This is a genomic window from Nonomuraea longispora (assembly GCF_004348345.1).
Taxonomy (GTDB): Bacteria; Actinomycetota; Actinomycetes; order Streptosporangiales; family Streptosporangiaceae; genus Nonomuraea; species Nonomuraea longispora.
Window position 1 is genome coordinate 1 of record NZ_SMJZ01000057.1, and the last position, 44,936, is coordinate 44,936.

At 71.9% G+C, this 44,936-nt stretch carries 42 protein-coding genes; 20 read left to right on the forward strand and 22 right to left on the reverse strand.

What is annotated here, in order from left to right:
• On the reverse strand, positions 1 to 958 hold a 958-nt coding region (gene pfkB, locus E1267_RS16925), incomplete at its 3' end, for a 1-phosphofructokinase (RefSeq protein ID WP_132333536.1).
• Positions 955 to 1,716 (reverse strand): DeoR/GlpR family DNA-binding transcription regulator, encoded by a 762-nt coding sequence (locus tag E1267_RS16930; protein WP_132333537.1) that lies wholly within the window; start codon positions 1,714 to 1,716, stop codon positions 955 to 957. The genes pfkB and E1267_RS16930, both read right to left, overlap by 4 nt.
• A gap of 101 nt (positions 1,717 to 1,817) precedes the next feature.
• Here E1267_RS16930 and E1267_RS16935 point away from each other — a divergent pair, with 101 nt between their 5' ends.
• Positions 1,818 to 2,684: a D-alanyl-D-alanine carboxypeptidase family protein gene (locus E1267_RS16935; protein ID WP_132333538.1), complete on the forward strand. Its 867-nt coding sequence runs from the start codon at positions 1,818 to 1,820 to the stop codon at positions 2,682 to 2,684.
• Between the two features lie 87 nt (positions 2,685 to 2,771).
• Positions 2,772 to 3,287: a hypothetical protein gene (locus E1267_RS16940; RefSeq protein WP_132333539.1), complete on the forward strand. Its 516-nt coding sequence runs from the start codon at positions 2,772 to 2,774 to the stop codon at positions 3,285 to 3,287.
• 64 nt (positions 3,288 to 3,351) lie between these two features.
• On the opposite strand, the gene E1267_RS16945 is transcribed toward E1267_RS16940, so the two are convergent.
• Positions 3,352 to 4,146, reverse strand: a complete 795-nt coding sequence (locus tag E1267_RS16945) for a class I SAM-dependent methyltransferase (protein WP_132333540.1) — start codon at positions 4,144 to 4,146, stop codon at positions 3,352 to 3,354.
• A 178-nt stretch (positions 4,147 to 4,324) separates the two neighbouring features.
• Between E1267_RS16945 and E1267_RS16950 the strand changes: the two genes are divergently transcribed.
• Together E1267_RS16950 and E1267_RS16955 are read left to right on the forward strand one after the other, a co-directional pair.
• Positions 4,325 to 4,741 (forward strand): CBS domain-containing protein, encoded by a 417-nt coding sequence (locus E1267_RS16950; RefSeq protein ID WP_132333541.1) that lies wholly within the window; start codon positions 4,325 to 4,327, stop codon positions 4,739 to 4,741.
• Between the two features lie 10 nt (positions 4,742 to 4,751).
• A complete protein-coding gene (locus E1267_RS16955; RefSeq protein WP_132333542.1) occupies positions 4,752 to 5,108 on the forward strand; it encodes an MmcQ/YjbR family DNA-binding protein in 357 nt (118 codons plus the stop codon).
• 30 nt (positions 5,109 to 5,138) lie between these two features.
• Here the strand turns inward: E1267_RS16955 and E1267_RS16960 are convergent, their stop codons facing one another.
• Positions 5,139 to 6,068, reverse strand: coding sequence for a hypothetical protein (locus tag E1267_RS16960; RefSeq protein ID WP_132333543.1), 930 nt, complete (start codon positions 6,066 to 6,068; stop codon positions 5,139 to 5,141).
• 130 nt (positions 6,069 to 6,198) lie between these two features.
• On the opposite strand from E1267_RS16960, the gene E1267_RS16965 reads away from it, so the two are divergent.
• Complete coding sequence (locus tag E1267_RS16965) at positions 6,199 to 7,143, forward strand: GNAT family N-acetyltransferase (RefSeq protein ID WP_132333544.1); 945 nt, start codon at positions 6,199 to 6,201, stop codon at positions 7,141 to 7,143.
• Between the two features lie 33 nt (positions 7,144 to 7,176).
• On the opposite strand, the gene E1267_RS47240 is transcribed toward E1267_RS16965, so the two are convergent.
• Both E1267_RS47240 and E1267_RS16970 read right to left on the reverse strand, forming a co-directional pair.
• Entirely contained in the window at positions 7,177 to 7,299 is a 123-nt protein-coding gene (locus E1267_RS47240; protein WP_281283643.1) for a hypothetical protein, read from the reverse strand.
• Positions 7,296 to 7,739, reverse strand: coding sequence for a nucleotidyltransferase domain-containing protein (locus tag E1267_RS16970; RefSeq protein ID WP_246063967.1), 444 nt, complete (start codon positions 7,737 to 7,739; stop codon positions 7,296 to 7,298). The genes E1267_RS47240 and E1267_RS16970 overlap by 4 nt, the downstream gene beginning before the upstream one ends.
• Positions 7,740 to 7,748: 9 nt before the next feature.
• Between E1267_RS16970 and E1267_RS16975 the strand changes: the two genes are divergently transcribed.
• The 6 genes from E1267_RS16975 to E1267_RS17000 all read left to right on the forward strand — a co-directional run bounded on the left by E1267_RS16975 (position 7,749) and on the right by E1267_RS17000 (position 15,760).
• On the forward strand, positions 7,749 to 9,653 hold the full coding sequence (locus tag E1267_RS16975; RefSeq protein ID WP_132333545.1) for a propionyl-CoA synthetase: 1,905 nt from the start codon (positions 7,749 to 7,751) through the stop codon (positions 9,651 to 9,653).
• A gap of 97 nt (positions 9,654 to 9,750) precedes the next feature.
• Positions 9,751 to 12,588, forward strand: coding sequence for an NACHT domain-containing protein (locus tag E1267_RS16980; protein WP_132333546.1), 2,838 nt, complete (start codon positions 9,751 to 9,753; stop codon positions 12,586 to 12,588).
• Positions 12,589 to 12,757: 169 nt separating this feature from the next.
• A complete protein-coding gene (locus E1267_RS16985) occupies positions 12,758 to 12,976 on the forward strand; it encodes a hypothetical protein (protein WP_132333547.1) in 219 nt (72 codons plus the stop codon).
• 48 nt (positions 12,977 to 13,024) lie between these two features.
• Entirely contained in the window at positions 13,025 to 13,912 is an 888-nt protein-coding gene (locus tag E1267_RS16990; RefSeq protein ID WP_246063968.1) for a hypothetical protein, read from the forward strand.
• 33 nt (positions 13,913 to 13,945) lie between these two features.
• Positions 13,946 to 14,854 carry a hypothetical protein gene (locus E1267_RS16995; RefSeq protein ID WP_246063969.1) on the forward strand — a complete coding sequence of 303 codons (909 nt, stop codon included), beginning with the start codon at positions 13,946 to 13,948 and terminating at the stop codon, positions 14,852 to 14,854.
• A 21-nt stretch (positions 14,855 to 14,875) separates the two neighbouring features.
• Positions 14,876 to 15,760 (forward strand): hypothetical protein, encoded by an 885-nt coding sequence (locus tag E1267_RS17000; protein ID WP_246063970.1) that lies wholly within the window; start codon positions 14,876 to 14,878, stop codon positions 15,758 to 15,760.
• On the opposite strand, the gene E1267_RS17005 is transcribed toward E1267_RS17000, so the two are convergent.
• On the reverse strand, positions 15,745 to 16,881 hold the full coding sequence (locus tag E1267_RS17005; RefSeq protein WP_132333548.1) for a UDP-N-acetylglucosamine--N-acetylmuramyl-(pentapeptide) pyrophosphoryl-undecaprenol N-acetylglucosamine transferase: 1,137 nt from the start codon (positions 16,879 to 16,881) through the stop codon (positions 15,745 to 15,747). The two genes, E1267_RS17000 and E1267_RS17005, sit on opposite strands and share 16 nt — an antisense overlap.
• Before the next feature lie 4 nt (positions 16,882 to 16,885).
• The gene (locus E1267_RS17010) at positions 16,886 to 17,701 is read right to left on the reverse strand and encodes a formylglycine-generating enzyme family protein (protein ID WP_132333549.1); all 816 of its coding nucleotides are present in this window, start codon (positions 17,699 to 17,701) and stop codon (positions 16,886 to 16,888) included.
• A 314-nt stretch (positions 17,702 to 18,015) separates the two neighbouring features.
• Here E1267_RS17010 and E1267_RS17015 point away from each other — a divergent pair, with 314 nt between their 5' ends.
• Together E1267_RS17015 and E1267_RS17020 are read left to right on the forward strand one after the other, a co-directional pair.
• Positions 18,016 to 18,999, forward strand: coding sequence for a Ppx/GppA family phosphatase (locus E1267_RS17015; RefSeq protein WP_132333550.1), 984 nt, complete (start codon positions 18,016 to 18,018; stop codon positions 18,997 to 18,999).
• A gap of 71 nt (positions 19,000 to 19,070) precedes the next feature.
• Positions 19,071 to 19,415 (forward strand): hypothetical protein, encoded by a 345-nt coding sequence (locus E1267_RS17020; protein WP_132333551.1) that lies wholly within the window; start codon positions 19,071 to 19,073, stop codon positions 19,413 to 19,415.
• Here the strand turns inward: E1267_RS17020 and E1267_RS17025 are convergent.
• Together E1267_RS17025 and E1267_RS47245 are read right to left on the reverse strand one after the other, a co-directional pair.
• Positions 19,412 to 19,873, reverse strand: a complete 462-nt coding sequence (locus tag E1267_RS17025; RefSeq protein WP_246063971.1) for an ATP-binding protein — start codon at positions 19,871 to 19,873, stop codon at positions 19,412 to 19,414. The genes E1267_RS17020 and E1267_RS17025 overlap by 4 nt on opposite strands.
• A gap of 58 nt (positions 19,874 to 19,931) precedes the next feature.
• Positions 19,932 to 20,477, reverse strand: coding sequence for a TetR/AcrR family transcriptional regulator (locus E1267_RS47245; protein WP_132333552.1), 546 nt, complete (start codon positions 20,475 to 20,477; stop codon positions 19,932 to 19,934).
• 97 nt (positions 20,478 to 20,574) lie between these two features.
• Between E1267_RS47245 and E1267_RS17035 the strand changes: the two genes are divergently transcribed.
• Complete coding sequence (locus tag E1267_RS17035; RefSeq protein WP_246063972.1) at positions 20,575 to 22,155, forward strand: MDR family MFS transporter; 1,581 nt, start codon at positions 20,575 to 20,577, stop codon at positions 22,153 to 22,155.
• Positions 22,156 to 22,774: 619 nt separating this feature from the next.
• Here the strand turns inward: E1267_RS17035 and E1267_RS17040 are convergent.
• The 5 genes from E1267_RS17040 to E1267_RS17060 all read right to left on the reverse strand — a co-directional run bounded on the left by E1267_RS17040 (position 22,775) and on the right by E1267_RS17060 (position 28,236).
• Positions 22,775 to 24,052 (reverse strand): AAA family ATPase, encoded by a 1,278-nt coding sequence (locus E1267_RS17040; RefSeq protein ID WP_132333553.1) that lies wholly within the window; start codon positions 24,050 to 24,052, stop codon positions 22,775 to 22,777.
• Positions 24,049 to 25,476, reverse strand: coding sequence for a hypothetical protein (locus tag E1267_RS17045; protein ID WP_132333554.1), 1,428 nt, complete (start codon positions 25,474 to 25,476; stop codon positions 24,049 to 24,051). The genes E1267_RS17040 and E1267_RS17045 overlap by 4 nt, the downstream gene beginning before the upstream one ends.
• A gap of 19 nt (positions 25,477 to 25,495) precedes the next feature.
• Positions 25,496 to 26,626, reverse strand: coding sequence for a hypothetical protein (locus E1267_RS17050; RefSeq protein ID WP_132333555.1), 1,131 nt, complete (start codon positions 26,624 to 26,626; stop codon positions 25,496 to 25,498).
• On the reverse strand, positions 26,623 to 27,390 hold the full coding sequence (locus E1267_RS17055; RefSeq protein WP_132333556.1) for an MCP four helix bundle domain-containing protein: 768 nt from the start codon (positions 27,388 to 27,390) through the stop codon (positions 26,623 to 26,625). Before E1267_RS17055 ends, E1267_RS17050 begins: the two co-directional genes overlap by 4 nt.
• 207 nt (positions 27,391 to 27,597) lie before the next feature.
• Positions 27,598 to 28,236, reverse strand: a complete 639-nt coding sequence (locus E1267_RS17060) for a class I SAM-dependent methyltransferase (protein WP_220449525.1) — start codon at positions 28,234 to 28,236, stop codon at positions 27,598 to 27,600.
• A 202-nt stretch (positions 28,237 to 28,438) separates the two neighbouring features.
• Here E1267_RS17060 and E1267_RS17065 point away from each other — a divergent pair, with 202 nt between their 5' ends.
• From E1267_RS17065 to E1267_RS17075, 3 genes are all read left to right on the forward strand, one after another.
• Entirely contained in the window at positions 28,439 to 28,972 is a 534-nt protein-coding gene (locus E1267_RS17065) for a DUF6609 family protein (protein WP_132333557.1), read from the forward strand.
• A 181-nt stretch (positions 28,973 to 29,153) separates the two neighbouring features.
• Entirely contained in the window at positions 29,154 to 29,612 is a 459-nt protein-coding gene (locus tag E1267_RS17070) for a hypothetical protein (protein ID WP_132333558.1), read from the forward strand.
• Positions 29,609 to 30,211 (forward strand): TetR/AcrR family transcriptional regulator, encoded by a 603-nt coding sequence (locus tag E1267_RS17075; RefSeq protein WP_132333559.1) that lies wholly within the window; start codon positions 29,609 to 29,611, stop codon positions 30,209 to 30,211. Before E1267_RS17070 ends, E1267_RS17075 begins: the two co-directional genes overlap by 4 nt.
• A 10-nt stretch (positions 30,212 to 30,221) precedes the next feature.
• On the opposite strand, the gene E1267_RS17080 is transcribed toward E1267_RS17075, so the two are convergent.
• From E1267_RS17080 to E1267_RS17095, 4 genes are all read right to left on the reverse strand, one after another.
• Positions 30,222 to 30,380, reverse strand: a complete 159-nt coding sequence (locus E1267_RS17080) for a hypothetical protein (protein ID WP_246063973.1) — start codon at positions 30,378 to 30,380, stop codon at positions 30,222 to 30,224.
• A gap of 50 nt (positions 30,381 to 30,430) precedes the next feature.
• Positions 30,431 to 31,213 carry a CPBP family intramembrane glutamic endopeptidase gene (locus E1267_RS17085; RefSeq protein ID WP_132333560.1) on the reverse strand — a complete coding sequence of 261 codons (783 nt, stop codon included), beginning with the start codon at positions 31,211 to 31,213 and terminating at the stop codon, positions 30,431 to 30,433.
• A 185-nt stretch (positions 31,214 to 31,398) separates the two neighbouring features.
• The gene (gene mctP / locus E1267_RS17090) at positions 31,399 to 33,009 is read right to left on the reverse strand and encodes a monocarboxylate uptake permease MctP (RefSeq protein WP_132333561.1); all 1,611 of its coding nucleotides are present in this window, start codon (positions 33,007 to 33,009) and stop codon (positions 31,399 to 31,401) included.
• Entirely contained in the window at positions 33,006 to 33,215 is a 210-nt protein-coding gene (locus E1267_RS17095; protein ID WP_132333562.1) for a DUF3311 domain-containing protein, read from the reverse strand. Before E1267_RS17095 ends, mctP begins: the two co-directional genes overlap by 4 nt.
• 307 nt (positions 33,216 to 33,522) lie before the next feature.
• On the opposite strand from E1267_RS17095, the gene E1267_RS17100 reads away from it, so the two are divergent.
• On the forward strand, positions 33,523 to 34,425 hold the full coding sequence (locus E1267_RS17100; RefSeq protein WP_132333563.1) for an SDR family oxidoreductase: 903 nt from the start codon (positions 33,523 to 33,525) through the stop codon (positions 34,423 to 34,425).
• A gap of 3 nt (positions 34,426 to 34,428) precedes the next feature.
• Here the strand turns inward: E1267_RS17100 and E1267_RS17105 are convergent, their stop codons facing one another.
• From E1267_RS17105 to E1267_RS17115, 3 genes are all read right to left on the reverse strand, one after another.
• Entirely contained in the window at positions 34,429 to 35,355 is a 927-nt protein-coding gene (locus E1267_RS17105; protein WP_425465081.1) for a helix-turn-helix transcriptional regulator, read from the reverse strand.
• Positions 35,355 to 36,956: a CocE/NonD family hydrolase gene (locus E1267_RS17110; RefSeq protein WP_181957812.1), complete on the reverse strand. Its 1,602-nt coding sequence runs from the start codon at positions 36,954 to 36,956 to the stop codon at positions 35,355 to 35,357. Before E1267_RS17110 ends, E1267_RS17105 begins: the two co-directional genes overlap by 1 nt.
• A 105-nt stretch (positions 36,957 to 37,061) precedes the next feature.
• Entirely contained in the window at positions 37,062 to 40,562 is a 3,501-nt protein-coding gene (locus E1267_RS17115; RefSeq protein WP_132333565.1) for a S8 family serine peptidase, read from the reverse strand.
• Positions 40,563 to 41,153: 591 nt separating this feature from the next.
• Here E1267_RS17115 and E1267_RS17120 point away from each other — a divergent pair.
• Entirely contained in the window at positions 41,154 to 43,280 is a 2,127-nt protein-coding gene (locus E1267_RS17120) for an anthranilate synthase component I (RefSeq protein ID WP_132333566.1), read from the forward strand.
• Between the two features lie 41 nt (positions 43,281 to 43,321).
• The gene (locus E1267_RS17125) at positions 43,322 to 44,479 is read left to right on the forward strand and encodes an amidohydrolase family protein (RefSeq protein ID WP_132333567.1); all 1,158 of its coding nucleotides are present in this window, start codon (positions 43,322 to 43,324) and stop codon (positions 44,477 to 44,479) included.
• The last annotated feature ends 457 nt before the right edge of the window (positions 44,480 to 44,936 follow it).

Genomic DNA, 44,936 nt, shown 5'->3' on the forward strand with positions numbered 1-44,936 from the left:
CGGGAGAGGCGAGGAGGCGGGCCGGGTCGGGGGCGCCGACGGTGACGTCACCGGGATCGAGCCCGGCCACGTCGGCGGGGCCGGGCATCCGGCTGCCGGGCATGCGTACCGCCGCGGCACCCCAGGCCAGCGCCTGGGCCAGCGCGCCGGGGCCGCGCCCGCCGCCGGCGAGGAACCCGGCCAGCATGGCGTCGCCCGCGCCGACGGAGCTGCGCGGTTCGGTGACGGGAGCCTCGCCGTACCAGCTGCCGTCCGGCTCGACCAGGACGGCGCCGTCGGCGCCCAGGCTGGCCAGCACCGCCCGCGCGCCCGCCGCGCGCAACATGCCCGCCGCCTTCACGACGTCGCCCACGCAGCGGATGGGCATGCCGGTGGCGGCCGACAACTCCTCGGCGTTCGGCTTCACCAGGGCGGGCGCCGCGTCGAGCACGCGGGACAGCGCAGGGCCGCTGGTGTCGACCGCCACGTGGATGCCCGCCCCGGCGAACCGGCGGCACAACGTCGCGTACACGTCGGCGGGGACCTGGGGAGGAAGGCTCCCCGAGGCGACCACCCAGTCGGCGCCCTGGACGCCGGAATGAGCCGCCTTCAGCACGGCGTCGGCGATCGTGTCGAGTTCGTCCTGCGCGAGGGCCGTGCCCGGTTCGTTGATCTTCGTTACCGTGCCGTCGGGTTCGGCAAGGGTGACGTTCGACCTGGTCGGGCCCGCGACGGGGACGGTGATCATGTCGAGTCCCTCCGCGGCGAGCAGCCGTACGAGCTGCCTGCCCTCGTCGCCGCCGAACGGCACCACCGCGCGCGAGGCGACCGCGTTGGCCAGCAGCGCGCGCGAGACGTTCACACCCTTGCCGCCAGGGTCGAGGTGGGCGGCGGCGGCGCGGATGACCGCGCCCCTGTCCAGGGCGGAGATCTCGATCGTGCGGTCGAGGCTGGGGTTGAGCGTCAGGGTGAGGATCACGCCCGGATCACCTCCGGGCCCGCCGCGGCCAGGTCGGCGGCCAGCGCGACGTCCAGGCCCGTGTCGGTGATCAGCACGTCGATCTCGCTCAGCTCGGCGAACGTGGCCAGGTAGGTGTTGGTGAACTTCGTGTGGTCGGCCAGCAGGACGCTGCGCTGTGCGGCCTTGACCATGGCCCTCTTGATCGCCGCCTCGGCCGGGTCGGGCGTGGTCAGCCCTCTGCTCAGGGAGCAGCCGTTGGTGGCCATGAAGGCCACGTCGACGTTGAGGTGGGCCAGCGGGCGCAGCGCCCAGTCGTCGACCGTGGCCAGCGTCTTGCCGCGCAGCCGGCCGCCCAGCATGATCACGTGCAGGTTGGCGCGGGCCGCCAGGGCGGTGGCCAGCGGCGGTGAGTTCACCACCACGGTGAGCTCCCGGTCGGCGGGCAGCACCTGGACCAGCCGTCCCGTGGTGGTGCCCGCGTCGATGATCACGGAACCGTCGTCGGGGAGCTCGGCGAGCGCCGCCTTGGCGATGCGCTCCTTCTCGCCCGTCATCACCTCGTCACGGGTGGCCAGCGCGGGCTCGAACCCCAAGCGTTCCACGGGGATCGCGCCCCCGTGAACCCGGCGCAGCACACCCGCCCGCTCCAGCGACGTCAGATCGCGGCGGATCGTCTCGGTGGTGACGTCGAGCTCGGCGGCCAGCGTCACCACGTCGACGCGGCCCGCGGACCGCGCTCTCCGCAGGATCTCCTGCTGCCGCTCCTCGGCGTACATGATGTTGATTCACCGCCGTTTCGAGTTGGTTTCATCTGTGTTTATACCCGTTTATTTGCGCGGTCAAGGGCATACCTGCGGAATCTGGTAGTTGTAGGCACGTGCGAATCAAGCCCCTTGCCGCCGTGCCCGTCGTCCTCGCCGCCGCGCTCGCCGCCGTCCCCGCTCACGCGGAGTCGGCCAAGCCGCCCACCGTCCCCGTCGGCACCACGGCCGCATGGCTGGTCTTCGACCGGCAGGCGGGCAAGTTCGTGGCCACGCGAAACGCGCACAGGAAGTACCGCTCGGCCTCCATCGTCAAGATCATGATCGCGATCGACTACCTGGAACGGCGCAAGAACGTTCCCGCCGCCGACGCCAAGCTGCTCAGGACCATGCTGCGATCCAGCGACGACGACGCGGCCTCGACGTTCTGGGAGCGTGGAGGCCAAGGAAAGATCATCGTCAGGACGGCCCGCGAACTCGGCCTGGCCGACACCACGCCGCCGCCCGCCTCCAAGCCCGGCTTCTGGGGCTATGTCTCGCTCAGCGCGTACGACATCGTGCGCACCTACCGCTACCTGTTCGACCGGGCCGACCCCAAGGTCAGGGACCTGATCCTCGGCCATCTGCGCAAGGCCACGCCGTGCGGGGCCGACGGCTTCGACCAGACCTTCGGCATCCCCGACGCGATCCCCCGCCCGTGGGCGGTCAAGCAGGGCTGGTCGGGGTTCGGCACCACGCCACCCAGCGCGTGCAAGGAGGCCAAGGCCGTCGGCGCGCCCATCTCGTGGGTGGCGCAGCGGGCGACCGGCTCGGGCGTGCCCGACTACGGCCGCCCGGTGCTGCACACGACCGGCCTGGCCGGCCAGGGCGACCGGTACGTCATGGCCGTGCTCACCGCGCATCCGGTGGGCGGCACGTGGAGCGGCTCGGTCAAGCGCATCACGAAGCTGACCCGCGACCTCTACCGCGGCGTCGCCGGCTGACGCCCACGTTCCCCGCTGGATGGGAGCGCCTCACCGGCTGCGGCCGGTGTTGCCCCACGGGGCGGGCAGGCCGGTAGAGTCGGCCCGATGACGAAGCATGCGATCACCCCGCAGGCCGGCATACTCGGAGACACATTCGGCTGCGCCTGCGGAGTGGCCCTGGCCGGCCGGATGCCGGCCGAGCTCCACGCCGCCGAGAACGGACTGTGCTCGGCGTGCCTCGGATCGGCTGAGGAAGAACTGACGGCCGGGATGACGCGCGGGTGCCCGTCGTGCGCGGGCACCGGCCGCCGCAGGGAACAGGTCACCTGGCAACTGGCCCACGCCGAGGCCGAGCACCTGATCACGATGACCATCGTGCGGGGGATCGTGGCGGGCTTCGACGGGCCGTTTCACCTGTCGGAGATCGCCGACACGGTGAGGACCGGTCTCGGGCTGACGGCCGGGCGGCTGCCCGTCGGGCCGCGGGTGCGCGACCTGCTGCTGCAACTGCAGGCCGCGGGTGAGATCACCATGTTGTCGGCGCCCGACGAGCTCATCGGCACCGACATGGTCCTCTACCGCGACCCCCAGTGGCAGCGCGCCAGAACCCTCGGCATCTGACCCCACACCCGCCAGCCCTCCGGCGCCTGCCCCTGGCGCTCCGGACCGGCATTCGCGGGCCGGGTCAGGCGCGGCAGAGGATCTCGCCGTGCAGGATCGACAACCAGCCGTCACCGTCGGCCGCCCACGCCAGCCACCCCTCCGAGATGCGCCGCAGGTCCGCCTCCGTGGCGGCGCCCGTGGCCAGGGCCTGCCGGGCCATCGCCGAGCGCAGGATCCGTTCCGACCACATCCCGCCCCACCACGCGCGGTCTTCGGGCGTGGCGAAACACCAGGTCGAGGACGTGGCGGTGATGTCGTCGAACCCCGCGGCCCGCGCCCACGACAACAGCCGCCGCCCCGCGTCGGGCTCGCCGCCGTTGCCCCGGGCGATCTTCTGGTACAGCCTCATCCACTCGTCCAGCGCGGGCAGCCGGGGGTACCAGGCGAACGCCGTGTAGTCGCTGTCGCGGGCCGCCACGATCCCTCCCGGCCTGGTGACCCTGCGCATCTCCCGCAGTGCCTCCACCGGATCGCCCACGTGCTGCAACACCTGGTGGGCGTGGGTGACGCAGAACGTGCCGTCGTCGAAGCCGAGCGCGTGCACGTCGGCTACGGCGAAGCCCACGTTGCCCAGGCCTCGGGCGCTCACCTCGGCCCTGGCCAGGGCGAGCGCCTCCGCGCTCACCTCGGACGCCGTCACGTGCCCCACCCTGGTCGCGAGGTCCGCGGTGATGGTGCCGGGGCCGCTGCCCACGTCGAGCACCTTCATGTGGGATTTCAGGTGGGGCAGCAGGTACGCGGCCGAGTTGCCGGCGGTGCGCCGGCGGTGCGAGCGCAGCACCGACTCGTGGTGGCCATGCGTGTAGACGGCTTCCATCGCGAACTCCTCCATCTCGCCGGACCGTTGCCGGCGACCCTAGCGCGTATCTCACGATCCAAGAGAAACCATCTCGCTGTACGAGACGGCTGGGCGTCTTCGGCGGCGGCTGCGCCCGCGTGGTGAATCGGGGAAGCGCCCGGGTAGGAGGGCGGAAACCCACCCACAGGAGGACCTCATGGCGAAGACCGTGGCAGATGTCATGACAGCCCACCCGGCGACGATCGAAGGCGACCAGCCGGTGTCCGCCGCCGCCGCTCTCATGCGGGAGCGGGACACCGGAGCGATCATCGTCAACGACGGCGGCCGCATGCAGGGCATCGTCACCGATCGCGACATCACCGTGCGCGTGGTCGCCGACGAGCGCGGCCCGGACACGCCGGTACGCGAGGCGTGCAGCCCGGCCGTCGAAGCCGTCGATCCGGAGACGGGCATCGACCAGGCCGTACGGATGATGCGCTCGCACGCCGTACGCCGCCTCCCCGTGGTGGAGGACGGCCGTGCCGTCGGCATCGTCAGCCTGGGAGACCTCGCCGTAGAGCGCGACGAGAACTCCGCCCTCGCCGACATCTCGGCCGCCGAGGGCAACCGGTAACGTTGCCCGCGTGGTCACAGTCGACGACGTACGGCGGTTCGCGCGCACGCTCCCGCGCACCACTGAGCACCTCATCCGCGACCGCACCAAGTTCCGGGTGGGCAAGATCGTCTACGTGGCGTTCTCGCGCGACGAGACACTGATGGGCTTCGGCTTCCCGAAGGAGGAGCGGGCGGCGCTCGTGGCGGCCGAGCCGGACAGGTTCCTCATGCCGAGAGCCTCCGACCTGCGCTTCAACTGGGTCGTGGTGCGGCTCGCCGCCATCGACGCCGCCGAGATGCGCGAACTGGTGCTGGAGGCCTGGCGGATGTGCGTACCGAAGAAAGTGCGCGTGGAGCACCAGCGGCAGGCCGCCACCCCGCCGTGACCACCCCTGCCCGCCCTGCGTCCGCCGTCGCTATCCGCGGACGTCGGCGAGACCGCGGAGCCTGCGCAGTGCCTTGCGGGCCGCCGCCGCGACCCGCTCGTCCGGGTGGTGGTCGATGAACAGCCGCAGCACCTGGCCCGTCCACGGATGGTCGCCGAAGGCCAGGATCGGGATCGTGCCCGCCTGCTCGTCGGCGTCCATGCCGAGGGCGATCGACTCGATCACCTGGCCCGGCTGGTCACCGAACTCCAGGAGGGCCGCCGCCATGTCCACCAGCACCCACGCGATCTCGTCCGGCGCGGGCTGCCGGTCGGTACGGCCGGTCCTCGCGGCGATCACCGCGCCGAGCTTGCGCTTCTCCAGCTGCCTGGACAGTGCCAGCCGGCCCTCGTCGCCGAACTGCGTGGCCAGCAGTTCGATGCCGATCGCCCGGCTCAGCGGGCTGACCGTGGCCAGCGCCGCGGCGATCTCGGCGACCGCGTCGCCGTTGTCCCTGCCCTTCAGCCAGCCCGCCAGTTCCTCGTCCCGCTCCGCCTCCGGATAGGAGCGCAGGCCGTGCAGCAGCGTCCCGGCGTCGGCGTCCGCGAGCGAGCCCATGACCGGGATTTCCTGCCCCGTGGTCGCCGCCACGATCAGCCGTGCCACCCACAGGCCGAGCCAGCTCAGCGTGTACGGCTCCTCCTGCCGCACCAGCCCGAGCCCCGTCAGCGTCTCCGGCACCACACCCTGGTGCGGCTCGCGCGTCAGGAACATCCTGACCAGTTCGAGCAGCAGGGTGCCGTCGGCGGCCAGCAGGTCACGGCAGTGTCCCGCCCAGGCGGCCAGCACCTCCGAGTCGTCGCCTTCCGCCTTCAGCTCCTCGGCCAGCGGGGCGGCGCGTACCGCCGCCGCGAGCGTGGCGTCGCCGGGCAGCCGGATCGGTGGTTGCAGGGGCAGCGTGTCGTCGTGGTGAGAGCTCACCAGCCCATCCTGTCGCGATATTTCTGTTACGGTGCCAGCTGACACCGAAAAGTCGGAAGAAAGGAGGCGCAGAGATGTTCGGCACGACCCCGGGCGCTCCCCGCGCCCGCTTCCACTTCTCGGAGGAACCATGCGTTTCCGTCCCGCGGTCAAGGACGACCTGGACCGCCTGCTCGGCTGCGTCGTAGACGAGTCCATCAGCTGGGCGCACCCCGACCGCCTGCTGTCCTGTCTCGACAGCGGCAACTACCGATACGACCGCGTCTGGCTCGCCACCGACGACGACACCGGCGACATCCTCGCCCGCGCCGTCTGGTGGGGCTTCCCCGACGGCGGCAGGCCGCTCGCGCTGGACTGCGTCTACGTGCACCCGTCGGCCCGCGACCGGGTGAGCCTGGCCGCCGAACTGCTGAACCACGCCCATGCCGCCTTCGGGCGGGCACCCGAGTACCACGTCTTCGTCCTCCAAGGCTGGCGCGACGACCCCGAGGCCACGGCGGCCATCGGCTGGCGCCGGCAGGCGGCCGGCCGCGCCGGGCTGACGCAGGAGCTCGAACGCCTGCGCTACGCGTGGACGGCCGGCGACGCGCCCGTGCCGGAGCCGTCGGAGCGGCTCGTCTTCCGCGGCGAGGAGGACGACGAGGTCTTCGTGGATGCGTTCCGGCGGGTGGCCGTCGGCACGCTCGACTTCGCCACGCGCCAGGCCCTGCGCACCATGGACCCGGTGGAGCAGGCCCGCGAGGAGGTCCGCGACTACGTGTCCATGCCGGGCGAGCGGTCGTGGTGGCGGCTGGCCTACGACACGAGCGGCGACCTCGTCGGGTTCGCCCTGCCGTCGGCCAACGACGGCGGGCCCGTGGTCGGCTATCTCGGCGTGGTGCCCGAGCACCGTGGCCACGGCTACGTCGACGACCTCCTCGCCGAGATCACCCGCTTCCACGCCGAGCGCGGCGTCCAGCGGATCGTGGCCGACACCGACGCGGGCAACGCGCCGATGGCCAGGGCGTTCGACCGGGCCGGCTACCGCACGTTCGCCGTCAGGCTCGTCCTCTCGGCCGACCCCGACGCTCCGTGAGGCCGATCTCCGCCGGCCATCCGGACAGCCCGCTCACAGGTGCTCCTTCCGTACGCCGACGAGGAAGTCCTCCACCCGGTCCCGGTCCGGCCCGGCGGGCAGCACGCTGGGCGTCGCGGCCAGCTCGGCGCGCAGGGCGGCACGCCAGGCGTTCACCTCCGCCCACGGCAGCTCACCGCGCCGCACCGCGAGCAGCCGCTCGCGGTGCGGTCCCACCTGGACCAGCGGCTCGCCGTGGCGCACCAGGTGAAGGCCGCTGAGCAGCAGCCGAACGTGCGCTGCGCCCGCCGCGACAGGAACGCCGTCCGCAGCTCGCGCAGCCGCCGCCCGGCGGGCGTGATCACCTCCACGATGGGTGACCACAGGCATTCCAGGACGGTCGGGTTGGCGTCGAGGGCGAGGCGGCAGAAACGCTCCACCTCCCACGAGAACTGCTCCGGCAGTGGCCCGTCCCGGTGGGTGGGCGGTTTGTCCAGCCGCCAGAACGCCGCCGTCGGCGCCACGAACACGCCCCGCCGGTCGGTGTCGGAGCTTTCGGTCTCGAGCCCGTACGCCCGCGATCCCATCACGACGGAAAGGATCAAGTCATCGGTCATCCATGTATCTTGCGCCATGGGGGCGCGGGCTGGTCTGATCGATCAGGGGGCGGTTACGACGAGGCTTACCGGCAGAGCATCGAGCGGCCCGGCGGGTTCTGGGCCGAGGCGGCGCGCGGCATCGACTGGGACGTGGCGCCGGCCACCACGCTCGGCGGTGACGGCCGCTGGTTCCCCGACGGGCGGCTCAACACCTGCCACAACGCGGTCGACCGGCATGTCGCGGCCGGGCGCGGCGAGCAGGCGGCGCTGATCCACGACAGCCCGGTCACCGGCACGGCGCGTGTCCTCACCTACGCCGAGCTGCTCGACCAGGTGGCCAGGACCGCGGGCATGCTGCGGGACCTCGGCGTGCGGACCGGCGACACCGTGGTCGTCTACATGCCGATGGTGCCCCAGGCGGTGATCGCGATGCTGGCCTGCGCGCGGCTGGGCGCGGTGCACTCGGTGGTGTTCGGCGGGTTCGCCGCCAGGGAGCTGGCGATGCGGATCGACCACGCCCGGCCCAAGGTGGTGCTCTCGGCGTCCTGCGGCATCGAACCCACCCGGGTGGTGGCGTACAAACCGCTGCTGGACGAGGCACTCGCTCAGGCCGCGCACCGGCCTGAGCGCTGCGTGATCCTCCAGCGGCCGCAGGCGGTGGCCGAGCTCACCGAGGGGCGCGACCTCGACTGGGAGCGGGCCGTGCGCGAGGCCGAGCCGGCCGGTTGCGTGAGCGTGGCCGCCACCGACCCCCTCTACATCCTCTACACCTCCGGCACGACGGGCTCGCCCAAGGGCGTCGTGCGCGACAACGGCGGGCACGCGGTGGCGCTGCACTGGAGCATGGCTCACGTGTTCGGCGCCGCTCCCGGCGAGGTCTACTGGGCCGCGTCCGACGTGGGCTGGGTGGTGGGCCACTCCTACATCGTGTACGCGCCGCTGCTGGCGGGCTGCACGAGCGTGCTGTACGAAGGCAAGCCGGTCGGCACCCCGGACCCGGGCGCGTTCTGGCGGGTGGTGGCCACGTACGGGGTGCGGACGCTGTTCACCGCGCCGACCGCGATCCGGGCCATCAAGAAGGAGGACCCAAGCGGAAATTTCGCGAAACCGCAGGACCTGTCAGCCCTGCGGTACCTCTTCCTGGCCGGCGAGCGCCTCGATCCCGACACCTACCACTGGGCGTCGGACCTGCTCGGCATCCCCGTCATCGACCATTGGTGGCAGACCGAGACCGGCTGGCCGGTGGCCGCCAACTGCGTGGGCATCGAGCCGCTGCCGATCAGGCCAGGCTCGCCCACCAGGCCGGTGCCCGGCTGGGACGTGCACGTCCTCGACGCCGACGGCAACGACTGCCCGCCCGGGGTGGACGGCGCGGTCACCGTCAAGCTGCCGCTCCCGCCCGGCGCGCTGCCCACCCTCTACCGCGACGAGGCCCGCTTCGCCCGCTCCTACCTGGAGCGCTACCCCGGCCACTACCTGAGCGGCGACGGCGGCCACTTCGACGCCGACGGCTACCTCTATGTCATGGGCCGCATCGACGACGTGATCAACGTCGCCGGGCACCGGCTGTCCACCGGCTCGATGGAAGAGGTCGTCGCCGCCCACCCCGACGTGGCGGAGTGCGCCGTGATCGGCGTGGCCGACGAGCTGAAGGGGCAGCTGCCGATGGGGTTCGTGGTGCTGAAGGCCGACGCGGAGCGCGACCCCGCCGAGGTGGAGCGCGAGCTGGCGGCCCTGGTACGCGAGCGCGTCGGCCCCGTCGCCGCCTTCCGCCGCGCCGTGGTCGTCGCCCGGCTGCCGAAGACCCGCTCGGGCAAGATTCTGCGCGCCACGATGCGCGACATCGCCGACGGCCGCCCGTACACCGCGCCGTCCACGATCGAGGATCCGGCGGCGCTGCCTGAGATCGCGCAAGCCCTGAAGGGCATATGACCGCAAGGACGGGGAGCCAGACCGGCATGGTGGGGAAGCCTGCCCGAACGCGGGCGTACAGCGCATGATGGGACACCTCCGTCCCCAGGAGAAGGCCATGATCGATACCCCGAGCTACGCCGACGCCCTGAGGATCCTCGGATGCAAGGACGGCAGGCTCGTCAAGGTCGTCGGATTCGCCTCGGCCGCCGAGCGCACCGGCTGGGCCCTGGCCGGCGGCGGGCGGCTGGCGGCGGGCCTGGCCGACATGCGCGACGGCATCGTGCGCTACGGCAAGGAGACCGTACGCCGCATGCCGGAGCTCAAGAGTGGCGTCGACCGGCACACCCGCACGCAACGGCTGGCTGCGGCGCACGCCGTGATCGTCGTGTCGGCGTACTTCGAGGCGCTGGGCGAGGCGAAGCTGCCGTTCACGCTGGAGCGGCTCGACCGCGGCGGGAAGATCTCCCACGGGGTCCCGACGCCCGAGCGGTTCGCCAGGCTGGTGGCGGAGCTGCTGCTGGAGCGCCTGCCCACGCCCGAGCCGCATGTGCCGTACGCCGAGACGCGCCGCGCCGTGGAACGTGCCTTCCTGCACATGTCCGAGGCCCTGGCCGGGTACGTGGGCGGCCTGTCGATCTGGGACGAGCTGAGCGTCGACGACCAGCTCCTGCTGCCCCGCATGCTCGCCGAGGGCCCGCCCGCGCACGCCCTGCGCGTCTACGACGAGTACTACCGTTCGCTGGCGCTCGACAGCCACGAGTTCGGGGTGCGCAGCCTCGTCACGGAGAAGCCGCCGCCCGGCACGGCGCTGTCGCGGGTGGCGTGGCTGCTGGCCGAGCTGGCGCCGCCCAGGGTCGGCGACCGCCCGGTGATCCACCTGGCCAGGATGGCGGCCAACGCGCTCGACCAGCCGCTCCTCGTGGCCGGCAAACTTCCCGAGGACGTCACGCTCCCGCTGCTCGGCGAGGGCTACCTCACCCCGCGCTGCCGGGTCGCGGAGCTGACCCGCGACGCCGCGCCCGCCGAGCGGGCCTGGTGGGAGGACCGGCGCCTGCTGCCCGACCCCGAGGCGTTCCTGGTGGGCCACCTCACCTCGCTGCGCGCCACCCGGGCGCCCCTGCTGGTGCTGGGGGAGCCGGGCTCGGGCAAGACGAAGCTGACCGAGGTGCTCGCCGCCCGGCTGGCCAGGTCGGAGTTCCTGCCGATGAGGGTGGAGCTGGGCGGGGTGGGCGCACGCGCGGGCGTGACCGAGCAGGTCGAGCAGGCGCTCAAGGGGGTGCTGGACGAGCAGGTGGGCTACGCCGACCTGGTGGCGGCCGGGGACGGGGCGATGCCGGTGATCCTGCTCGACGGCCTGGACGAGCTGCTGCAGGGCGGCGTCAACCGTTTCGACTACCTGGAGCACGTGCGGGAGTTCCAGGCCAGGGAGGCCGGTCTCGGGCGGCCCGTCGCGGTGATCGTCACCAGCCGTACGGTGGTGGCCGACCGGATCAGGTACCCCGAGGGGCTGCTGGCGCTGCAGCTCCAGCCGTTCGACGACGACCAGGTGCGGCAGTGGCTGGACATCTGGGACCAGGCCAACCGGTCCCTGCTGGCCAGGCGCGACCTGAAACCGCTGCCCGCGCAGGCGGCGCTCGTGCACGGCGACATGGCCAGGCAGCCGCTGCTCCTGCTGCTGCTGGCCCTCTACGACGCGGGCGGCAACGCGCTGCAGCGCGACCACGGCCCGCTCGGCCGCGCCCGCCTGTACGAGGTGCTGCTCAGGGACTACACCGAGCGGGAGACCGGCGGGGCCCGGCGGGTCGCGATCGACCAGGAGCTGGTGCTGCTCGGCACGGCGGCGCTGTCCATGCTGGCGAGGGGCCGCCAGGTCCTCACCGACGAGGCGCTCGAACGGGACCTGCCCGCCCTGTGCCACGGCGGCGAGGACGACCCCGGCGACGAGGGCGAACGGATCGACTGGGTGCGCAAGGCCACGGAACGTTTCTTCTTCGTACGCAGGAACGGCCACGCGTTCCTGCACTCCACGTTCGGCGAGTTCCTGGTGGCCTGGCTGACCGTCTACGCGCTGCGCGACCTCGACCGCAGGCGCCGCCTGGCCGGCGACGAGCCTCTCGCGCTCGTGCAGGCCGTGGACGACGACCTGCTGTACGCGGTGACGTCCCACTCCTGCCTGGCCGAGCGCGGGCCCACCGTCGGCTTCATCCTGGAACTGCTGGGGGAGGTGCCCGCCGCGGTGCGGGAGCGGTGCGTCACGCTTCTGGCGGGGCTGCTGCGACGCTCGCTGCACGAACACCCCCGCCGCCACTTCACGGGTTTCGTGCCGGTACGTCACACGGTGCCCCGCCGGCTGGCCGCCTACTCCGCGAACCTCACCCTCCTCATCGTCGCCGCCTCCGACCAGCCCGTCAGCGTCTCCTCGCTCCTCGCGGGACCCGACCCCCTGGAGCGCTGGTCCGCGCTCACCCATCTGTGGAAGGGCAACCTCGGCCACGAGGGCTGGAGCGGCCTGCTCACCGCGCTGTCGGCGCACCGGGTGATCGACGGCGGCACGGAGGACGTCCTGCTCGGGGCCAAGGACGACGCGGGCGGGGGCCACGGCATGGGAGACGTCGTCGTCGCGGTCGCCACCGGCCACACGCCCCGGCACCGGCGCCTGCTCGACCTGCTGCTGCGCGCCCTGGGGGAGGGACGCGGCCTGCCCTACCGGGACCGCGTCCGCATCCTGGAGGAACTGGTCCGTACGGCGGCGGTCAGGTCGCCGGCGCTGCACCAGGCGCTCGGGGCGATGTGGACGGAGGACGGGACCGGCCACGGCGAGCACGCCGAGCTGCGCCCGCTGCTGCGCGCCGTGCTCGCCGATCCGGTGGACCGGATGGGCGCCTGGAACGCGCTGGTCAAGGCGGGCGTCCCCGAGATGGCCCTCTGGGAGATCCAGCAGAGCACGTCGTGAACCGTCCGTTCGATGATCTTGGCGTACGCGAACCAGCCGGATGCCCGGCCGCTCGACCTGACCGGCCACGCGCTGCTCGCCGTGGCTCGCGCCAGGGCGGAGTACTCCGGGACGGTGACCACAGCCGCGCGGTCGCCTCGGGGCCGCGACCGGCCGGGTCATTACCGCGGTGGCTACGATCATGTTCTGCGTGTTCGCCGCTTTCGGCGCGTTCGACGATCGCGCGCTGCGGGTGACGGGCGTCGGGCTGGTCGCTGCGGTGCTGGTCGACGCCACGGTGGTCCGTCTCGTGCCGGTGCCCGCGACCATGGAGGTGCTCGGCGTGCGGACGCGGTGGTTCCCCAACCTGACCTTTCGGAGGCTGACATCTAAGGGAAACGTTACGTAATATCCACATATCACGAGCGTTGGGGGCGCCAGGGTGCCAGGACAGAACGTGGGTGTGGTAGTCGATCCGGGAGTACCCCCGGAGGTCGCCGGACTGTTGCGCGCCCACGTTCCCCTGCTGTCCAGGATCAGGGCGGGCTGGGTGCCCCCCGCCGCCCCGGCGCAGCCGCGCCACCGGAGCGCCTCCGGCGCGCTGCTGCTGGCCGCCACCCCGGCCGTGATCGCGTTCATGGCCGTCCTGCTGGCCTCGCCGCTCGCGCCCGCCGGGTTCATGCTGCTCGGCACGTACGTCTTCATCGTCCTTATCAAGATCGCCTCGATCGGCGAGGTGGTGGACGACGACCGGCCGCACGAGCGCGGCGTCTACGAGCAGGCCCGCTGGTACGACGGCCGCTACCTGCTGCCCGAGGACTTCGACGAGGAGGCGGGGAAGGTGCTGGCCAGGGCGCAGCGGGCCATCGGGTCGGTGCTGCGCTCCCACATCAACGCCGAGGGCCTCCTCGACGACGTGCGCAACGCCCTGATGCTGCCCGCGCAGGAGTGGGAGATCGCCCGGCTGCTGGCCAAGCTGTCGGCGCTGCGCCTGGAGCACAGGGAGCTGCTGTCCAGGGGAATCGCGCCCGAGGTGGCCGCGGTGATCGAGCCGCTCGAACGTGCGCTGGCCGGCAGCGAGGCGGCCGTGGTCGCCCGCGTGGAGGCGCTGGAACGCTACGCCGCCCACGTCGCCGACGCCGAGCGTGCCTACCACGCCCGCGGTCAGATCGAGGAGCTGCGCGCCCGGCTGCCGAAGTACGAGGAGCTGCTGGCGGAGTCGGGCGCCGACGCGCTGGCCGTACCCGAGATCGAGCGGCTGGCCGAGGACGCCGACGTTCTGGAGCGCACGCTCCGGCGCAGCGTGCGGTCGGCGCACGAGGCCTTCCGTTACCTGGAGAGCTGACAGTCGGACAGACCGGGACATAGGATCAGTAACGTGGCCGGACGTCATGCGAAGGTGATCACCGATCCGGCGTTGCCCGACGACGTGGCGGCCCTCCTGCGCGACAACCGCAAGCTGCTCGCCCGCGTGCACGCGGGGTGGGTGCCCACACACAGGGGACACCGGCCCATGGCGGGCACCATGGCCAGGATGGCGGCCTCCCTGACGGCCGTGGCGGCCGCCGTGTACGGGCTGACGTTGTTCGTCGCCGAGCAGTACACCGCCTTCGTAGTGATCATGACAGGCGCGGCCCTGCTGGTCGTCAGCGTGCTGCTGCGGCCCCGGCCTGACGCCGAGGTGGAGCGCCGGCACGCCCTGGAACGCGAGGTCTACGACCACGCCCGCGGGTACGCGGGCCGCTTCGTGCTCCGCGAGCAGCTCGACGATGCCGCCAGGCCGCTCATGAGCCGGGCCCAGGCGGCGATAGATCAGGTCATGAGCTCGAGCGTGAACGCCGAGGGGCTGCTCGACGACGTGCGCAACGGCGTGATGCTGCCCGCGCAGGAGTGGGAGATCGCCCGGCTGCTGGGCAAGTTGTCGGCGCTGCGCGCCGAGCACCAGGAGGTGGTCGCGGAGGGCGTCACACCGGAGGTGGCCGCCGTGGCGGGGCCGCTCGCCGAGGCGCTCGACAGCAGCCAGCGGGCGGTGCTGGCCCGCGTCGAGGCCCTGGAACGGTACGCCGGCCACGTGGCCGACGCCGAGCGCGCCTACCGCGCCAGGCACCAGATCGAGCGGCTCAGCGCCCGGCTGCCCCGCTATGAGGAACTGCTCGCGGAGTCGGGCGCCGACGGATCGGCCGTGCCGGAGCTGAGCCGATTGTCGGACGACGCCGACCGCCTTGAACAGGCATTACGCAACAGCGTCAGCTCCGCACACGAGGCATTTCGACACCTCAATGGCTGATTTCCCCTAGTATCCGGTTTTGTGGCGGATGTGGTAGTGGACCCCGGGGTGCCGCCCGACGACGCTCAGCTGCTCAGGGAGAGCCGGCTGGTGCTGATGAAGATGCGCCAGGGCTGGGTGCCGGAATCGCGGCGGGCCGCGTCGAGCGCACGGTATCGCATGGCCGCCGGCTTCGGCACGGTGGCGTTCCTCGGACTGGTTCTTGGGGTGGGAGGCCTGGGCAGGGGCCTCGGCATCCTCATGCTCCTGCTGATGCTGATCCCCGTCATGGTCGTGCTGTTCGTCAGGACCGACCTGGACGAGGAGGACGAGGAGGAGTACGAGCGGCAGATCTACGAGCAACTGCGCTGGTACGAGGGCCGCTACGTGCTGATCGACGACCTCGACGAGGCGTCCAGGCGGCTGCTCGCCCGCGCCCAGCGGGCCATCGCGACCGTGACCGGCTCCCGGGTCAACGCCGAGGGCATGCTCGACGACGTGCGCAACGCCGTGATGCTGCCCGCGCAGGAGTGGGAGATCGCCCGGCTCCTGGGCAAGCTGTCCGTGCTGCGCACCCAGCACAGGGAGACCGTCTCGCAGGGGCTCACACCCGAGGTGGCCGCCGTGGCCGAACCGCTGGCACGGGCGCTCGACAGCAGCGAGGCGGCGGTGCTGGCCCGCGTCGAGGCCCTGGAACGCTACGCCGCCAACGTCACCGAGGCCGAGCGCGCGTACATCGCCCACGAGCAGATCCAGGAGCTGCGCGGCCGGATGCATCAGTACGAGGAACTGGTGGCCGAGACCGGGGCCGACGGGTTCGCCGTTCCCGAACTGGAACGGCTGGCCCGCGACGCCGACCGGCTGAAGCAGGCACTCAGGCGGAGCGTGAGCTCCGCCCACGAGGCCTTCCGCTACCTCGACCCCTGACCCGCGACCTCCAGCAGCACGTCGCACAGGGCGTCGGCCGCGTCCACCCGGCCCAGCTTCGCCGCCGCCTGCCCCATCGTGTGCCGCAGCTCGTGGTCGGCCAGCAGCGGCATCAGCTCGGCCAGCAGTTGGTCGGCCGTCGGCCGCGGCTCGAGCAGCGCCCTGGCCGCGCCCGCGGAGGCCAGGTAGCCGGCGTTCTTGCGCTGCTCGTCGCCGCCGGTCGGGATCAGTGGGATCAGCACGGACGGCTTGCCGACGGCCGTCAGCTCGGAGACCGTGCCCGCGCCACTGCGCGAGATCACCACGTCGGCCGCGGCGAACAGGTCGGCCAGCTCCCCTCCCACGTAGGGCACCGGGTGGTAGCGCTCGGACAGCTCGCCGGGCAGCTCGACGGCCCGCATCTGGTCGATCCACGCCGGCCCGCACTGGTGCACGATCTGCGCGTGCGGCAGCAGCCGCGGCAGCACCTCGGCGATGAGGGTGTTGATCTGCTTGCTGCCCTGCGCCCCGCCTGTCACGTAGATCAGCGGCACCTCGAACGTCAGCCCGAACAGGTCGTACGCCGCCGCCCGGTTGCCCTGCAGCAGCTCCGGCCGGATCGGGTTGCCCGTCACCACGGCCTTCTTCCTGGCCGGCTCGGGCAGATGTTCGAGCGACGACTCGTGCGACAACGCGATCCTGGTCGCCAGCCTGGACAGGATCCGGTTGGCCAGCCCGACCACCGTCGTCTGCTCGTGCATCACCAGCGGGCGGCGGATCAGCCTGGCCGCCACGCCGATGGGGACCGCCACGTAGCCCCCGGTCGACAACACCACGTCGGGAAGGTAGCGCGCCGCGTGCGCCACCGCCTGGAGCACCCCGACCGGGATGCGGAACACGTCGGCGATGTTCGTGCCCAGCTCTTTGAGGTTGGGCCTGCGGCGCAGCTTGCCTGTGGTGATCGCCTTGAACGGGATGCCGTGCTCGGCGGTGATCCTCGCCTCGAGACCGTTGGCCGTGCCCACCCAGAGCACGTCGTGCGGCACCTGACGTCGCTGGACGGCCGACAGGGTCGTCAGGGCCGGATAGGTGTGACCACCGGTGCCGCCGCCGGTGATCAACAGTCGCAGGGTTCGTGACATGCGATCAGACTAGAGCCGCGCAGCGGAAACCCGTGTGCCCGGAAGCGGAGTCAGGAGTGTTGGAGGTGCGGGCGGCGACGCGGTAGCGGTTGCAGTAGGAGTCGTGGCACATGTACGACCCGCCGCGGATCACCTTGGCGCCGCCCTCGGCCGGCCCTGTGGGGTTGTCGGCGAACGCCTCCCACGTCGTGCCCCACCAGTCGGCCGTCCACTCCCACACGTTGCCCGAGACGTTGTAGAGGCCGTAGCCGTTGGGCTGGAACGACTTGACCGGCACCGTCCCCTTGCTCGGCGCGGACGGGAAACGGCCCTGCCAGATGTTGCACCGTTGCCGGCCCTTGGGCGCCAGCTCGTCGCCCCACGGGTATTTCTTGCGCTCCAGCCCGCCGCGCGCCGCCATCTCCCACTCCGCCTCGGTCGGCAGCCGCTTGCCCGCCCACGTGGCGTAGGCGTTGGCGTCGTTCCACGACACGTGCACCACCGGGTGGTTCTGCCGGTCGCCGATCGTGGATCCGGGACCCTCGGGCGAGCGCCACGTGGCCCCCTCGACCCCCGCCCACCAGGGCGCGCCCGGCACGGAGGCGTCCATCACCCCACCCGTGGCGAACTGGTGGAACACGAACGACCAGCCGATCCGCTCGGTCTCGGTGACGTAGCCGGTCTCCTTGACGAAGGTGGCGAACTGCGCGTTGGTGACGCACACCGGATCGATCAGGAACGGGTCGAGCCGCACCTCGCGCACCGGCCCCTCGCCGTCCTCGGGCCGCCCGTCGGGGTCGTCGCCGCCCATCAGGAACGTCCCGCCCGGGATACGAACCATGCCGCGCGGCACCGTCCGCCGCCCGGTGATCTTCACGGCCTCCTGAACGGGCCCTGAGGTGGCGTTTCTGCTCGGACCGCAGCAAGCGTTCACAGATCCCCCCAACGTGTGGTGACACCAACGAAGGGTAGTGCCTGAGCGTGCCTGCCACGACGCCTGCCACGACGCCTGCCACGACGCCTGCCACGACGCCTGTCATGACAGGGCGGTTCCGCTCCCGGGGACCGTCCGGCACCGGCCGCCCGCCCTCGTCCACGCGCGTCAGCGCCGGGCCGCGTGTCGTCGCCGAAGCCGCAGGACGGTAGCGTTTCGCCATGCGACTCGGCGTGCTGGACATCGGCTCGAACACGGTCCACTTACTGGTCGTCGACGCCCACCGCGGCGCCCGGCCCATGCCCGCCTACTCCCACAAGGTCGAGCTGCGCCTGTCCGAGCATCTCGGCGACGACAACCGGCTGGCCGGCGAGGGCATCGAGCGGCTGGGCGCCTTCGTGGAGGAGGCCGTCGCCATCGCCGAGGACAAGGGGGTCGAGGACCTCGTGGCCTTCGCCACCTCCGCCGTGCGCGAGGCCGCCAACGGCGAGGAGGTGCTCGCCGGGATCGACCGGCGCTGCGGCGTGGACATCACCGTGCTGTCCGGGCGCGACGAGGCCAGGCTGACGTTCCTCGCCGTGCGGCGGTGGTTCGGGTGGTCGTCGGGGCGGCTGCTGGCCTTCGACATAGGGGGCGGTTCGCTGGAGATCGCCGCCGGCGTCGACGAGGAGCCCGACGTGGCCGTGTCGCTGCCGCTGGGCGCCGGGCGGCTGACGCGCGACTGGTTCACCGGCGACCCGCCCTCCGCCGACGAGGTGCGCAAGCTGCGCAAGCACGTACGCGCCGAGATCGCCCGCACCGTCGGCGACGTCGTGCGATACGGCACGGCCGACCGCGCGGTGGCCACCTCCAAGACCTTCAAGCAGCTGGCCAGGATCGCCGGCGCGGCGCCCTCCAGCGAGGGCCCCTACGTCGCGCGCTCGTTGTCGCGCGAGGACATGGCCGACTGGGCGGCCAAGCTCACCACGATGGAGGCCGCCGAGCGGGCCCGGCTGTCCGGCGTGTCCGAGGGCCGGGCGGCGCAACTGGCGGCGGGCGCGCTGGTCGCCGACGCGGCCATGGACCTGTTCGAGGTGGATCGGCTCGACGTGTGCCCGTGGGCGCTGCGCGAGGGCGTCATTCTGCGCCGCCTCGACCTCCTGCCCGGCCGCCTCGACCAGGCGCACGCCCTGGCGGGCGAAGAGACCGGGCAAGAGGGCGAGTGAAGCGGGCCGGGTAAGAGCGTTCTATCCGAAGATCTGGCGTGAACCGCTGGTAGGCGGGCATCTTCTGCCGAATGGTGGAAGTGCTCGGCGCGATCGGCTCCCTGACGGTCGTCGTCCTCCTCATCGTCATGGCCGTGCTGCTCGTCGCGGTGATCGCCATGGTCACCTTCGTGACGATGGCCGCCGTGATGCTGAACTGGCGCGGGATGCGCAGACGGCTGGGCCGCGGGGGCGCGGGACTGGAGCTGAAGCTGAGCGGCAGCGCCGTGCCGGCGCGGCGGCGGGCCGAGCTGAGCGGGGGCACGCCCCGGGTGCGCCGCCGGTTCCGCCTCGGCGCCCGCCCTGCCGAACGCGGTCATCCGCACCGCGTACGCCTGCGCGACCGCAGGCCGGCGGAGCGGCACAGCAAGATCTAGGTGGTCATGAGGTGCGAGCCGGCCGCGCCCGGCGCGTAGCGCAGGCGCTTCTCCAGGCACACCATGGCGCCGTCCTGGCCCTTGCTGGCGAAGCGGATGTCGTCGGCGAGTGCCCGCATGATCTGCAGCCCGCGTCCGTGCTCGGCGCCGGGGCCGTGGTCGACGATCTTGCGCGGGTCGAAGCCGCCACCGTGGTCGACCACCTGGATGACACACCGCTCGTCGTCGACGACGGCGTGGACGCGGTAGTCGTCGCTGGGCGCCGCGTGTTTGATCACGTTGGAGCACGCCTCGGTGAGCATGAGCTCGATGTCGTCACTGACCTGCGGATCGACGCCGAGCGAGCGCAGCGTGCCGTCCAGCATCTCTCTGATCAGCGGGACGCTCGCCGCATCGCGGGGCAACCGAAGCGCTATCGTGGTCTCCACCGCGCCTCCTCCCTTGTCGATGCGTGTCATCCCACTGCCCCTGATCGTGCGCACCAATCGTCCCTTTAGGCGTTATAAGTCCGGGTGATCAGGGCTCGATGAGCCGCATGGCCACCTCGATCGTGGCCTTGTGGATCTCTTCCTCCGACAGTTCGCCCTCCAGGGCCAGCCACTTGCCCGCGTGCAGGCCGAACAGCGCCAATGAGTGGCTGATGCGCTCGACGGGCGTCGCCTCGGGCCCGCTCATCTCGTGCGTCAGCTCCATCATCCGCTCACGGATCTTGATGAGCGTCGGATGGTCGCGCAGCGCCGTCTGGTTGCGCTCAAGGAACCTCGCCACGCCGAGGTGCCGGGTGCGCCGCAGGTAGTCGGCGTAACGCTCGACCAGCTCCCGGCGCATCTCCGGGGTCTTGGGCCGGCTGCGCGCCCACGCGAGCAGCTCCTCGATGTCGGCCAGCCGGAGATCGACCAGGCTCGCCACGATGTCGTCCTTGGTCTTGAAGTGGTAGTAGAGCGCGGCCTTCGTCACCCCGAGCTCCTCGGCGATCTCCCGGAGGGAGGTCGCCTCGTAACCCTGCTCGGTGAAGAGCCTGAGCGCGATCTCCTGGATCCGGGTTCGCGTGTCTTCCCGCACTTCGCACCTATTTCGACTTGACGGCCGACAAGTAAGTATCTAGCTTATTCTACGCTTGCCGGTCGGCAAGTAAGGAGTGGCACGCAGGGGGTAACAGGTGGCGGAGGCAGTCGGACGACGCCGCGAGGTCATGGTCGTCCTGCCCGGGCTGATGCTGGCGATGATGCTGGCGATGCTCGACAACATGATCGTGGGCACGGCCATGCCGCGCATCGTGGGGGAGCTGGGCGGGCTGGCCCACCTGTCCTGGGTGGTCACGGCGTACGTGCTGGGCACCACCGTGTCGACGCCGATATGGGGCAAGATCGGTGACCTGTACGGCCGCAAGACCATCTTCATCGTCTCGATCGTCATCTTCATGATCGGTTCGGTGCTCTGCGGCATGGCCGGTTCCGAGATGCTCGGCGGGCCGGACGACGGCATGGCCGAGCTGATCGCGTTCCGCGCGATCCAGGGCCTGGGGGCCGGCGGCCTGATCGTGAACGTCATGGCGATCATCGGCGACCTCGTGCCGCCCCGCGAGCGCGGCCAGTACCAGGGCATCATGGCCGGCGTCATGTCGCTGGCCATGATCGCGGGCCCGCTGGTCGGCGGCTTCATCACCGACCATCTCGACTGGCGCTGGGCCTTCTACGTGAACCTGCCGATCGGCGCGGTCGCGCTGGTCCTGCTGGTGCTCAGGCTGCATCTGCCCAAGGTGGAGAAGACGCAGGTGCGTATCGACTGGGCGGGCGCGATCCTGCTGTCGGTCAGCATCACCGCGATGGTGCTCATCACCACCTGGGGCGGCAACGAGTACGCGTGGGGCTCCTGGCAGATCCTCGCCCTGGCCGCGCTCGCCGTGGTCACGCTGGCCGCGTTCGTCCTGGTCGAGCGGCGGGCGGTCGAGCCCATCATGCCGCTGCAGCTCTTCCGCGTTCGCAACTTCACCCTGATCTCGGCCATCGGCTTCCTGCTGGGCTTCGCCATGTTCGGCGCGATCAACTTCCTGCCGCTCTTCCAGCAGATGGTGCAGGGCGCCACCGCCACCAACTCCGGACTGCTGCTGCTGCCGATGATGGGCGCCTCCATGGTGGTGTCGCTGTTCGTGGGCAAGGCCATCACCGCCACGGGCAAGTACAAGGTCTACCCCGTGATCGGCGGCGTCGGCATGGCCGTGGGCATGTGGCTGCTGTCCACCATGGACGTCACCACGCCGGCCTGGCTGACCGGCGTCTACATCGCGGTGCTCGGCCTCGGCATGGGGTTCCTCATGCAGACCACGATGCTCATCGCCCAGAACAGCGTCGAGCAGAAGGACCTCGGCGTCTCCAGCAGCACGGCCACGTTCTTCCGGTCGATCGGCGGTTCCTTCGGCGTCTCGCTGTTCGGTGCGCTCTTCAACAGCGCCTTCCTGTCCGAGCTGACCGGCAGGTTCGGACCGCAGGCGGCCGAGCGCATGGCGAGGACCGGCGCCAGGATGGACCCCGGCGCGGTCGCCGCGATGCCCGCCCAGGTCCGCACCGGGCTGCTGGAGTCGCTGGCGGCCTCGATCTCCGGCGTCTTCTGGTGGGCCATCGCGTTCGCCGTGGCCGTGCCGGTGCTGGCGGCCTTCATCCAGGAGATCCCGCTGCGCGGCGCCGCTCCTGCGCAGGCCGCCGCCTCCGACGAGGAGCCCGTCGCCCCGGCGGCCACGTGACCAGCCGCTCCTCCTGAACGCAGGTGCCACGGTACCTGGGAGCGTGGACGGCGAAAAGGAGAGGCGCCGGGGAGGCGGTTCGCGGACAATTGCCCCCTGCACAGCCTCCGCCGTCCACGCGTGGAAGACGCCGCGGCCATGTACGAACTCATCTCCGCCTACGAGACCGCGGTGATCGGGGCGGCCGGACATGACGCCTGAGGACGTCGCCGACGAGCTCGTCGAGCCCGGCTTCGACCGCGACAAGGACGGCTGGCTGGCGCAGGACGCCGACGGCAGGCTGCTCGCCTGCGCCTGGGCGTGCAGCAACGGCGACAGCGACCTGGTGGACGTCGACATGATCATCCGTCCCGGCGTCGAGGGCCTGGCGGAGGAGCTCTGGCCGGCCGTCCTCGGACGGGCCCGCGAGCTGGCCGCCGAGCGCGGCCACGGCGGCGAGACCGTTCACCTCGGGGTGCACCGGAACCACCTCGCGCTCGCCAGGATCGACGGGTGGGCGGCGGGGGTGGTGATCGGGAGCGACCAGTTCGTGCCCGACCAGGACTGCGGCTATGTGGCTACGCTCGCGGTGTTGCCGGAGTTCCGTGGGCACACACGGCGCCACACACCTGCCGGGACGTCAGACGCGGTGGCGGGACAGATGGTCCAGCACCGACTGGTTCGCCTCCCACCCGTCGGGGAACTTCACCGGCACCCCCAACTGCACCGGCTCCGCCGACGGGTGCGCGTCGAGGAGATCGGCGATGCCCGCCCTGGCCACGACCACGCACGCGTGGCGGTGCCGTGAGGCGAGCACGCACAACCGGCCCGACTCCAGGTGGAAGGCCGTCGCGTCCCGGCGCCCCGACAGTGGGTGCAGCACGATCGTCACGTCGTACTCGCGGCCCTGCAGCCGGTTGGCGGTGTCCACGGTGATCTCCGGCGGCACGCCCGCCGCTCGGATGGCGGCCACCTGGTCGCGGTGCGCAGCGCCGACCGCGACGCGGTCCGCCGTCACCGGCCGCTCACCCTGCTCCGAGCTCGCCACCGCGCCCCTCTGCAGCAGCCGCCCGGCCAGCAGCGCCACCGCCTGCACGGCCTCGCCGTCGGTACGCACCGTGTGCCGGTTGGGCAGCTCCAGCAGCGCCCACCCCGACCTGGCCGCCTCCTCCAGCGCCCGGTCGTGCGGCGTGCCCATGCCGCCGGTGGCCAGCTCCAGCCGCCTATCCCCTTCCGACGTGCCCGACCGGAACCCGGTGAACGGGTAGAACGCCCGCGAGACCACCGGCGCGGCCGACGCGGGCAGCCGCCACGACACCGGCAGCCGGTGCACCGGCAGGTCGGGGTTGTGCCGCAACAGCACCGACACCGCGCTCTGCAGCGGATCCCACGACAATCCCGACCAGCGGTCACCGTCGACGATCGAGAACGGGTCGAGCTGCCCGGGATCGCCCACGAACAGCGCCCGCTCGAACAGCCCGGCGATGCGCAGCAGCTTGTCAGAGCGCATCTGGTACGCCTCGTCCACGATCGCCCACGGCCACACCCGGCCGCCGATCCACGCCCATTTGTCCGCCGTGGCGATGACGATGTCGGGATCGCCCAGATCCTGCACCCTCGTGCCCACCCGGACGCCGGGCAGCTCCAGCAGCCGCAGCGGCGGCACGTAGCCGCCGGCCGACAATCTGCCCACCGTCAGACGGGGATGGCCGGCGCAGATCCGCGTCACCAGGTCGTCGACCTGCTCGTTCGTCTGAGCGACGATCATCAGGGGCTCGCCGGTGGCGGCGATGTGCGCGGCGGCCCGTACGACCAGCGTGGACTTGCCCGCGCCCGGCGGCGAGTCGACCACCACGCCCCGGTGGCGGGGCAGGTCGGCGAGGACGTTCCTGATGACCTGCTCCGGGCTGCCGGTCACGACCACTCCTCCTGGGCGTCCTCGTCGTCGGGCACGTACTCCTGCGGCGGCCCTCCGTGCGTCCACGGGGTGGCCTCGGCGTCCGGCAGCGCGGGGGAGCCCTGGAATTCGTCCGTCAGCGAGGTGTAACAGACGCGCTCGCCGATCTCCGGCACGGCGCCGGGCGCGGCGGTCCTGCCACGGCCCATGCCCTTGGTGATCTTCACCGTGACCAGGCCGTCTCCGGCCGACACCAGCTCCGCGCCCTGCCCGCGGCGCTGCGGGGTGCCGAGGGACGCGCCGGGCGCGAGGCGTACGGGATCGTCGGTCTTGATGACCACGATCGGCCGGAGCTTGCGCGAGCGGCCCTCGCCCTCGGTGTTGCCCGGGTCGGTGTCGACCACCTCGCCCGCGAACGCCTCCCCGGTCAGCCGGTATTCGGCCATCACGAGCGGGTCATCATAGGCGCGCTGCACGTCGTAGGCGGCCTGGGCGCGCTCCATGCGGGCCAGCTTGGCCGCGGCGGCGACCGCGCCGTCGCGCCGGGGCTGCGGCGGCGCGCCCTCGGCGATGTGCGCGGCCATGCCGCTGAACGAGCCGCGGTCCTGCTCCCACCGTGACGCCACCCCGGCGCCCGCCTCCAGCCCGGCGAGCAGGTCGATCGCCTGCCACATGAGCCCCCACGTCGGCTCCAACTGGGTGCGCAGCGCCTCGGTGACCCGCTCGGGCGAGCCGCTTTCCATCGCCGGCGCCAGCACCTCCGCGTCGAACCCCGGGTCCGTCGCCGGCCCGGCCGGCGGCCAGATCAGCGGGTCCTCGGCGTCGTCGCTCGGACCGGTGGTGATCCAGGCGAGCAGCGCCGCCAGGTTGGCGTCCTCCAGGCCGCTCTGCCCGCTGGCCCAGTGGCGGCCCAGCTCCTCCGTCATGGCCGGCATCAGCGACGAGCCGGGGTAGGCGGCCCGCTCCCCGAAATAGGTCAGCCACCGCCCCAGCAGCGGCACCGACTCCGGCACCGGCCAGGGCCCGTCGGCCCGGCGGAAGCGCATCGAACGGCCGAGCAGCCGCACGAAGCCCACGCCCGCCTGGTTGGGGACGACGATCTGCGGCGCGTCGACCGCCCGCTCGTACGGGTCGGCGTTCCTGCGCTCCACCGTCTCCGTCCGGTGCAGGAACCCCTCGACGTACGGCAGCAACACCCCCGCCAGCTCCGCCGCCCAGGCGAAGCGCAGGTCGCGGTTGCGCGGCTGCGTCACCACCAGCAGGCGTGGCCGGTCACGGTCGGTGCCGAGCATCGCCGCCAGCGGCGCGGCCGCCTCACCCGACAGCTTGAGCGGGACGAACACCATCGGCCGGGCCGCCAGATGGCAGTGCCTGACGGTCGCGATGGGCTGCGCGATGCCCTCGTCGAGGGCCCGCAGCCGGGCGAGCGAGGTCAGCAGGCTCACGTGGGGCTCCCGTACGGGCTCACGCCAGGCACTCCCCGCGCAGGCGTTCGGCGTTGCGGAGCAGCCGCGCGATCTCCTCCTGGCCCTCGGCCGGGTCGCGGGTGCCGTCGGCCAGGCCCAGCGCCTCGGTGACGGAGGCGACCCCGCCCAGCTCGTCGCGTACCTGCCGGCCGAGCAGGTCGGAGGCGCCTTCCTGGCGGGCCTCGTCGCGGCAGAAGAAGCACATGTCACACGTGGACAGGCAATCGGGGGCGTAGCGGGCGGTCGTCCTGCGCAGTGCGTCGCCCAGCTCGGCGACCGGCCGGGTGGGCCGTCCGTCCTCGTCCGGCCGCAGGTCGAACGTCAGATCCTCGGGCAGCTCTTCGAGCAGCCGGTCGAGGCTCGTCATCCTGGTGAGCTGGCGGCGCAGCACGGCGAGCTGCCTGCGCACGTCGACCAGCGAGGCGACGGGACGGTTGGCGAAGTTCTCCGGGCAGACCAGCACCACGTCGTGCGAGACCTTGAGCGGGTCGTGGCCCAGCTCCTCCAGCAGCGTGCGCAACGCCAGCACGTAGACGGCGGCCTGGCGGGCGGCCGCCGCCACCGCCGACGGGTCGGCCTGGCCGTCGATCACCGCGAACGACTTGATCTCCACGATGTGAAAGCGGCCGCCGAGCTGGAAGGCCACCACGTCCGGCTCCAGGTAGGCGGTGTGACCGGCGATCTCCAGGCTGAGCAGCGGGTGGTCGTACAGGGTGCCCGCGTCGTGCCCGTCGCGGGCGGCCCGGTCGATCAACGTCCTGGTGTGGGCGTGGCGCAGGTGGGCGCCGACGTTCTCCACGTCGTGGTAGGCGACCTCGGCGACGGTCAGGCCGAGCAGCTCGCGCAACATCCGCAGCAGTTCCGCGCACCCGTCGGCCTTGACCAGCGCCTCGAACACGTTGCCGCGTGTGATCGCGAACGGCGACTGCCCGAACGGCGCGGGAAACCCCAGGTGGCGGGCGGCTGCGTCCTTGTCGACGCCGGCGCCGTCCATGAGGGCGCGGCGGGCGCAGCCGGGGTTCGCGGCCAGGGCCGCGATGGCGCGGGCGTCGTGCGGCTGCTGCGGAGTGGTGCCCCGCAACGCCTCCAGCCGGTGCGCGTGGTCGCCCTCGCGCTTCAAGCCGCTCACGTGGCGTTCTCCTTCTTGATCGTGCTCAGCGTAGCGGCGCCGAACAGCCTGGCGGTGTCACCGAGCTGCGCCGCGGCGCGTTCGGCCAGCTCAGCGCGATCCCGCGTGTCGCGATCGGCGTGGACGCGCAGCTCCGCGCGCGCTGCCTCGGCCACCCGCCCGGGGTCGGGCGGGCTTAGCGTGCCGTCGGTGGCGCCGGGGATGTTCCTCGCCATCCTGAGAAGTAACCGGTCCGCGCGCTCGTCGTGCGTCTTCTGCTCCGCCACCGCGATGGCGCAGGTCAGGAAGTCGACGCGGGGGCTGAGCGGGCCGACCACGCGCCGCTCCAGCGGCCACGTGCTGAGCGTGAGCAGGCCGCGGGCGGGGGAGAGGCGGTCGGTGAGCGCGGCGCACAGATAGTACGGCCGCCCGAACGGCAACGACCTGAACGAGCGCTCCTCGTCCCTGCGCAGGCTGGTGAGCCGGCTGCTGCTGATCGTGCCGCCGAAGAACGCGGTGCTGACGGCCACGATCAGCCGCGGCTGGGCGGCCGCCCCCAGCAGCCGCAGCCCCTGGTGCACCTGCTCGCGCACGGTGACCAGGCGCGGTGGCTCCTCCTTGGCGGGCTGCTCGCCGCTCACCAGGGCGTCCCAGGCGCGTTCGGCGCTGCGCAGCTCGGCCCGCAGGACGCGGGCGTGCGCGCCGTCCCTGGCGCGCATCGCCGTGCGTACGCCCGCCCGCAGCTCGTCGATCCGCCGCTCGAGATCGTCCAGCCGGTCACTCATGGCGCGACTGTATCAACGATCCCAGCATTTTCCAGTAAATCGGCGGGATTCAACTCATTATGAGATCTACACTGTAAAGGAGCCCGGCTTCCCGCGGGCCCACCGCCGCCCGGCGATCCGGCACGGGCACTCGCGTCGATCTACGCCGTAAAGGCGCCTGCCCGGGTCAATCCGGGAGAGAGGCCCTGACCCAGGTACGGTCGCGGGTCAGGAAACGGTCGAACGCCAGGCCCTCGGCGGCCAGCTCAGCCGACAGCTCCTCGTCGGTGAGGCGCCTGGACGAGAACGACTGCTCCACACCTTGTCCCCGCCGTAGGTGTAGCTCATGGTCGCGTGGAAGATGCCGGGGGACACCTCCTCGACGGCCGTCAAGGTGATCGTGACGTCGCCGTCCTGGCGTCCCTGGCCCACGTGCCACCGGTCGTGCGCTTCGGCCGGCATCCACTGCAGGAGCACCGCGCCACCGGGCTTGACGTGGCGCGCACACGTGGCCAGGAAGCCGCGCCTGAGCGCGTCGTCCACGGTGTTCACCATCTGGGAGGCCAGCATGACCGTGTCGAAGCGCCGGTCGAGGCACAGGTCCTGCACCTGGCCGAGCACCGTGCGCGCGCCGCGCACGCGGGCCAGCATCTCGGCGGACTCGTCGACGGCCACCACCTCGAAGCCCTGCTCGACGAGTGGATGCGTGACGCGGCCGACGCCCGCGCCCAACTCCAGGACGGTGCCGCCGGGCGGGGTGACCTGCGCGACGATCGCCGGCTCGCCGTAGGGCCTGAGCGCGCTGTAGAAGTCGACAGGGGATCCGTCGGGGGTGATGGGGCCGGGGCCCGTGCCTGAGTTGCGCATGCCCCGAAACTAACTCGCGGATGAGGCGTCGGACCAGGGAACGTCGTCCCGCCCCCGCGTGAGGCGTCCTCGTCCCGACCAGCGGCCGGTACGGACACCTGGCGCACCCCGCTCCGGCGCTTCCTGCGCCGGGGCAAAATGCTCGCGATGTGGCGATCGACGATCCGCTAGGGTGGCTTCCCCTTTCGCGAAAGAAGTCGGTATGTCGCACGTCTATATGGTTTTGTCCGCGGTGGTGGATCACCCCTATCCGCTGATCCGAGGTGGCGGGTTGTTCCTGATCGGCGTGGGCGCCGGATTCCTGCTGAGCTGGATCTTCCGTACGTACTGGCTGCAGTTCCTGATCGGCGGCTTCGCCGCCGGGTTCGTCGGCAGCGGCCTGAGCGCGCTGCTGCCCAGCCTCGGCCCGCCGTCGTTCGCCCACATCGCCGGGCTCGTCGGGTCGTTCATGCTCGAAGCCGGGCTGATCTACCTCGTGCTGACCAGGACCAAGGGTGCCGACGACCGCACGGTCCTGCTGTGGATCCTGTTCGTGGTGGGCGTGCACTTCGTTCCGATGGGCCTGGCCCACGGGCCGCTGATCACCCTGCTCGGCCTGCTCACCCTGGCCAACGCGGCCGCCGGGCTGCGGCTCAAGGCCGCCCCGCTGCCGGTGTTCGGCGTCATCGACGCGCTGCTGAAGCTCGGCTTCGGCGCGGTGATGCTGCTCGGCTACCCGGCGCTGAGCTTCGCCTGAGCCGGTCCACCGCCACAGGGCCCGGCAGGACCGACGCCCGTGCCCCGTGCCGGCCATGCGGGCCACCCGGCGGCCGGCACTTCCACGAATCGCCGCACGCCGCTGAGCTGGCCCGATAGGGTTTCCGGCGGGTACAGCGGCGATCACAGGGGCGGGAAACGGCGGGAGGGCGGGGCAGCACGTGAACCACGGGACCCGGCTGGCGATGGGAGCCGTGGCCGGACTGACCGCGCTCATCCCCGTCTACTACCTGACCGAGGCGGCCGCCAGGGCCCTGCGCGCGGGCGTCGCCACCTTCGGCCCAGCGCCGTACGGCCTGGCCTGCCTAGGCGCGGTGGCCGCCATCGTCACCGTGCTGACCGCCTGGCCGCCGGCGGCGCTGTGCTGCGGTGTGCCACTGGCGTCGGCGGGCCTGCTGTTCGCGCTCGACCTGGACGCCGCGCTCGGCGCCGCCGGCCGGCTGCCCTGGGCCGGCTCGGGCGGGCTGCCGTGGGCGCGGCCGGACGGTGTGCCGTGGGCGCAGCCGGGCGAGCCACCCGGCACGCTGGCCGGGACGACCGGCCTCTACCTGCTCATCGGGGCGCTGCTGGTGCTCTCGGCGCTGCTGCCCGTACGGGTGCGATCTAAGCTGGGAGGGTGAGCGGGCGTGATCCGGATCGGCGCAGGACGCTGCTCGACGCGGCCGACCGGGTCATCACGAGGGAAGGCCCCGAGGTGTCGATGGCGGCCATCGCCGCCGAGGCGGGCGTCACCAAACCCATCCTCTACCGCCACTTCGGCGACAAGAGCGGTCTCTACCAGGCACTGGCCGACCGCCACGTGCGCACGGTCATCGGCCGGCTGCGGCCCTGGCTCGCCGCTCCCGGCATCGACCCGCGCGGCCGGGCGAGAGCCGCCATCAGCGTCTACCTCGACCTGGTCTCCGCCAACTTCAACCTCTACCGGTTCCTGTTCGACCGGGCCGGGGCCGAGGACACCGCGCTCCGCTCCCGCATGACCTCCCTGGTGCGCGGCCTGGGGGAGGAACTGGGCGGTGTGCTGGCCGCCGAGGGTGTGGTGGCCGACCCGGTGCGGGCGCAGGTGCTCGGGCACGCTTTCGTCGGCATGGTGCAGACGACCGGCGACTGGTGGCTGGAGCATCCGGAGGTGGACCGTACACAGGTGGTCGAGGGGCTGGTGGACGTGATCGCCGCCGCGCTCTCCGGTGCCCGAGCTCCGCACGCCGTGGAAGGCGCCTGACCGGCGCCGCTCAGGCGCGGGACGTGCGTGCGCGCAGCTCGTCCAGCGTCCGCGCGGCCGGCGGACCGCCCGCGTGCAGCACCGGCTCGGCCGGCTCCACCCGCTCGGTCATGAACGCGTGGACGGCGTCGCGGACAGGGCGGACGCGGTCGGGCACGGCGAAGCTCATGCAAGGATCCCGACGCCGGACGGCCGCCCCGTCAACAGAGGAAGCAGAGGTCAGGGCAGCCAGCTCACCTTGCCGCGCAGGAAGGCGTACCCGACGAAGGCGACGGCGTCGATCAGCGTGTGCGCCACGATCAGCGGCATCGCCCGCCCCCACCGCTGGTAGAGCCGCCCGAACACCACGCCCATCACCACGTTCCCGACGAACCCCCCGAACCCCTGATACAGGTGGTACGACCCCCGCAGCACCGACGAGACCGCGACGGCCTTCCACGGCGTCCAGCCGGCCTGCCCCAGCCGGTGCAGCAGGTAGCCGGCGACCAGCACCTCCTCCAGCACGCCGTTCTGCGCGGCGGCGAGCAGCAGCACCGGGACCTGCCACCACACCTCGGGCAGCGCGCCGGGCACGACGGTCAGGTTCACCCCCGACGCCCACACCGCGAGGTAGAACGCCAGCCCCGAGCCGCCGATGACGGCCGCCAGCGCCGCCCCGCGCCACAGGTCGCCGCCGGGCCTGCGGAAGTCGGCGCCGATCGTGCGCAGCGACTCGCCCGACCGCACCAGCAGGTACGCCACCAGCCCGACCGGCGCCACCGCGATCGCGATCTGAACCAGCTGCAACGCCAGGTCCAGCCAGGGCCGATCCGGCGCCATCGACCCGACGAGCACGGCCTGCTGACCCTTGAGCTCCTTCGGCGCCGTGAGCGCCCCGATCAGCCGGACGATCGCCACCAGAGCGCTGGCGCCGAGCGAGACCGACAGCACGACGATGACCTCGGCCCTGACGAGACGGGGCCCGAGCACAGGGGCGGGCGCGAGCGGAGACTGTGTGGTCATGGCCGCAGAGTAGCCTCTACATGATCGGACCCGAATAAAGGTCCCATATCTTCTCGGATAAAGGCCCCAGCGCCGGGCCGCATCCCGGGCACCTCCGCGGTGAGCCGGCCGAAACTACGCTGGACGGGTGGCCTGGACCCGTGCCGGCCCGCCCGTGGGAGGCGACGGGCCGGCACGCGCTCGCGTCAGTGGGAGCCGGTCAGGTCCAGGTCCTTGACCTTCGGTTCGCCCTCGTCGGCGAAGTAGTCGTCGCGCGCGGTCGCGTCGTCGCCGTCGGCCACCTTCGCGGCACGGAACAGCAGCGTGCCCAGCGCCGCCACGGCGAGGTTGACGATCAGCGCCAGGAACCCGGCGTAGACCGTCATCCTGGTGTCGAAGCCCAGGTTCGACAGCCCGAACGCCGAGCCGCCGAAGTGCTGCTTGCCGCTGGCCGGGTTGGGGATCAGGTAGAGCATCCACATGCCCGACGCCAGGCCGGCCGCCCAGCCCGCGATCAGACCGCTCCTGTGGAACCAGCGGGTGTAGAGCCCCAGCGCCACCGACGGCAGCGTCTGGAGGATGATCACGCCGCCGATGAGCTGCAGGTCGATGGAGAACTGCGGGTCGAGCAGCAGGATGCACAACACCGCGCCCACCTTGACCACCAGCGACACGATCTTGGAGACCTTGGCCTCCTGGGAGTCGGTGGCGTCCTTGTTGAGGTATTCGCGGTAGATGTTGCGGGTGAACAGGTTCGCCGCCGCGATCGACATGATCGCCGCGGGGACGAGGGCGCCGATGCCGACGGCGGCGTACGCGACGCCCGCGAACCAGTCGGGAAACATCTGGTCGAACAGCACCGGCACGATGGTGTTGGCGTCGGCCTTGCCGTTCTCGCCCACGACCGGCTTGGTGCCCGCCGCGATCGCCATGAACCCGAGCAGCGCGATCAGGCCGAGCACGAAGCTGTAGGCCGGCAGGGCCGACATGTTGCGCTTGATGACGTTGCGGTTCTTGGAGGCGAGCACGCCGGTGAGGCTGTGGGGGTAGAGGAACAGCGCCAGCGCCGAGCCGAACGCGAGCGTCACGTACTGGAGCTGGTTGCCGGCGTTGAGGAGGTAGCCGTCACCCTGCGCGGGCGTGGCGTCGAACTTGGCCTTGGCCGCGTCGAAGATGGAGTCCCAGCCGCCCAGCTGTGCCGGGATGTAGATGACCGCCGCCAGGATCACGATGTAGATCAGCGCGTCCTTGACGAACGCGATCAGCGCGGGCGCGCGCAGCCCCGACTGGTACGTGTACGCCGCCAGGATCGCGAACGCGATGACGATCGGCAGGTGCCCGGTGATGCCCATGGCCTTGAGTACCGCTTCGATGCCCACGAGCTGCAGCGCGATGTACGGCATCGTGGCCACGAGACCGGTGATCGCGACGGCCAGCGCCAGCGTCGGCGAGCCGAACCTGGCCCGTACGAAGTCGGCGGGCGTGACGAACCCGTGCACGTGCGAGACCGACCACATCCGTGCCAGCACCAGGAACACCAGCGGGTAGACGACCACCGTGTACGGCAGCGCGTAGAAGCCCAGGGCGCCGGCGCTGAACACCAGGGCGGGCACCGCCACGAACGTGTAGGCGGTGTAGAGGTCGCCGCCGACGAGGAACCAGGTGATCCACGAGCCGAAGCTGCGCCCGCCGAGGCCCCATTCCTTGAGGCTGGCCAGGTCGTCGGGCCGCCGCCAGCGCGAGGCGACGAACCCCATGCCGCTGACGAGGACGAACAGGAGCGTGAAGACGACCAGCTCGGTCACGTGCCCGCTCATCTGGTCATCCTGTAGACGATCGTCGTGCACGTGACGCCCACCACGATGAAGGCGAGCTGGAGCCAGTAGAAGAGCGGGAAGCCCAGCAGACGGGGCTCGTCGGCGTTGAACAGGAACGTCATCAACGGCAGCGCGATCGGCACGACGAGCAGCCAGTTCCATGGGCTGCGGTCGGTGCGTGGCTGCCCGGGTTCCCCGTTGGTCATCGACCCTCCGATGAATGGATCAGAGCCGCTTGGTGACAGGCTCCTGACGGTTAGTCAGCAGAGGGAGAGTAACTTCGCGGGGTTATGTAACCCAACGTCCCGAATGTTACGGTTTGGCCTAAATATGCGGAGGGTTCTCGGCATCTGAGACGCCGGGCCCGGCAGCGTCACGTCGCCCGTACCGACCCTAGTGACAGGTGCCGGACCGCCGTCAGAGCCGGTCGTCGAGTGGTCAATCGTGTGCGCCGAACGGTTCGCCGAACAAACATGACATCAGGTGTCCTCTTTTCCCGCGACGATCGGTCGCATGATTGTCGTAGTGGCGGGCGCGACCCGCGGAACGGGACGAGGCATAGCGGTCGAGTTGGGCGCGATCGGGGCGACGGTGTACTGCGCCGCCAGGAGCACCCGCTCCGAGCGCTCGGAGATGGACCGCCCGGAGACCATCGAGGAGACGGCCGAACTGGTGACCGCGGCCGGCGGCACGGGTATCCCGGTCAGGACGGACTTCCTGCGGCCGGAGCAGGTGGCGGAGCTGGCCGGGCGGGTCGAACGCGACCACGGCCGGCTCGACGTGCTGGTCAACGACGTGTGGGGCGCCGACCACCTGTGGGAGTGGGACACGCCCGTCTGGAAGCACGACCTGGACAAGGGACTGCGCCTGCTCAGGCTGGCCATCGACACCCACCTCATCAGCGCCAGGCACCTGTTCCCGCTGCTCGTCGCCAACGAGGGCGGGCTGGTGGTGGAGGTCACCGACGGCACCCGGGCCTACAACGAGACCCACTACCGGGAGAACGTCTACTACGACCTGGCCAAGTGGTCGGTGAACCGGCTGGCGTTCGCCTGGTCCACGGAGCTGCGCCCGCACGGCGGCACGGCCGTGGTGGTCACACCGGGTTTCCTGCGCTCGGAGGCGATGCTCGAGCACTACGGCGTCACCGAGGACACCTGGCGGGAGGCGACGATGCAGAGCGAGCACCAGCGCGCCTGGATGGTCTCCGAGACGCCCGCCTACATCGGCAGGGGCGTGGCCGCGCTCGCCCAGGACCCGGACCAGGCGCGCTGGTCGGGCCGGTCGGTGGAGAGCGGCGACCTGGCCGACGCGTACGGCGTCACCGACGTGGACGGCAGCCGCCCCCAGGTGTGGCGCTACATGGCCGAGGTCCTCGACAAGGGCGGCGACGCCGGCTGGGAGGCCTACCGCTGACGCTCAGCGGCCATAGAGCCGCGCCATGCGGGCGGCGGCGTCGGCGAGCATCGCGCGCAGCTCGGGGGGGCCGAGCACCTCCGCCTCCGGCCCGAACCGCAGCACCTGCGAGTACGCCACGCGCGTCGACTCCACCGCCAGCCGTACGGTGCCGTCGTCCTGGAGTGAGGCGAGCGCGTCGTCGACCGCGGCCGGGTCGGCGACGTGCCGCAACATCCGCAGCCCGCGCTCGGTCAGCCGCAGCGTGACCACGTCCCTGAGCAGCGAGCGGCTGAACTCCGCCGACCGGCCGGCCCAGAAGCCGGCCAGGTCGAAGCCCGGGTCGCGGTCGAAGGGCTCGGCCAGCTCCGTGACCTCGCCGAACCGGTGCACCCGGAAGATGAGGAACCGGTCCGCGCGCCGGGCGGCCAGGTACCAGGCGCCCGCCTTCAGCACCAGCCCGTACGGCTCCAGCGTGCGGGCGGTGCCCTTGTAGACGGCCCGGACGCGGCGGTCGTTCCACACGGCCCTGGCCAGCGGCCCGAGCGCCGCCGGGGGCGGGTCGCCGCCGGCGAACCAGCCGGGCGCGTCCAGGTGGAAACGCTGCGCCGCGACCTCGGGAGCGTCGCGCAGGGCGGGCGAGAGCGCGGCGGCGGCCTTCAGCCGGGCCGTGGCCGCGACGTCCGCCAGCCCCATCTCCCGCAGCGCCCCCGGCACTCCCGACAGGAACAGCGCCTCGGCCTCCGCCCTGTCCAGCCCGGTCAGCCGCGTACGGTAGCCGTCGAGCAGCCGGTAGCCGCCGCCCCGCCCGCGGTCGGCGTAGACGGGCACGCCCGCCTCCGACAGCGCGAGCACGTCGCGGTGCACGGTCCGCTCGGAGACCTCCAGCTCGGCGGCCAGCTCGGCCGCCGTCATCCCGCCCCGGCCCTGCAGGAGCAGGACCAGTGACATCAACCGCGAGGCGCGCACAGCGGCAACACCACGGCGGAGGGACGGTCGGGGGTGTGGAACACCTCGATGTCGGCGGGCACCATCGCGCCGTCCGACGCGAGCGGGTCGCCCGTGCCGGGGTTGCGGGCGATCGTCGGGTACGCTCCGGCCGCCACGTGCACCCTGATCCGGTGCTCGCGCCCGAACCGGTGCGCCATCGGCCACAGGTCCACCTCCACCCGGCGCACGCCGTCCCCGTCGTCCTCGCCGCCGGTCCCGTCTCCCGGGCTGAGGCGGCGCACGCCCTCGCACACGTTGACCGAGCGCCCGTCCGGGTGCACGTCGCACACCCGCACGACGACGTCCACGTACGGGGTGCTCGACCGGACGAACAGCTCCGCGCGGACCGGGCCGATCGTCTCGACGGCCTGCCCGAGCGCGGGGGAGCTGTAGACCAGCACGTCGCGGCGCTGCTCCAGCCGCCGCTGGTCGCGGGGCCTGGAGTCGCCGAGCAGCACGGGCCCGCCGATCACCGGCGTGGGGTGGCCGGGGTGGTAGCGGAAACGGTCGGGTCCGGCCTCGCGCGGGCCCTCGGCCCCGAGGCCGAACCCGTGCTGCAGGTGCCAGCGCTGCTCCCGCATCCCGGGCACCGGCCAGTCGGAGTGGTCGCGCCACTCCCCGGCCCCCGTCACGTAGATCCGCACCGGGTCGGGGCGCAGCCGTGAGAAGTCGCCGAGCAGGTGCGCGCGGAACCAGGCCGTCGCCTCGATCAGCGTGGGACGTCCGTGCCGGGCGTCGATGTGGTACCACGGCCCGATCGTCAGGTAGGGCCGCCGTCCCGCCGCCCGCAGGGCCGCGTAGTCCTTGAGCTGCCAGGGGAGGAAGACGTCGTACCAGCCGCCCAGCATCGTCACCGCCGCGTCCACCTCTCCTACCTTGGGGGAGAAGTCGCGTTTGTCCCAGTAGGGGACGTGGGGGTCCGCGTGGTGCGTGATCAGGTCCTGGTAGAAGCGGAGCGGCCGGCCGGCCGAGACCACGTCCAGCTCGGCCACCGGCCGGCCCGACAGGACCGCCCTGCGGGTGAGCCGGGGCGCGGTCAGCACCGAGGCGCCGCCGAAGCGCCGAGACAGGCCGTCGGTGAGCGTCGTCCAGCTCAGCGCCGACTCCAGCGCGAACGCGCCGCCCACGTACGCGGCGTCGCGGAACTGCGAGGCGGTGATCTGCAGGGCCATGGCCTTCAGCTCCGGCCCGGCGTAGGGGGCGATCGCCCACTGCGTGTAGCCGAGATAGGAGGGGCCGAACGTGGCGAACGAGCCGCCGTACCACGGCTGTTCGCGCAGCCACGCCACGGTGGCCAGCCCGTCGTCGTGCTCGTCGCCGAGCGGGTCGAGCGAGCCGCCGGAGCCGAAGCCGCCCCTGCAGCTCTGGATGACGACGTGGAAGCCCTGCCGGGCGAAACCACGGCCGTAGACCAGGCCGAGCCAGCCGCGCCGGCCGTACGGCGAGCGCATCAGGATGACCGGGGCCCGCCCGCCCGAGGCCGGGGCGTAGTGATCGGCCAGCAGCGTCACGCCGTCCGGCATCGGCACGGGAACATCACGCTGGAGCCGCACACGTCTCATGCACTTACCAGTAACAGAAGCCGCCCCGGAGGCGGTATTCGGGGTGGAGCGCCCGCCCCGCCCCTGCGGCTCGGGGGCGGGGCGGGCGCATGTGGCACCCGGGCGCTACTCCTTGTCCGGGCGCTCCGAGACGCGCACGGCGTTGACGAGGGTCGCACCCTCCCGCGTCGCGAAACGCACATTGAGCTGGCCGTCGGTGACCTTCACCGTGTACTGCCTGGACACGGCCGTGTACGTGCCCGCCTCCAGGGCCAGGTCGAGCGCCGGGATCGCGAGCTGCCCCTCGACGAGCACGTCGAAGACCCGCCGGCCCATCTTCATGTTGCCGAGCTCGGCGAAGTCCAGCTCGACGGTGTACGTCCCCGCCGGCACGCCGTCGAAGCGGTACTCCAGCATGCCCTCCCTCGCCGTCCTGAACAGCGACTGGTCGCCGGTGCCCCGGATGGTCCTGGACGTGCTGCGCGTGCGGCTGTGGTCGGCGACGTAGCCGTGGCCGCCCCTGACGTACTTCCTGTCGGGCGTCCAGACGTCACCGGCGTCGTCGGTCATGTTCCTGGAACCGCCCACGTCGACGGCCACCTGGTGCTTGGGCACCACGACCGTCACCGCGATCTCGATGGCCGGCTGGCGGCCGCTGGCCGACTTCACCAGCAGCGTCCCCTCGCGTACGGCGCCGGCGGCGACGCCGTCGCTGGACACCGTCACCTCCAGCCTCACCGACTTGCCCGTGGCCAGCCGGCCCTCCGACGGCGTCACGGTGAACCACTCGCCGCCCGTCACCGTGTACGGCGTGGGCGAGCCCAGGTTCGTCAGCTCCAGCGTCCTGGTGCGCGTGGCGTCGGAGGGCAGCACGACGGTCAGCTCCGCCGCCGACGCGCTCACGCGTCCCGTGACCAGCGCCGTGTCGATCGCCGTCACCACCGTGGGCGCGACCGTCACGGGCTGCGTGAACGTGCCGTAGTGCTCCTTGGACACCTCGACCTCGTAGTCGCCCGCCAGCACCTGGCCGTAGAACCGGCCGTCCTCGCCGGTGGTGAACGTGGCCACTTCGCCCACCTTCACCGTCGCCCCGGCCAGCGGGTCGCCGTCGTTGGCGTCGGTGACCGCCCCCATGACCAGGCCGTGCCTGCCGGCCGTGAGCGCCACGCTCTGGCCTGCGGCCAGCACCGCCTCGTTGTGGGAGTAGAGCAGCGCGTCGTCGCCCGCCGCGTTCTCCACGCCGATGGTGGCGCTGTTGCCCTGCTCGCGCTCGCTGTCGATGTCCTTGTACCGGAAGCCGATAGAGCCGTTCTCGCCCAGCAGCGCCGCGAACGACAACCGCTGCGCCGTGTCGTTGTAGAAGGTGACGTTGCGCCATTCGATGACGAACGTACGGTTCGGCGCCGTGCCCGTCACCGCCGTGTAGACACCGCCCTCCGCGTCCACCCTGAGGTCGTCCCAGTACGGGTAGACCGCGTTGTTCGGGGTACCCGACGCCGGCAGGGTGCCGTTGCCGGCGGCGGTCACCCGGTCGGCGGCGAAGGTGGCGAACCCGTTCGTGGCGATCCAGGCCTTGGTGTGGCCGGTGCCGTAGAAGGGCACCGCGAACGGCAGGGTCACCTGCTCGGCCTCGTCGTCACCGGTCAGCGCCAGCTTCTCGGTGCCCGCCACGTACTCCTGCGCGCCGACCGCGCAGGTGTAGCCGAAGGTGTCGCCGCGCAGCGGGAGCTCGACGTCCTCGACCACGTCTCCCGCCACCGTCACCTCGGCCGTCGCGCCGCTGGAGCAGCGGGAGGCGGGGGTCACGGCCAGCTCGTGGTCGCCGTGCGGCAGCGTCATGCTGTAGCGGCCCGACACGTCGGTCACCGCGCTCACCGGCGTGCCGGTGGCCGCCACCGTCGCGCCGGCCTCCGGCTCGCCCGCCGTGGTGACCGTCCCTGACACCGTGCCCGACGCCTTCTCGGTCATGGTCACGTCCGCGGTCGCCGTCGCCCCGGCGGTGATCGTCACGGTGACGGTGGCCGTGTCGTAGCCGAACTTCCCGGCGCTGAGCTCGTACTCGCCGGGCAGCAGGCGGGGGATGGCGTACGCGCCGTCCTCGCCGGTGGTCACGCTCCTGGTCAGCGGTCCGGTCACCGTGACCGTCACCCCGGGCACCGGCTCGCCGCCCGCGGTGACCGCGCCCTGGAGGCCGCCGACCTCCTCGGCCGGCGCGGCCTGCACGGCGGCGAAGGTGTCGAGCCTGCCCTCGCCCCACACGTTGTTGTCGGCCGCCGTGCCGCCGCAGGTGGTGTCGTCGACGTCCACGGCGGTGATGTCCAGCAGCGGCCGGGTGGCCTCCACGTCACCGGCCAGGGCGGGGGCCGCCGACCAGATCAGCGCCACCGTGGCCGCCACGTGCGGGGAGGCCATCGACGTGCCGGTGGAGGTGCCGTAGCCGTTGCCGGGCGTCGAGGAGCGCACGTTGACGGCGGGTGCGGCGATGTTCGGCTTGATCTCGCCGTTCTCGCCGGCGCCCTTGCTGGAGTTGCGGTACAGCGCGTTGTCGATGTCGAAGCCGCCCGCGCTGTAGCTCATCACGTACTGGCCGGGGGAGCCGGAGGTCGTGCAGGCGGGCCCCTCGTTGCCGTTGGCGAAGGCCGGGAAGATGCCGGCCGCGATCCACGCCTCGACGACCGGCTTGTACCACGGGTCGAACCCGTCGCCGCCCCAGGAGTTGTTGACGATGTCGGGCGCCAGGTCGGGGCGCGGGTTCTCACCGTTCATGTCGGTGGGCGCGAGCATCCACTGGCCGGAGGCCAGCAGTGACGCGTCGCTGCAGAAGTTGGACTCGCAGCCCTTGGCCGCGATCCACCGGGCGCCCGGCGCGACGCCGATGCCGTTGGCGCCGACCATGGTCCCCATGGTGTGGGTGCCGTGGCCGTTGTTGTCGCACGGTGCGGGCGACGGGCAGACGCCGGCCGGGTCGAACCAGTTGTAGTCATGGCTGTACGAGCCATCCGTGTTCGTACCCCGGTAGCTCGCGACCAGTTCGGGGTGGTCAAACTGGGCGCCGGAGTCGATGTGGGCGATGACGATGCCCTCGCCCCGGTTGCCCAGCTCGTTCCAGACGCGAGGGGCGTTGACCCGGTCGATGTTCCACTCGACCGCGTTCACCCTGGCCTCGGCCTTGCCGGGCGTCGGCTTGGGGATCGCGACGGTGCGTGCCGGGTCGATGCGGTCGACCTCGGGCAGTTTGGCGATCTCCGCCGCCAGCTTCTCGTCCGCGGTGACCCGCACCGCGTTGACGATCCAGTACGGGGTGTACTCGGCGCGCTGGGAGTCCAATAACCTGCGTAAGCCCGCCTGGGAGGCGGTCGCTCGTTCGGTCTTGGCCTTGTAGACCTGCTCGGCCTTGGCGTCCTTGGTCCTGGCCCGGCGGGCGCCGCTCAGATCGGCGGATCCCTTCATCCGGACCCAGAAGGTGGCTTTGTCGTTCTGCGTCAGCTGCGCCTGGACGACAGTGTCGATCTTGTCCGGGTCGATCTTGCCCGGGTCGGGCGCCGCCTCGGCCGCCTGGGGGACGAGGAGGCCGACGGCGGTGATGATCCCGGTGAGGATCGCACGCCAGCGGGGGGTGTGGGGCACGCGCTCTCCTTAGGACAAGGGAGGTGATCTTTACGCCTCTGGGGAGAAGAGTGAAGAGATCTTGTCCGGAAAGCAATACTTGTCCTGAAATGTTACTTTGCGATAAGAAATGTAGTCTGGTCAGCTGAAATATCGCGGCAGGAACCACATGAACGGCCAGGTCCGTTCCGGGTCTTCACGCAGGTGAAGGGGCCGTCGCCGCGCCCTGCTGTCGGGCCCGGCAAGGCACCGCCGGGCGGCCGGCTCCTGTGACCGAGGTCTGCACGCGAGTCGCCGGCGCCGCGGCCCGCAGGGCGAACGCCTGCCCCCTGTGGCCGGGCAGGCCCGCGCCGCTCATGAGTCGGGTGCGCCGTGGTGACCTCCTCGCTCGGTGACCTCGCCGACCCGCCGTGGTGACCCTGGCGGGTCGCGTTGCGCGATCATGGTCGGGCGGCTAACCTGTCCCCATGCGAAATCACGCCCAGCTCCAGTGGTGGCGCCGCTTCTAGGCGGCGCGTGTTTCGCATTCCTCAGAAGACGGCCGCCCCGGATGGCGGCCTTTCTCGTGTCCGCCCCCGGGGCTCATCATGTTGACGTGATAAGGGGCAGCAAGTGGAGACGAGCGGATATACCACCGCGGGGGGCATCGTCGTCGAGCGCGAGACGCGCGAAGTGGACGAGGCGCGGCTCGAGGAGATCGTGACGGCCCTCGGCGACAGACGCGGGGGCGCCTTCTCCTCGGGCATGGACTATCCGGGCCGTTACAGCCGCTGGGCGTTCGGCTACGTCGATCCCTGCCTCGAACTGGTCGCCAAGGGCCGCAACATCGCGGCCATCGCGCTCAACGAGCGCGGCAGGGTCGTGCTGCCCGTCGTGGCCTCCTGCCTGCTGGCCGCGGGCAAGCCCGTCACCGAGCCCACGTCCGACCGCGTCGAGGTGCACGTGGCCGACTCGGAGGACCTCCTGCCGGAGGAACGGCGCAGCCGCCGGCCCACCGTGTTCACCGCGATCCGCGAGGTCATCGCCGCATTCAAGGGCGACGACCCCCACCTCGGCCTCTACGGCGCCTTCGGCTACGACCTGGCCTTCCAGTTCGAGCCGATCCGGCAGCAGCTCGTCCGCCCCGACGACCAGCGCGACCTCGTGCTGCACCTGCCCGACCGGCTCGTCGTGATCGACCGGCAGCGCGAGACCAGCCTCGAGTTCCGTTACGAGTTCACCGTGGACGGAGCCACCACCCGCGGCCTCGACAGGACCGGCGACACCGCGCCCCAGGTCGCCCCCTCCCAGGTGCCGCCCGACCCGGAGAAGGGCGCATACGCCGAGGTCGTGGCCGCCGCCAAGGAGAAGTTCAAGCGCGGCGACCTGTTCGAGGTGGTGCCCGGCCAGGTCTTCCACGCCCCCTGCTCCGACCCGTCCGCCTTCTACCGCGGTCTGCGTCACAGCAACCCCGCCCCGTACGAGTTCATCATCAGCCTCGGCGAGGGCGAGCACCTCGTCGGCGCCTCGCCCGAGATGTACGTCAGGGTGAACGGCGACCGCGTCGAGACCTGCCCCATCTCCGGCACCATCGCCCGCGGCAGCAACCCTGTCGAGGACGCCGAGGCCATCCGCACCCTCCTGTCCAGCGTCAAGGAGGAGTCGGAGCTGACCATGTGCACCGACGTCGACCGCAACGACAAGTCGCGCATCTGCCTGCCCGGCACGGTCAAGGTCATCGGCCGCCGCCAGATCGAGCTCTACTCCCGCCTGATCCACACCGTCGACCACATCGAGGGCCGGCTGCGCCGCGAGTTCGACGCGCTCGACGCCTTCCTGACCCACATGTGGGCCGTCACGGTCACCGGCGCCCCCAAGACGTGGGCCATGCAGTTCATCGAGGACCACGAGGCCACCACCCGCCGGTGGTACGGCGGCGCCATCGGCGTCATCGGCTTCGACGGCTCCATGAACACCGGCCTGACCCTGCGTACCGCCCAGATCAAGAACGGCGTGGCCACCGTACGGGCCGGCGCCACGCTGCTGTTCGACTCCGACCCCGAAGCCGAGGAGCGCGAGACCGAGCTGAAGGCCAGCGCGCTGCTCGGCGCCCTGGCCGCGGTCGGCAGGACCGGCACGGAGGCCGCCGCCGAGAGCAGGGAGCAGCCCGGCCAGGGCATGAAGGTGCTGCTCGTCGACCACGAGGACTCCTTCGTCAACACCCTGGCCGACTATTTCCGCCAGGAGGGCGCCGCCGTGACGACGCTGCGCCACGGCTTCCCGTCCCACATGCTCGACGAGATCGCCCCCGACCTGGTGGTGCTCTCGCCCGGCCCCGGCTGGCCGACCGACTTCGGCATGTCGGCGCTGCTCGACCAGGTCTACGCCCGCGACCTTCCGGTCTTCGGCGTCTGCCTCGGCCTGCAGGCCATGGTCGAGCACGCCGGCGGCACGCTGGAACTGCTCGACTACCCCGAGCACGGCAAGCGTGGCCGGGTCGCCCGGCTCGGGGACAGCGCGCTGCTGGAGGGGCTGCCCGCCGAGTTCACCGCGGCCCGCTACCACTCGCTGCACGCCAAGCGGCCCGGCGTCGTCGGTTTCACCCCGACCGCGCTCACGCCCGACGGCAACGTCATGGCCGTTGAGGACACCGAGCGGCGGCGTTTCGCCGTGCAGTTCCACCCCGAGTCGATCCTGACGCAGGAGGCCGGCGCGGGCGCGAAGGTCATCGCCAACGTGCTGCGTCTCTGCCGTAGGTAAAACGCCCGCGGGAGCGTGCGGGGCTCCCCTAGAGTTCCCGCATGCTCCCCGCAGACCTGCCCGGCACGGTGCGCGACGCGCTGCTCGCCCCGCTCGTCGACCACCACTGTCACGGGGTGCGGCGAGACGACCTGACGAGAGCCGAGTTCGAGCTGCTCATCAACGAGGGGGGCAGCCCGGCGCCTCCCGGCACCACCCACTTCGACACGCCGTTCGGCGCGGCGGTGCGCCGCTGGTGCGCGCCGCTGCTCGATCTTGAGCCGCACGCGCCGCCCGCCGTCTACCTCGCCCGCCGCGCCGAGCTGGGCGCGGGCGAGGTCAACAGGCGGTTCCTGGCGGCGTCAGGCGTGGTGGCCTTCCTGGTGGACACGGAACCGGCCGGCGCCTGGGAGGAGGGCGAACTGCTCTCGGCCCCCGAGATGGGCCGCCACGGCGGCGCAGCGGCCGACGAGCTCGTACGGATCGAGGCCGTCGAGCGCGACGTGGCCGAGACGGCGCAGATCTCCGTCGACTACCTCGACGACCTCGGCGAGGAGCTGACCGCCAGGGCCGCCAGGGCGGTCGGGTTCACCACGGTCATCGGGTCGCTCCACGGCCTCGACTTCGACCCGTCCCGGCCCAGCAGGGGCTCGGTGATCGCGGCGGTCAACCGGCGCCTGTCGGAGCCCAAGGAGCCGCTGACCGACCCCGTCCTGCTGCGCCACCTGCTGTGGATCGCGATCGACGTGGCCAGGGAGCGGGGGCTGCCCGTGCAGTTCCACACCGGCTTCGGCGGCTCGGGGCCCGACCTGCACCGCAGCGACCCGGCCAGGCTGAGCGCCCTGGTCAGGGCCTTGCAGCCGGCGTCCGTGCCGGTGGTCCTGCTGCACTGCTACCCGTTCCACCGCCAGGCCGCCTACCTGGCGGGCCTCTACCCGCACGTCTACGTGGACGTCGGGCTCGCGCTCCCGCACACCGCCGCCGCCTCGGCGAGGGTCGTGGAGGAGTTGCTGGAGCTGGCGCCGTTCCACAAGCAGGTGTTCGGCTCCGGCTGCCACGCCGTGGCCGAGACCGGCTACCTGGGCGCGCTGTCCTACCGGCGGGCGATGGGCGCGGCCCTGCGGGCCAGGCTCGGTTCGGGGGAGTGGAGCGTCGCGGACGCGGCCAGGGTCGCCCACATGATCGGCTCGGGCAACGCCCGCCGGATCTACCGGCTGTGACGTGGGGGTTCGGGGGGAGGCACCGAGACCGTCAGGTTCTCCCTACGGCCCTCGATCAACCGGACGTCAGCGATCACGCGGATCGGGCATCCGTGCACGTCGACGGCCGGCCACCCGAGGCCGGCCGCTACGAATGGGCGCACGTTAAACCGTGGGATGGAGAGGGTAGAGCTCGACATGTCCGTGGCGTTCTCGGCGACGTCGGACACGGGGGACGTTCGGGGGCACGATGCAAGCGTTCGTGATGAAGGAGATCGGGCAGGTCGGTCTGGTGGGCAAGCCGGTTCCGCGGCCTGGTCCCCTGGATGCCGTCGTACGGACGACCGCGGCGAGATGGAGCGTGCTTTCGAGGTCTCGGACAAGAAGCTCGATGACGTGGTGAAAGTGCTGATCATGTTTGCGTGACGGTAGCTGATCAGCGTCCGGTGACGGGCGGTGGTGACGTCCGTTGTTCAGG

Excerpts from the sequence above, each read along its gene's own strand:
- E1267_RS16965 (WP_132333544.1), top strand. The coding sequence starts at position 6,199 with ATGCGTTTCCGTCCCGCGGTCAAGGACGACCTGGACCGCCTGCTCGGC.
- E1267_RS17125 (WP_132333567.1), top strand. The coding sequence starts at position 43,322 with ATGCTCCCCGCAGACCTGCCCGGCACGGTGCGCGACGCGCTGCTCGCC.
- E1267_RS17060 (WP_220449525.1), bottom strand. The coding sequence starts at position 28,236 with ATGCGCAACTCAGGCACGGGCCCCGGCCCCATCACCCCCGACGGATCC.
- E1267_RS16970 (WP_246063967.1), bottom strand. The coding sequence starts at position 7,739 with ATGACCGATGACTTGATCCTTTCCGTCGTGATGGGATCGCGGGCGTAC.
- E1267_RS17015 (WP_132333550.1), top strand. The coding sequence starts at position 18,016 with ATGCGACTCGGCGTGCTGGACATCGGCTCGAACACGGTCCACTTACTG.
- E1267_RS17055 (WP_132333556.1), bottom strand. The coding sequence starts at position 27,390 with ATGAGTGACCGGCTGGACGATCTCGAGCGGCGGATCGACGAGCTGCGG.
- E1267_RS16940 (WP_132333539.1), top strand. The coding sequence starts at position 2,772 with ATGACGAAGCATGCGATCACCCCGCAGGCCGGCATACTCGGAGACACA.
- E1267_RS17005 (WP_132333548.1), bottom strand. The coding sequence starts at position 16,881 with ATGTCACGAACCCTGCGACTGTTGATCACCGGCGGCGGCACCGGTGGT.
- E1267_RS17100 (WP_132333563.1), top strand. The coding sequence starts at position 33,523 with ATGATTGTCGTAGTGGCGGGCGCGACCCGCGGAACGGGACGAGGCATA.
- mctP (WP_132333561.1), bottom strand. The coding sequence starts at position 33,009 with ATGAGCGGGCACGTGACCGAGCTGGTCGTCTTCACGCTCCTGTTCGTC.
- E1267_RS17010 (WP_132333549.1), bottom strand. The coding sequence starts at position 17,701 with ATGGTTCGTATCCCGGGCGGGACGTTCCTGATGGGCGGCGACGACCCC.
- E1267_RS16950 (WP_132333541.1), top strand. The coding sequence starts at position 4,325 with ATGGCGAAGACCGTGGCAGATGTCATGACAGCCCACCCGGCGACGATC.
- E1267_RS17020 (WP_132333551.1), top strand. The coding sequence starts at position 19,071 with ATGGTGGAAGTGCTCGGCGCGATCGGCTCCCTGACGGTCGTCGTCCTC.
- E1267_RS17025 (WP_246063971.1), bottom strand. The coding sequence starts at position 19,873 with ATGACACGCATCGACAAGGGAGGAGGCGCGGTGGAGACCACGATAGCG.
- E1267_RS16980 (WP_132333546.1), top strand. The coding sequence starts at position 9,751 with ATGATCGATACCCCGAGCTACGCCGACGCCCTGAGGATCCTCGGATGC.
- E1267_RS17085 (WP_132333560.1), bottom strand. The coding sequence starts at position 31,213 with ATGACCACACAGTCTCCGCTCGCGCCCGCCCCTGTGCTCGGGCCCCGT.
- E1267_RS17080 (WP_246063973.1), bottom strand. The coding sequence starts at position 30,380 with ATGAGCTTCGCCGTGCCCGACCGCGTCCGCCCTGTCCGCGACGCCGTC.
- E1267_RS17105 (WP_425465081.1), bottom strand. The coding sequence starts at position 35,355 with ATGTCACTGGTCCTGCTCCTGCAGGGCCGGGGCGGGATGACGGCGGCC.
- E1267_RS16945 (WP_132333540.1), bottom strand. The coding sequence starts at position 4,146 with ATGGAAGCCGTCTACACGCATGGCCACCACGAGTCGGTGCTGCGCTCG.
- E1267_RS17110 (WP_181957812.1), bottom strand. The coding sequence starts at position 36,956 with ATGAGACGTGTGCGGCTCCAGCGTGATGTTCCCGTGCCGATGCCGGAC.
- E1267_RS17095 (WP_132333562.1), bottom strand. The coding sequence starts at position 33,215 with ATGACCAACGGGGAACCCGGGCAGCCACGCACCGACCGCAGCCCATGG.
- E1267_RS17065 (WP_132333557.1), top strand. The coding sequence starts at position 28,439 with ATGTCGCACGTCTATATGGTTTTGTCCGCGGTGGTGGATCACCCCTAT.
- E1267_RS16930 (WP_132333537.1), bottom strand. The coding sequence starts at position 1,716 with ATGTACGCCGAGGAGCGGCAGCAGGAGATCCTGCGGAGAGCGCGGTCC.